We start from the raw sequence: 50,204 nt of genomic DNA on the forward strand, positions 1-50,204 counted from the left end.
TCGTCTGGGTCGTTGTCGTCATCGCTGTCAGGCTTGTCACCGTCGATAACCGACATCACCGTTTCGTTTTCCGCACCGATGCCTGCGTCGTCGTTGACGTGAGTCACGTCTTCGTCGTACGCCGCTTCCGGTTCGAACATGGTACCTGCGCCGTTTTCACGCGCGTAGATAGCCAGCACTGCTGCCAGTGGTACTTCAACCTGACGCGGTACTCCGCCGAAGCGCGCATTAAAGCTCACGTCGTCGTTTGACAGCTCCAGATTACCCACCGCACGCGGGGCAATATTCAAAACGATTTGTCCGTCGCGCGCGTATTCCATCGGAACACGCACACCCGGCAACGTCACGTCCACCACCAGATGTGGCGTCAGCTGGTTATCCAGCAGCCATTCATAGAATGCCCGCAGCAGATAAGGACGACGTGGAGTCAGCTGTGACACATCCATTCAATTAGCCTCGACCGAGACGCATTTCACGCTCGGGTTCAGTTAAGGAAGCGAGGAATGAATCACGTTCGAATACGCGAGTCATGTACGCTTTCATCTCTTTAGAACCTGCACCAACCAGCTCGATGCCCATGACTGGCAAACGCCAGAGCAGCGGAGCCAGATAGCAATCGACCAGGCTGAACTCATCGCTCAGGAAGTATGGCTTCTGAGTGAATACTGGCGCGATTGCCAGCAGTTCTTCGCGCAGCTGCTTACGCGCTGCATCAGCCTGTGCTGCCGAACCGTTCTGGACAGTATGCAGAAGCGTATACCAGTCTTTCTCGATACGTTGCATGTACAGACGGCTTTCACCGCGAGCAACCGGGTAAACCGGCATCAGCGGCGGATGAGGGAAACGCTCATCAAGATATTCCATAATGATGCGAGATTCCCAAAGGGTCAGCTCGCGATCTACCAGTGTCGGAACGCTTTGATTCGGGTTGAGGTCAATCAGATCCTGAGGTGGATTGTCCTTTTCCACGAGCTCAATTTCAAAACTGACACCCTTTTCAGCCAGCACAATGCGGACCTGATGGCTATAGATGTCAGTAGGACCAGAAAACAGCGTCATTACCGAACGTTTGTTGGCAGCGACAGCCATGAAAACCTCCAGGTATATTCAGAATTTTTTTACTGCTACCTGCCACGACATGTGACCGGCCAGTGGTAAAGCCCCGTAAGCGTCGAACGACATTCCTGTTCACAAACGAAACAAACAAAAAATGAACAATCGCCCGCATTTGGGCAGAAAATTGGAAGATAGTTTACCAGATTTTGCAGACCTTGTGGTGAGGCTATGCTGGAAATGCTGAAAAAGGCTGAAAAGAGAGAGAGGGATTGTGGATAACGCCCATTTTATCCATAAAAAAACCCGCCGAAGCGGGTTTTTTCGCCAATTGTTCTGCGCGAAGCAGAAAAACAATTAACGCTTGGAGAACTGAGGACGACGACGTGCTTTACGCAGGCCGACTTTCTTACGTTCAACTTTACGAGCATCACGAGTAACGAAGCCTGCTTTACGCAGTTCGCCACGCAGGGACTCGTCGTACTCCATCAGAGCGCGGGTGATACCGTGACGGATCGCACCAGCCTGACCAGAGATACCACCACCTTTAACAGTGATGTACAGATCCAGTTTCTCAACCATGTCGACCAGTTCCAGCGGCTGACGAACTACCATGCGGGCAGTTTCACGACCGAAGTACTGTTCCAGAGAACGTTGGTTGATAACGATTTTGCCGCTGCCCGGTTTGATAAACACGCGAGCTGCGGAACTTTTGCGGCGACCAGTGCCGTAGTATTGATTTTCAGCCATTGCCATAATCCCGATTAGATGTCCAGAACTTGCGGTTGCTGTGCCGCGTGGTTGTGCTCGTTACCCGCGTAAACTTTCAGTTTACGGTACATAGCACGACCCAGCGGGCCTTTTGGCAGCATGCCTTTAACCGCGATTTCAATTACACGCTCAGGACGGCGGGCAATCATCTCTTCAAAGGTCGCTTCTTTAATACCGCCGATGTGGCCGGTGTGATGGTAATACACCTTGTCTTCACGCTTGTTGCCGGTTACAGCAACTTTTTCTGCGTTCAGAACGATGATGTAGTCACCGGTATCCACGTGCGGAGTGTATTCCGCTTTGTGCTTACCGCGCAGGCGACGAGCCAGTTCGGAAGCCAGACGACCCAGAGTCTTACCGGTCGCGTCAACAACATACCAGTCGCGCTGTACGGTTTCTGGTTTAGCTGTAAAAGTTTTCATTAAAAGCTTACCCAATAAATAGTTACACGTTGGTGAACACCCAAACGTTTAAAAGTTGAGGTTCACACGACATTGTCCAGCAAACCTACCCCTTCGAATAGCCTATGCCGGCACGACAAAAGTTTTGGGAAAAAAACTTTAGTTGTAACGTGGGGTCGCAGGATTATAGAGAAGTCGACTTCAAAGGTCGACCCCTTTTTGTGATTAGAAACGGTTTTTAGCCCGCCAGATGCTCGCGCTTGAGGTACTCTTCGCTTTGCATCTCTTGCAAACGGGAAAGGCAGCGCTGGAATTCAAACTTCAGGCGCTCTCCTTTATAGATGTCATACAACGGCACCTGCGCGCTTACCACCAGCTTGACGTGGCGTTCGTAAAATTCGTCCACCAACGCAATAAAACGACGCGCCTCGCTTTCCATCAGCGCCGTCATCACTGGCACGTCAAACAGCATCACCGTATGGAACAGACGCGAAAGCGCGATGTAGTCGTGCTGGCTGCGGGCATCCACGCACAGCGTCGCAAACGACACCGCCAGAGTCTGGTTTTCGGCGCCAAGCGTCGGCAGCGGGCGATGGTTGATTTCCAGCACCGGCATCTGCTCACGCTTCACACCGGCCAGCGCCAGCCACAGTTTGTCCATTTGCTGGCGGGTATCATCATTCAGCGGCGACAGCCACAGATGCGCCTGAGTCAGCGTACGCAGGCGGTAATCAATACCGGCGTCGACATTCATGATGTCGCAATGTTCTTTAATAGCATCGATGGCCGGGAGGAAACGCGCGCGCTGCAAGCCATTGCGGTACAGGTCGTCAGGCGGGATGTTGGACGTGGCCACCAGCGTAATTCCGCGAGCGAATAGCGCTTTCATCAGGCCGCCGAGCAGCATCGCATCGGTAATGTCTGAAACGAAGAACTCGTCAAAGCACAGCACGTCAGTTTCGGATTTAAAGCGGTCCGCGACAATTTCCAGCGGATCGCTGTGGCCCTGCAACGCCGTCAATTCTTCATGCACTCGCAGCATAAAGCGATGGAAATGCAGGCGCTGTTTCCGCTCACCCGGCAGACTCTGATAGAACATATCCATCAGCCAGGTTTTCCCTCGCCCCACGCCGCCCCACATATATAAGCCGCGAACCGGTGCGTTTGTCGTCGATTCACGCTTACCCAGCAGTTTGCCGAACTTTGCCCGCAGGCCGCCGCTGGCGGGAGCCGCTGTCGCCGGAAGGTGAATCAGTTCCTGATAGATAGTGTCCAGCCGGGAGACGGCCTCATGCTGAACGTCATCGGGCTGATGACTGCCCTCGTTAAGGGCCTGAAGATATCGCGATGTGGGGGTCATGCTTTGCATAAGTTGTTGTTATTTCCTGAAAAGCAACGTGCAGCAGTTCACGGTTGTCGAAAAAAAGGCCGTTCTACAGTACGCGATGACACGCCAGGATTCCACTTCTAAGGAAATAGCGGTTATAGTGGCAATATCGGGCGCGGGCGAGCAGCCTTTTTGCCACCCTAACGGAACCACAAAACAACGGGAGAAGTTCATGACCTGGGAATATGCGCTAATTGGTTTAGTCGTCGGTCTCATCATTGGCGCCGTCGCTATGCGATTTGGGAACCGCAAATTACGTCAACAGCAGGCCCTGCAGTACGAACTGGAAAAAAATAAAGCAGAGCTGGACGAGTATCGTGAAGAACTGGTCAGCCACTTTGCTCACAGCGCTGAGCTACTCGACAATATGGCGCATGACTATCGTCAGCTCTATCAGCACATGGCGAAGAGCTCCAGCAGCCTGCTGCCAGAAATGAGTGCTGAAGATAATCCGTTCCGTAATCGTCTGGCTGAGTCTGAAGCCAGCAACGATCAAGCGCCGGTACAGATGCCACGCGACTATTCTGACGGTGCTTCTGGCCTGCTTCGCAGCGCGGCTAAACGCGATTAATCCTCTTTATTTACGGGCGCAGCCACTGCGCCCGTCACTTCCTGCCTGACCCAGCTATTATTTAATCATTCACCTCATTGTTAGACGTTCGAAAATTCAATAACATCGGACTGTTTAAGGGCGTATTTTCCTCACATTCCTCAGGTTATGAGAGCCAGCATCAATGAAGAAACAAACCTTATTATTAAGTGCGTTAGCGTTAAGTGTTGGGTTATCTCTTGGCGTCGCAGCGCCGGTTTCTGCTTCTCTGCCTGCCCAGATACCGGGTCAGACTCAGATCCCAAGCCTGGCGCCAATGCTGGAGAAAGTGCTGCCTGCGGTGGTGAGCGTGAAGGTTTCAGGCACGGCCACGCCTGCTCAAGTGGGACAGGTTCCTGAAGAGCTGAAAAAATATTTAGGTGACGATGCGCCGAATGAACAGCCACAGCCGTTTGAAGGACTTGGCTCGGGTGTCATCATTGATGCTGCGAAGGGTTACGTCCTGACCAACAATCACGTCATCAGCCAGGCGCAGAAAATCAGCGTGCAGTTGAACGATGGCCGCGAGTTTGAAGCCAAACTGGTGGGCAGCGACGACCAAAGCGATATCGCACTACTGCAATTGCAAAAGGCCGATCATCTGACGCAAATCGCGATTGCCGACTCCGATAAACTGCGCGTCGGTGATTTTGCCGTCGCCGTCGGCAACCCGTTCGGCCTCGGACAAACCGCGACGTCAGGCATCATTTCTGCCCTTGGACGCAGCGGTCTGAATCTCGAAGGTCTGGAAAACTTTATTCAGACCGACGCCTCCATTAACCGCGGTAACTCAGGCGGCGCGCTGTTGAATCTCAACGGTGAACTGGTCGGGATCAACACCGCCATTCTTGCCCCAAGCGGCGGCAGCATCGGGATTGGCTTTGCCATTCCGAGCAACATGGCGATTACGCTCGCCAAGCAGCTGATTCAGTTTGGTGAAATCAAACGTGGCCTGCTCGGTATTAAAGGTATGGAGATGACCGCTGACATCGCCAAAGCGTTTAATCTGGATATTCAACGCGGGGCGTTTATCAGCGAAGTGTTGCCTGGCTCTGGCTCTGCGAAAGCGGGCATTAAAGCAGGCGATATTATCGTGAGCCTGAATGACAAACCGCTCAGCAGCTTTGCCGATTTGCGCTCGCGTATCGCCACCACAGAACCGGGCACCAAGGTCAAACTTGGCCTGCTGCGTGAAGGCAAACCGCTGAGCGTAGAAGTGACGCTGGATAAAAGCACCTCGACTACCGCCAGCGCAGAACTGATCACCCCTGCACTGCAAGGCGCATCGCTGAGCGACGGCCAGATGAAGGACGGTACCAAAGGCATCATGCTCGATGACGTTGATAAAGGCAGCGCGGCCGCAATGGTGGGGCTGCATAAAGGTGACGTGATTATCGGTATCAACCGCCAGCGCGTACAGTCCATCGCCGAGATGCGTAAAGTGCTGGAAACCAAACCGGCCATCATTGCGCTGAACATCATGCGCAATAATGAAAGTATTTATCTGCTGCTGCATTAAGCGAAAACGCTGCGGACATCGCCTGCGTGTGATGTCCGCATAACTCGTGATATGCTTCGCCTGTTTCCTTACCTGTGATAATCGCACCATGCTTGCAAAGCTCTTACGCTCAGTCGCAATCGGATGTATCGTCAGTGGCATTCTGCTGGCCGTTATGCCGTCATTGCGGCAATTTAACCCGCTAACATCAGCGCCTTATGACAGTGCTGATGAATCGCCTGTCAGCTATAACCAGGCGGTAAAACGCGCTGCACCTGCGGTGGTGAACGTCTACAACCGCGCACTGAACAACAATTCCAGCCATAACATGCTGACGCTAGGTTCCGGGGTCATCATGGACGAGCGTGGGTACATCATTACCAACAAGCACGTGATTAACGATGCCGACCAAATCATCGTCGCGCTACAGGATGGCCGCGTATTTGAAGCGCTGATCGTCGGCTCCGATAGCCTGACCGACCTCGCGGTATTGAAAATCAACGCTAACGGCGGGCTCCCGGTGATTCCTATCAACCCTAAACGCACGCCGCACATTGGCGACGTAGTACTGGCGATTGGTAATCCTTACAACCTGGGGCAGACCATCACCCAAGGGATTATCAGCGCCACCGGTCGTATCGGCCTCAATCCGTCAGGCCGTCAGAATTTCCTGCAAACGGACGCCTCGATCAACCACGGTAACTCCGGCGGTGCGCTGGTGAACTCGCTAGGCGAACTGATGGGGATTAACACCCTTTCCTTTGATAAAAGTAATGATGGCGAAACGCCGGAAGGCATTGGCTTCGCCATTCCGTTCCAGCTAGCGACCAAAATTATGGATAAGCTGATCCGTGATGGACGGGTTATTCGTGGCTACATCGGCATTAGCGGCCGTGAAATTGCACCGCTGCATGCTCAGGGCGGCCCGATGGATCAGATTCAGGGAATTGTGGTCAATGAAGTGGCGTCGGGTGGCCCGGCAGCAGAAGCCGGTATTCAGGTCAACGACGTGATTGTCTCCGTGAACAACAAACCTGCGGTCTCCGCGCTGGAAACCATGGACCAGGTAGCGGAAATTCGCCCAGGTTCAGTTATCCCGGTGGTGGTGATGCGTGATGATAAAAAGCTGTCGCTTGATGTCACCATCCAGGAATACCCAGCCACCAACTGACAGGCATAAAAAAACCGGAGCGATGGCTCCGGTTTTTCATTCTGACGTCAGGCTTATTTAACGAACTCTTCGCCCAGAACGATATCTTTCTTCAGCGTGTCCAGCATGCCTTCCAGCGATTGCTGCTCCCAGGCGCTCAGTTTGCCGATAGACTGGCGCTCTTCCACACCGTTTTTACCCAGCAGCAGCGGTTGAGAGAAGAAACGCGCATATTCACCGTCGCCTTCAACGTAAGCGCATTCCACCACCCCTTTTTCGCCCTGAAGCGCACGTACCAGAGACAGACCGAAACGTGCCGCAGCCTGACCCATAGACAGCGTTGCAGAGCCGCCACCGGCTTTCGCTTCCACGACTTCGGTGCCCGCATTCTGAATGCGTTTGGTCAGGTCAGCCGCTTCCTGCTCGGAGAAGCTCACGCCAGGAATTTGCGACAGCAGTGGGAGAATGGTCACGCCTGAGTGCCCACCAATCACCGGTACCTCAATGTCATTCGGCTGCTTGCCTTTCAGCTCCGCCACGAAGGTATTCGAGCGGATGATGTCCAGCGTGGTGACGCCGAACAGTTTGTTTTTGTCGTATACACCCGCTTTCTTCAACACTTCAGCGGCAATCGCCACAGTGGTGTTGACCGGGTTAGTGATGATGCCAATGCAGGCTTTAGGACAGGTTTTTGCCACCTGCTGCACCAGATTCTTCACGATGCCCGCGTTGACGTTGAACAGATCGGAACGATCCATACCCGGCTTACGTGCGACGCCAGCAGAAATCAGCACCACATCAGCGCCTTCCAGTGCTGGGGTTGCGTCTTCGCCGGAGAAGCCTTTGATTTTCACCGCGGTTGGGATATGACTGAGATCCACTGCCACGCCAGGGGTTACCGGCGCGATGTCATACAGGGAGAGTTCTGAGCCTGAAGGCAGTTGGGTCTTAAGTAGTAGGGCAAGCGCCTGGCCAATACCGCCAGCTGCGCCGAGGACTGCGACTTTCATCCTAAACTCCTTATTATGGTTAGTTTCATCTACCGAAACTCCGTTGCGGCAACCTTAATTCACAAGGTAAATAATGACAACAAACGTCATTGAAGAATGCGGCATTCCCCGCAGCATTGCGGTGTCATTGCTCACTTTACCGCCTGTGACAAGAGACCCGCGACGGCGTAACCAGTCGACTGCTGGTTACAATACACCCAGCCAGACAAGCAAAACAACATCAATTTTATAACATTTGATTTACTTTTGACGTTATTTTCGACACGTGACGAAAGCATGTTTCTTGATAACGATTTTTGATAAAATCCTTCCCTTTCATAACATTATTTCAGCCTTATTCACGGCAGATCATTTGCATAAAAATTCATCTATATGCATAATAATGTTGTTTTTACCGCCATGATATGGGTGACTTATGCGAAGCTCCGCTAAGCAAGAAGAATTAATCAAAGCGTTTAAAGCGCTACTAAAAGAAGAAAAGTTCAGCTCCCAAGGTGAGATTGTTCAGGCATTACAGGAGGAGGGCTTCGAAAATATCAACCAGTCCAAAGTCTCCCGTATGCTGACTAAGTTTGGCGCGGTACGTACCCGCAACGCCAAAATGGAAATGGTCTATTGCCTGCCAGCAGAACTGGGCGTGCCGACCACATCCAGCCCGCTGAAAAACCTGGTGCTGGATATCGACTACAACGATTCGGTAGTGGTCATTCATACCAGTCCCGGTGCCGCACAGTTGATTGCCCGCCTGCTCGACTCCCTGGGTAAAGCGGAAGGGATCCTCGGCAGCATTGCCGGTGATGACACCATCTTCACCACGCCAGCGCGTGGATTTACCGTTAAAGACCTGTACGAAGCCATTCTGGTGCTGTTCGAACAAGAGCTTTAATCTGCCTCTCTCCGGCATCCGGCCGGAGAGCGTCTTATCTCCCCTGCACACCTGCGATCGCTACATAACCCCCCCTTTTATTTAACATTAAGTGCGTTTCACTGCCTGGATGTTATCAGCCAGTGAATGTTGTTATCAAAAGCGCACAAATTATCAATTCATTCTATCCATATGATTTTCTTAGTAATAGATGCCAGTCTGCGTCTCATTCTGACTTTTTTAATGCGTTTCTGTTATAAAAATGACGGTTTTTGACATTTGATTACATGAGAAACCATTAGCCTGGTATTAATTTCTTCGGCGATTAGTGTATACTTGATTTTGTGATGAGGGTCACGAAACAGAGGCCCTGCTAAAAAATTCGACGAGGTGAAAATTATGAAAATCAAAACCACTGTGAGTGCACTGACCATTCTTTCTGTTCTTTCTTTTGGCGCTTTCGCCGCTGATTCGATCAATGCGGATCAGGCAGCAAATCGCGAAGCTATCGGCACCGTTTCCGTCGGCGCAGTCGGTTCTTCCCCAATGGACATGCACGACATGCTGAATCAGAAAGCGCAGGAAAAAGGGGCATCCTCTTACCGCGTAATCGAAGCACGTAGCGGCGACCATTGGCACGCAACGGCTGAGCTGTACAAATAAGTTTTATTGAGAGTCGGTACGAAACAAACATGTCACAACGCGGCACCAGGCATAAAAAAAGCAGTTCAAACCTTCTCGCCGCGCAGTCTATGAATCAGGAGTAAAGATTATGAAAAGCGCAATGATTATCGCAACACTGGGCCTGGCATCGGTTCTTTCCTTTAGCGCAGGCGCAGCAGTACATCAGATTAGTGCAGAGCAGGCACAGAGCATGCAATCCCTGGGTACCGTTTCTGTTTCACAGGTAGGCAGCGCCCCAATGGATATGCGTCATGAACTGGCAGCGAAAGCCGAGAAAGAAGGCGCCAGCAGCTACCGCATTATCGAAGCCCGTAGCGGCGACACCTGGCATGCCACTGCCGAGCTGTACAAATAAACCCTCGTCGTCTTAATTGACGACTTGCCCCCGCCTGTCGGGGGCTTTTTTATTGATGACGTACATTGAATCGCAGCATCCCTTCCAGCTCTTCCTCCGCCTCATCAAACAACAGAATTAATGCCCCGTAGCGCCGACGCTGCTTCTCTTCCAGATGAACAAATTCAATTTCCAACGGCAAGGGCAGCTGACTGCCGGTGACCACTTCCCAGAGAGAGTCCAAATCGCGAATGGCCGTACCGCTCAGCGCAAAAGTGCGGGTAAACTCACGATAGAAATCGTTCTGAGTACCTATTTCATTAAAATCAAAGGTATAGGTTTTCATGCATTCCCCCGCCTCTTTCCTGCCCGGGCGACAATCGCCACCCGGGCTCCGGCTTACAATCCCCCCAGATGCAGGGTTTTCACTTCCAGAAACTCTTCCAGCCCCAGGACCGAACCTTCACGGCCCAGCCCGGACTCTTTAACGCCGCCAAACGGCCCTAATTCTGTCGATACAGCGCATTCGTTAATCCCGATCATGCCGCTTTCCAGTGCCTGCGATACGCGGAACACGCGCTGCAGATTTTGAGTATAGAAGTAAGCCGCCAGACCAAACGGGGTATTGTTCGCCCGCTGAATCACTTCCTCTTCGCTGGTGAATCGGAAGCAGGCTGCTACCGGCCCAAACGTCTCTTCCTGCGCAAGCTGCATATTGTCGCTGCAATCACCCAGTACCGTTGGCTGCCAGAAGTTGCCGCCGAGCGCATGCAGTTTTCCCCCCGCCAGCACGCTGGCCCCTTTCGCGACCGCATCTTCCACGTGCTCGCGTACTTTTTTCACGGCGGAAGGTTCAATCATCGGCCCGACGACTATGCCGTCGTCCATGCCGTTTCCGACCTTAAGCGCATTGACCGCCTCGGTAAGCCTGTGGGTGAAATCGTTATAGACCTTTTCATGAATATAGAAGCGATTAACGCTGACGCACACCTGCCCGGCGTTGCGGAATTTATTGGCTATCGCCCCTTTTACCGCTGCGTCGATATCCGCATCGTCAAAAACGATATAGGGCGCGTTACCACCAAGCTCCATCGACACTTTTTTCATGGTTTCTGCGGCATTGCGCATCAACGTTTTACCGACCGCCGTTGAGCCGGTGAAGGAGATTTTACGCACTTCGTGGCTCGCCATAATCGCGTCGCTGATTTCCTGAGTCGTCCCTGCGACCGCATTCAGCACGCCATCAGGCACGCCCGCTTTCTTCGCCAGCTGGAGCAACGCAAAGGCGCTGAGTGGCGTGTTATTCGCGGGTTTGATGACACCGGTACAGCCCGCCGCCAGCGCCGGACCGAGTTTGCGGGTCAGCATCGCCATTGGGAAGTTCCACGGAGTAATTGCCGCCACGACGCCGATCGGTTCGCGGGTGGCCAGAATGCGTGACCCCGGTTTGGCGGGAGGGATAATTTCGCCGTTGGCACGTTTACCTTGTTCAGCGAACCACTGAATGAAGCTCGCCGCATATTCCACTTCACCTTCGGCCTCTTTTAGCGGCTTGCCCTGCTCGGTGGTCATCAGTCTGCCGAGCCAGGCTTTGTTTTCGATGATCAGCTGATACCAGCGATACAGAATTTCTGAGCGCTCTTTGGCGGTTTTCGCACGCCAGAGCGGGAAGGCTTTGCTCGCCGCCGCGATGGCGGCTTCGGTTTCCTGCTTCCCGGCTTTCGCGACCCTGGCGATCGTTTCGCCGGTTGCCGGGTTTACCACGTCGAAGGTGGTTTCAAGCGTTTTCCATATTCCGTCGACCAGATATCCGGTCTGAAAAAGTTCGTTATCCTGAAGTGTCTGCATGGTCATAGTTGTCCCCTGACGGTGATGTCCTGTGATAACAGTTAAGTATAGCCATAAAAAAACCGACGCTTTTGCGTCGGTTTCTGGGTTAACTCACCGTGAGCGCATGCTGATATTTCCTCAGCATCCCCACCAGCCGATTGACCGGTTCGGTGACCTGAGGCGACGCCTGCCAGATAACCAGTTTTTCCTGGTACACATCCAGTTCTTCCAGCAAGCGGTCAAAGTAACGGCGCCGTTTATCATCGTTGCTGGCTGAAATGAGCTTATCCGCCGTACGACGCAGCTGGCGGTGGAATGCCGAAAGGTCGTCGTTAACCGGTACTGGCGCGTCACGCAGGCGCTGGTGCGCAATAATCAGCGTCAAGGCCAGGCGGAATTTGGCAAGATCGCCCGGGTATTTGTTCAGCAGTAAAAACAGCTGCTGGTACAGGGCGGGCAGATGGTTCTCATTGCGGCGGGCGGTGTTGGTCGTCAGGGAGGATACGGCGGCCGATACAAACTGATTCAGCAGCACGCGTCCGGTCCGAGCCTGGGAGTTATCACGCACCAGTAAGATAATCATCAACGCCAGGAAGCAGCCCACCAGCTGGCCAAGCGCGCTGTCGAGGAACTGGCTGAAATGGAAAGTCATCGGGTTATCCAGCACCAGAATGTTGATGGTGGACGCCAGCGTACCGAGCGAGCCCAGCCGCCGTTTCTGCACTTCAATCCCAATAAAGAACGCCAGCACAGCGAGGCTGATACACAACAACAGCATACTTTGTTGGGTCGACGGCAGGACGACCAGGAAGTAAAACGCGCCAATCGGCAGCGCGGCAATGGTGCCGTACAGGAAGTCGATCCCCGCCATTTTAGGGTTAGGCAGACGCATTGCCAGCGAGGTCACCACGGCAATCATCACCATGGCACCGCTGCCGGATGTCCAGCCGGTCCACAGCCAGAACACCGTGCCCAGCGCACAGGAAAGCGTGGTACGCCAGAAGTTGACCATCGCATGGTGGCGCTCCGCGGATTCCACCTTCACCACCACTTCGCCCTGCAAAATCTCTTCTTCCCGGGCGCTGATTTTTGCGTTACCCACTACGCCACGTTTAAGCAGCTGATAACGTGTCGCGGCGCCAATCCAGCTGTATAAGGTAATCGGTGTGTCGTGCTCACCAGTCCAGGAAAGAATGCGGCGCATGCGTTTCAGTTGCTTATGCACGTCCTGCACCGTTTCGACAGGCTGGTCGAACATTTCGCGCCAGGCGGGCGTGATTAAATCTGGGCGGAAGTTTTGAATCAGATAGGTTTCACAGGCCTGAGTTATCAGCGTCAAAGAGAGCGTATTCAGCGCTTTCAGACGTCGATTGGCGCGCACCCAGCGGGAAGATTCCATGTGCAGGTTACTACGCATTCCTTCCAGAGCCTGCGTCCGGCGCACCAGTCCGCCCCAGGCGGCGTCAACTTCTTCGCTGTCACCGTGGCGAATACAAAGCTGCATCAACTGATATTGAGCAACCAATAATGCATCAAGCTCCCGGTCGATCTCTTGTTTAATCGACCGTGGGGAAAACAGCAGATCGGCGACGATCGCACAGACAATCCCGATCACAATCTCGCTGCAACGCTCGACGGCAAACTGCGGCGACAGCAGCGGTTCGTTCTGAATGGTGATGATAATGATCAACGCCGTGTAGCCCGCCAGGCCCCAGGCATAGGAGTTCTCCACTTTCACCAGTGAAGACACCCAGGTACAGAAACCCGCCCACAGACAGCACACCATCACCATCACTAACGGGGCGCGGATCATGCCGATGATCATCACCAGCGCGGCGATACAGCCGATAAACGTTCCGCAAATACGTAGCATTCCGCGGTAACGGATTGCTCCAGAATAAGGTTCGCCCCCGGCGGCAAACGCCGGACCCGCCGCTACAATTGCGGCTGTCAGTACCGCCCAGCGCGGGGTTTCAAGCTGAAAGTGAAAGCCGATAAACAGGGCCAGCACAATCGCGCAGGCCAGTTTGATAGCAAAACGCAGGTGTTGATCGGCAATAGAGAAAATGCCCATAGCGATTAACCGAACTCACGCAGACGCATACCTAACTTCTGGAAGAAGGAGGCCTTCTGCGTGTCTCTGTCTTTCGCACCGGTGATGATTACCGTGGCAGTGGTGCCCGCAGGCCATAGGTTGCCCTGCTGTTGGTCGAGGCGAATACGCACCGGCACACGCTGCGCCAGTCGCACCCATTCAAGGTTGGAATCGATGGTCGCCATTCCTTTTACATCGCTGCTGCTGCTGGCGTTAGTCACACCTGCTGCAATGCTGTCGACGGTGCCTTTGATAACTTTGGTGCTGCCTAACGGGGTAATTTCCGCGCGATAGCCTGGGCGCACGCCTTCCAGTTTGGTCTCTTCCATATAGGCCATAACGTAGAAGCTTTCTTTTTTCACCAGCGCCACAGCGGTCGACCCGCGGGTAATAAATTCACCGCTGTACACGTTCAGGTTAGTCACCCAGCCATCGGCCGGAGCGCGAATGACGGTACGTTCGAGGTCAAGACGGGCCAAATCGCGGGTGGCCTGCGCTTTCGCTAACTGATGTTGAACGGTTTGTAAGAGGTTGTTGGCCTGGTCAATCTCTTCGCGAGACATGGCCATGGTGCCTAACTGGTTACGGCGTCCGGCTTCACGACGTTTTTCTGACGCCAGCACCTGATAGTACGCCACGTCGGCGTCGGCTTCTTCGAGCGCTTTTTGGTAACGCGGCTGATCGATAGTGAACAGTACCTGATTTTTGCGAACCAGTTGGTTATCCTTCACATTCACATCCGTGATAAGCCCTGCCACGTCCGGCGCAATGGCCACAACATCGGCGCTGAAGCGTGCATCACGCGTCCACGGCGATTCGGTGTAATAAACCCACGCACGGAAAATTGCGATAAATGCCAGCACCACCAAAATCAACGTGATAGCGGTACGGGATATTTTTCTTGTTAGTGTTTTCACAGCGACCTCAGACGAACAAACGCGATATCAGGTAGAACAAACAGCAATACAGCGCGGTATTAAAAAGCGCGGGATGCCAGACGAAGTCATAGATCCCAGTGGGGACCAGCACCCGACGCAACAGCCAGAATATGGCCAGCGACAACAGCAGCTCGACGAAGATCGGCGGGAATGAGAGGCCGAAAATCACGATGACGGGAAACAGACTCATGTTGACCTTGATTAAGAGAGTGCAGGTGAGAGTAACGAGCTTTACTTATTTAGCTAACAGTATATTAACGTAACTTATATATCCCGATCTATATTATGTGATACAAATCACTTTTAAGTCAGAGTGAACAATGGAACGATTAAAACGCATGTCGGTTTTCGCCAAAGTCGTGGAACTGGGTTCCTTTACGGCTGCGGCGAGACAGCTCGAAATGAGCGTATCGTCGATAAGTCAGACCGTCTCAAAGCTGGAAAACGAACTGCAGGTAAAGCTGCTGAACCGCAGTACCCGCAGCATTGGGCTGACAGAAGCCGGGAAAATCTACTATCAGGGCTGTCGGCGAATGCTGCACGAAGCCCAGGACGTACACGAACAGCTTTACGCCTTTAACAACACACCGATTGGTACACTGCGCGTGGGCTGTTCTTCAACTATGGCACAAAATGTCCTCGCCATGATCACCTCTGAGATGCTCAAAGAGTACCCGGATCTGTCAGTAAATCTGGTAACGGGTATTCCGGCTCCGGACCTCATTGCGGATGGTCTGGATCTGGTGATCCGCGTTGGCGCATTGCAGGATTCTGGCCTTTTCTCCCGCCGTCTCGGCTCGATGCCCATGGTATTGTGCGCAGCCAAAAGCTACTTACAGCAGGCAGGCACGCCCGAGAAACCCGCAGATCTCGCCAGTCATTCCTGGCTGGAATACAGCATCCGTCCCTACAATGAATTTGAACTGATCGCCCCGGAAGGCTTATCCACCAAGCTTATCCCGCAGGGACGCTTTGTCACCAACGATCCGATGACGCTGAACCGTTGGCTTACCGCCGGCGCCGGGATCGCCTTCGTGCCGCTGATGTGGGTGATCAACGAGATCAACCATGGCGAGCTGGAGATCTTGCTGCCGCGCTACCAATCCGATCCACGTCCGGTGTATGCCGTCTACACAGAAAAAGACAAACTGCCGCTGAAGGTGCAGGTGTGTATTAACTACCTGACCGATTATTTTGTCGATGTGGCCAATCGTTTTCAGGGCATCAAAGGGCGGGGGAAAAACTAAGGTACCTGCTCAGGCTCGGCGTCCGATATGAGATGTGTGACGTCGCTAAGGGGGCCAATCCGGACTTCGCTCGAACGGTTGAACTTACTTTTGTCCATCAGCAGCAAAGACTGCGAAGCTCTTTTGAGTAGTAGCGATTTAAAGCTGGCGTTGTGTCCGCTCGGGTCCCACATCACGCCGCTGCGATCGACCCCTTCGCAAGAGAAAATAAACAGATCGATCTCCAGCGTTTTCAGCTGAGATATCAACGCCGGATTGACGTAATAACCATACTGGCGCTGAAGCTCTCCGCCGGAACTGATCAACCGGATCCGCTCGCGTTTGCCGAGTTCCATACAGACTGGATGACTATTGGTAAACACCGTCAGCGGAATGTCCGGCAGCTGGCGCGCCAACAGCCAACAGGTCGAACTGGCGTCCAGCGCAATCGTCATACCTTCGTCTATCCAGGCCAGCGCGTGCCGGGCGATATCAGATTTGTGGGCATAGTGGCTTTTCAGTCGGGCGTGGAAAGGCGCTTCGTTGTCCTGGTGATTACGGCGAATAGCTCGCGCGCGCCCGTGGCTGCGCTGAATGTGTCCCTGCTGCTGGAGTTCACTTAAATCACGACGCACCGTTTCTTTGCTGACGCCGAGTACGGCGGCCAGTTCATCGGTGGTCAGGCTGTGGGATTGGGCGAGAAGAGTGACAATGTGCTGATGGCGAGCGACCTTCATCAGTGGTCTCCGTCATTGAAACAATCAATAAGGAAAATCAATTAATTGATTTTCGGCTGCTAATCTAAAGAAGGAAAAACCACGCTTTTTCCTTCTTTAATCGCAACTATATGCCCGCACGAAGCGGGCACAGAAATTATGCGGTGCCACCGACCGTCAAATTATCGACTTTCAGCGTTGGCTGACCCACACCAACCGGCAGGCTTTGCCCTTCTTTACCGCAGACACCTACGCCGTTATCCAGCTTCAGGTCGTTACCCACCATCGAGATTTGCTGCATGGCTTCGATGCCAGAGCCAATCAGGGTCGCGCCTTTCACTGCTTTGGTCACTTTACCTTTCTCGATCAGATACGCCTCTGAAGTCGAGAACACAAATTTACCGGAGGTGATATCCACCTGACCGCCGCCAAAGTTCGGCGCGTAAATCCCGTAGTCGACAGACTCGATGATTTCCTGCGGGGTCGATTTGCCCGCCAGCATGTAGGTGTTGGTCATACGCGGCATCGGTAAATGCGCATACGATTCACGGCGACCGTTACCCGTTGGCTTCACGCCCATCAGGCGCGCATTCAGTTTGTCCTGCATGTAGCCTTTCAGCACGCCATTTTCGATAAGAACATTGTACTGACCCGGCGTACCTTCATCATCGATGGACACGGAGCCACGACGGTCAGTCATGGTACCGTCATCGACGACGGTGCACAGTTCGGACGCGACGAGTTGCCCCATTTGCCCGCTGAACACGGACGTGCCGCGACGGTTGAAGTCACCTTCCAGACCGTGCCCCACCGCTTCGTGCAGCAGCACGCCCGGCCAGCCCGCGCCCAGAACGACCGGCATCGTGCCCGCAGGCGCGGCAACGGCATTGAGATTAATCATCGCCATGCGAACCGCTTCACGGGCCCATGCATCGGCCCGGACTTCGCCGTCGACGTCACCGAGGAAATAATCGTAGCCGAAACGACCGCCGCCCCCGCTGGAACCGCGCTCGCGTTTACCGTCGTCTTCGACCAGTACGCTCACCGACAGACGCACCAGGGGACGAACGTCCGCCGCCAGGGTGCCATCAGTGGCCGCGACCAGAATGAGTTCGTACACGCCGGTCAGGCTGGCAGAAACTTCCTGCACACGTTTGTCTGCCGCACGCGCGGCTTTGTCAACGCGGCGCAAAATGTCGAGCTTCTCTTCACGACTCATGCTTTGCAGCGGATCGAGACTGGTATACAGCGGAGAATACTCTTTCGCGCCAAGAGCGTGGACTTTACCGTCGCCGGTATCACGCACGATAGTCCGCGCGGCCTGAGCGCTCTGTTGCAGCGCCAACAGGCTAATCTGATCGGCATACGCAAAGCCGGTTTTCTCGCCGCTGACGGCACGGACGCCAACGCCCTGATCGATATTGTACGACCCGTCTTTGATGATGCTGTCCTCTAACACCCAGGACTCATGGTAGCTCGACTGGAAATAGAGATCGCCGTAGTCGAGGCGGCGCTCGGCAAGTTGGCCAAGTATGGCAAACAGGTCCTGATGACTCAGGCCGTTCGCCGACAGCAGATGTTCACTTACCAGGTTCAGACTCATCGTTTTGCTACTCATTGGTTGTCGCGAAGATCGCGGTATATCTATTGAGAGTGAGGTAATTTGTAACGCCCGTCAAATCATTGCTTTTTATCGCCGCGCGCCTGGCGCAGCACTTCATTGATTTGAGGCTGATCGATAGGCCCGCTGATGTGGTAACGCAGAATCGACACTTTGCTCCACAGCGGCCCCAGCACTTTACTGGCGGCAAACACAGCGGCACCGACAATCGGGTTGATGACAAACGCGGTAGCGACCCCTACGGTGGCAGAGATTTCCGGCGCGACCACGGCTTCCATATCCAGCTCACGGCGCACCAGGTTGACTGAGCCTTTCATCGCGATATCTGCTTCGAGGCCATCCACCAGCGTGTCGTCGGTATGCAGCGTGCCGTCTTTAATCCAGGCGGTGCTGCGAATGGAATCAAAATAGAACCCTTCGTTGAAGGTGTCACTAAAGTCGAAACGTAGCTTACGCAGCAGCGCATCCACACTCAGCAGACGCAGCAGCTGGCCCGCATGGCCGGTGCTGATGTCCGTGAACTCGCCTTTGCCCAAATGCGCTTTCAGAATGCCGTTCAACGATGCTACGTCCGGCGTCCACGGCTCATCGCGCCAGTGCAGGTCATAATCCAGATTGAATGACGAATCACGAATTGGCGTGGAGGCACCGAAGAAATTCACTGCCGCATCCAGTTTCTGGCCGCGAAGTTTGCCTTTCAGTGAGGTGCGCTCATTACCCGGCGCGTTCACCCACTCTCCGTCTACGGTCAGGCGTGCAAACCCGGTATCCATCAGGCCGTTAGCCAGCGACAAGGTGTTGCCCTTAATCGCGAAATCCCCATCAATGCGGCCATATTTCTGACCCCACAGCCAGCATTCCGCACAGCGCAGCTGCAGGTCTGGCCAATTCTGGAAATCAATGCGGTTATTGCTCATTATCCCCTGACCCAGAGATTCACCGGTGGTGGTTTTCGAGGACGGGTTGTAATAGAGATAACGAATCGCAGCCTGCCACGGCGCATTGTCGCGCAGCGTCAGCGTGCCGTTGATTTCACGCCCCTGCGCTTCAACGCGGGTGCCGTCTGCTGACGGTTGTGAAACAATACTCAGATTATTCCAGCGCTGGCCCGCCATGGTGAGCGCCGGGGTTCGCAGCGTCACGCGTTCCGGGAAGGCCGCTGCGTTACCCACGCCGTCGGCGGCGCCCTTACGGAACAACGCCATCCACTGCGCGCCGTCCATCGGCGGTAAATTCAGCTCGACGCCGGAGGAATCCGGCAACGGCGGTACGCTGCGGCTGTCAGACGCCCAAATGGCCCGGTCGAGTGTCAGCTTTTTATTCAGCAGCCAGCGGCTGTTGAGATGGTCCGTCGAACCTACGCTGCCGGTCAAATCGAAGCGGCTCAGACCACCTTCAACGTTCAGTTTCACCGGTAACGGCTCACCGGCTTTCTTGTTTACCGGTGCAGGTAAGCGACTACTCACATTCTTCAGGTCGCCTGCCATATCGACCTTATAGCTGGCGCTGCCTTTGTAAGGTAATTCAATCGCGACTTTACCCTGCCACGGCACGCTACCGCTTATCGCATCGTTAATCTGTTGAGGCAACATTCCGGTGCGGCTCGGCTGCCAGTTGGCATCCATATTCACCGCTACCTGATAGGCTTTTGGCCCTTCGGTGGTTGAGAAATTCACGTTCAGCGGCTGATTAAACCAGTTGGCGGTCATTGGCCCGCTTTTCAAATCACCATTTTCAAAGGTGAATCCACCGCTGAGGTTTTTCAGGGTGCTATTGAGCGGTTTGATAAACAGGCTGTTGTTAGCCAGACGCACGTCACCTTTCGCCAACACCTGTTTGCCGTCGAGCGGGATATCGAGATGTAAGCGAGCATTCACATCACCATCCAGCTGCAGCTCATCGAGGGTAGCACCAAGGGAATCCTTCAGCGGCGTCTCTTTGAAATACGGCCCGACCGCTTTGCCCGGACCGGCAATCTGCGAATCAATAATCAGCTTCTCTTTCGAATAGTCCGGGATAGCCGCATTCAGGTTGTGCGCCGTCACGCCGCCAAGCGCGACTTTATCCGCCTGCATCCACAAGCCGTCGTTCAGGAAGTTGAGGTCGATATTCAGATTGGTCAGCGCAGGCCAGTCAGGCTGGAACGCAAAGGTCGCGTTGTGCAAAGGCACCCACACCTGGAACTGACCTTCGTTGTGCTTGTATGGGAACAGGTGCGGGTTGCCGCCGTAGACCAGCGTGGCGTTATCCGACTGGCCGCCTTTGATGGCCGAGCTGAGGTAATCGACCAGCTCTTTGCCCATCAGGTTTTCCGGGAAATAGCGCCACGCCTGACCGCCGTCATCAGTGCTGATCCCGGCCAGAATACCGAGCCACGGTTCATCGCCTTCCGGCTGTAACCAGCGGAAGCCGCCACGGGCGTGAACCGCTTTCGCCTGCACGTCGATATCACGGCCGTCGAGCATGAAACCTTTTTCGTTGTTCACCCATGACAGATTGGCCACACCTTTGGCAATCTCAAGCGGCGCACGGAACACCGTCTCATACGGCATTTTTGCGTCTTCCATGCTGATATTCACCGAGCCATGCTCGACGCTACCTTCTGCCCGACCAGAGAAATGCTCGGCGCCGGGCAGCAGCTTCCACTGCTTCCACCCCAGATTGCTCCAGGCCGCCTGGAAACGGGTTTTCTCAGTCGCCTGCAACGGAATATCCAGCGCCAGGGCGTCAATCTGACCGGCAGGCTGCGTGGTTTCCCAAATTTCACCTAACGACGGCGAGAGTTTATCTGCAATTGGCAGCAGGCCAGAAAGGCCGCTCAGTTCGAGATTGCTGGCACGGATACGCAGCTCGTCGCTGCGCACGTTATTTTTTCCGCCGACGTCCTGACCGGGGATCCACGCCAGCGCCAGCGCACCTTGCGGCCAACGTTTGCCGTCTATGGCGATGCGGGTATCAGGGACATGAAATGCCCAGCCCGCATTTTCACGGGTGATGTGTGCCGTCAGATTATCGACGGACAGGTCATGGGGTTGCTTATCGCCCTTCCAGCTCGCGCCGCCTTTCTTCAGCCAGACGTCACCACTTGAGATGTCGCCCTTATCAAGGTCTATCCAGCCTTCGAGGCTAAACCGAGCCGACGTCAGCGCGATGTTGTCCTGCATCCAGCGGCCAAGCCACGGCTTAACGTCGATGTCATCAGCCTGCACCCACAGCCGACCTTCATTCAGCAGACCGTTCTCATCGCGCAAGTCCATGCGCACTTTCATCACCCCGTGCTGGCCGTTAAGACTCGACAGGCTCAGTTCACCTTCGGCACGATGGCGATTTTTACCGTTCATCCAGGTCAGTTGCGGGATAGCGAGTTCGGCGCGCTGGCCGGAAAGAGTGAGGAAGCTTAAATGACTGTCGCGCAGAGTGAACTGATCGAACTGGCGCAGGAACAGATCGCCGATGCGGTCCGTTTTCAACTGCCCACTGCTGTTATTGTGTTGCAGAGGGGTGTTGGTGCGAATTTGCAGCTGCCAGAAGGTCAGCTCGCGGAACTGCCAGCGAAAATGCAGCAGGCTTTGCCAGACGTCGAGTGCCAGCGTCACGCGTTTAACGGACATCTGACCACCGTTTTTCATCCCGGCTTTGATATCGCGGACTTCCAGCGTCGGGCCGTAGTCTTCCCAGCTGGCTTTAAGCTGTGACGCTTCGATGGGATGTCCGGTAGACTCCGCGATTTTCTCCAGCAGCTGCGGACGCCATTTATCCAGCTGCGGCAAAACGAGACGCAAGCCACTGACCAGCAGCGCGACGATAACAATTAATGTTGCCACCGTGATCAGTAAGATTCCAGGCAAACGCCTCACGCATCTCTCCTTGTAACTGCCCGCAAACTACATCATCACCACGTCGAATTGCTCCTGATTGTAGAGCGGTTCTATCTGGACTTTTACCTGCTTGCCAACGAAGATTTCCACTTCCGCCAGCGCATGAGACTCTTCCCCTTTCAGGGTTTCGGCCACGGCGGCTGAAGCGTAGACCAGGAAGCGATCGGAATCATAGGCATGATGCACACGGACAATTTCACGCATGATTTCGTAGCATACCGTTTCGACCGTTTTCACCGTCCCGCGTCCATGACAGGTTGGGCACTGGTGGCACAGCACGTGCTCCACGCTTTCGCGCGTGCGCTTGCGGGTCATTTCCACCAAACCGAGCTGCGAGAAGCCGTTGATGCTGGTTTTAACGCGGTCTTTGCTCAGGGCCTGTTCCAGAGAATGCAGCACCCGACGGCGGTGGTCTTCATTACTCATATCGATGAAATCGATGATGATAATCCCGCCCAGATTACGCAGGCGCAGCTGACGCGCAATGGCTTGCGTCGCTTCGATATTAGTATTGAAAATGGTGTCGTCAAGATTACGGTGGCCGACAAAGGCACCGGTGTTGATATCGACAGTGGTCATCGCTTCGGTCTGATCAATAACCAGATAGCCGCCCGACTTCAGTTCCACCTTCCGCTCCAGCGCTCGCTGAATTTCATTTTCGACATCGAAGAGATCGAAAATCGGCTGGCGACCACTGTAATGTTCGAGCTTGTTGGTCATCTCCGGCATGTACTCGGCGGTGAATTCCATCAGCGATTCGAAGGTCAGACGAGAATCGACGCGGATGCGGTCAAGCTGTGCGTCTGCAAAATCGCGCAGTACGCGTTGGGCTAACGCCAGTTCGCCGTACATCTGATAACGAGTCTGCGGGCGTTTTTTACGCTCCATCACCTTAGTCCACACGCGTTTGAGGTACGCGGCATCGGAGGATAAATCCTCTTCGCAAACGCCTTCCGCCGCGGTTCGGATGATGAATCCGCCCTGCTCGTCGCAGTATGTTGTCACCACGTTTTTCAGGCGGTCGCGCTCGGCTTCGCTTTCAATACGCTGGGACACGCCCACGTGAGAAGCGCCCGGCATGAACACGAGGTAACGAGAAGGAATGGTGATATCAGTCGTCAGACGCGCGCCTTTGGTGCCCAGCGGATCTTTGACCACTTGCACCATCAGGTCCTGGCCCTGACGCACCAGTTCGGAAATGTCGCGAACGGTGAACTGCTTCTGCTCTTCCCCGGCCACGCATTCGGTGTGGGGCATAATGTCAGAAGCGTGAAGAAACGCGGCCTTATCCAGGCCAATATCTACAAATGCCGCCTGCATCCCTGGGAGTACACGACTGACACGACCTTTGTAGATATTGCCTACGATTCCGCGTCGCGCTTCACGCTCTATATGAATTTCCTGAAGAATACCGCCATCAATGTACGCCACGCGGGTTTCCGATGGCGTTACGTTAACCAATAATTCAGCCGTCATGTTTATCCCTTTTCTCACGCAGTGAGTTAAAATTGCTCAGCAACTCATACGTTTCCACCAGCGGTAAGCCGACTACGGCGTGATAGCTGCCATTTATCTTCCTGACAAAACAGCCACCCAGCCCCTGAATACCGTATGCACCTGCTTTATCCATCGGTTCGCCGCTCGCGACGTAACCGAGGATATCGTCATCTGTTAAGGCTCTGAACGTGACTTCCGTGGTCACCAGGCAGTCAATGGTGTATTTGCTGTCCGCTAACGCGACGGCGGTCATCACCTGATGCGTATGCCCGGAAAGCTGGCGCAACATGACTGCCGCGTGTTCAGCGTCCCGTGGTTTTTCCAGCACTTCACCGTTCAGAACCACAATGGTATCGGCACCCAGCACCGGTAAGTCCTGCGCGGCAAGCGTGACGCCCGCCTGCGCTTTTTCCCGAGCCAGTCGCGCAACATAATGCTGCGCGCTTTCCTGCGGCTGACGTTGCTCCTCGATGCCCGGTACCAGACGTTCGAAGCTCACACCCAATTGAGTTAACAGCTCCTGACGACGCGGGGAGCCGGAAGCAAGATAAAGCATTGTCATAGAAACCTTTATTGTACCGCGAATTGCTGGCGCACTTTACGCATCAGCAGGAACAGCCATGGCCAGAGTACACCGTTAACGACGCTACTCCAGAACACTTCCGGTCGGAAAGAGACGTTGATCACTAAAAATTCTGACCAGAAAACAACGATATCCACCGCCAGCGACAGCATCATAACCACCAGCGCTTGTTGCCAGAGCGCCAGATTACGGAACAGCTGATATTTCAGTGCCACCAGATAGGCAATGATACTGAGGGACAACGCACGTACGCCGAGCGTTGAACCGCTAATCAGATCCAGTATGGCACCCATAATGAAACCTGTGCCAACATTGACCCGGTGCGGTAAAGCGAGGATCCAGTAGAGCAGGATCAGCAGAACCCAGTTTGGCCGGTATACCAACAGGTTGTCCGGCCAGGGCATGACTTGTAACAGAAGGGCTATCAAAAACGAGAGCCAGATAACCCAACGTCCCTGGCTTCGGTAGCTTGCCACTACTGCCCTCCTGGTGAAGGCGCAGCAGCCGGTGCAGGCTGAGTGATTCCCGTCGCAGGCGGCGGAACGGGTGCTGGCGGCCCCATGGAATCGGCAGCAGGCAGAACCTGCGGCATCATCTGCATCAGACGTTCGTTGGCTACACGATGTACCTCTTCAGGCGTCATCGGGTTTGCACCGTTACGATCGGCACCCCACAGCAGCAGCAGATAACGCAGACGCTGCAGACCGGCAGTTGGGCGCGCCTGAATCACCGTATACGCACGCTGCGTATCCAGCTTAACTGACGACACAACCGCAACCGGATACCCTTCAGGGAAACGACCGCCGAGACCGGATGTCACCAGCACGTCACCCACACGGATATCAGTATTGGCAGGCAGATGTTCCAGCTGCAAATCGTCAGTACAGCCGTTACCGGCGGCAATCACGCGGATATCGTTACGCAGTACCTGAATCGGCAGTGCATGGGTCGCATCACAAATCAGAAGCACTCGGCTGGTCAGCTTCGCGACGGCCACAACCTGACCGACCACGCCTTTATCACTGATAATAGGCTGACCTTCGTAGACGCCGTTGACGCTACCTTTGTCGATAACCACCTGATCGCTATACGGATCGTTAACGGTAGAGATAACCTGGGTCACCATTTTCTGCTCATCCTGACGCAGCGGTGAACCTAACAACTCACGCAGACGGGCGTTTTCCTGCTTGTACTGACCCATCATCAGCAGATCGCTGTTTTTTAACAGCAGCTCCTGACGCAGGGCACGGTTTTCCAGCTCAAGCTGATCGCGGGAAGCCAGAGTTTGCGAAATACCGTCGAGTAATTCACGAGGACCGTTGGAAACAAAATAGAAAGGGCTAACAGCAGTATCCATGTACGTTCGGATTTGACTGAACGCACCAAGGCGGCTGTCGGCAATAATGATGCCAAGCGCCACTAGCACCGCCAGAATTAGGCGAAACTGTAGCGATGGGCCACGGCTAAAAATGGGCTTCATAGGCTATGCGTATTCTCGTGTCAGTGAAGAAATCAAGGGGCAGCACAAACGCTACCCCAGACTTCTGGCTGACTACTCTTCGCTGAACAAGTCGCCGCCGTGCATGTCGATCATTTCCAGTGCCTTGCCGCCGCCACGGGCAACACAGGTCAGTGGATCTTCTGCAACTACGACAGGAATTCCTGTCTCTTCCATTAACAGGCGGTCGAGGTTACGCAGCAGCGCACCACCACCAGTCAGAACCATACCACGCTCTGAGATGTCGGAAGCCAGTTCCGGCGGACACTGTTCCAGGGCAACCATCACCGCACTCACGATACCGGTCAACGGCTCTTGCAGCGCTTCGAGGATTTCATTGGAGTTCAGAGTAAAGCCGCGTGGAACGCCTTCTGCCAGATTACGACCGCGTACTTCAATTTCAAGAACTTCGTCGCCTGGGTAAGCAGAACCGATTTCGTGCTTGATGCGCTCTGCGGTGGCTTCACCGATCAGAGAGCCGTAGTTACGGCGCACATAATTAATAATGGCTTCGTCGAAACGGTCACCACCGATACGAACGGAAGAGGAATAAACCACACCGTTCAGGGAGATAACGGCCACTTCTGTGGTACCACCACCGATATCCACAACCATTGAACCGGTTGCTTCAGAAACAGGCAGACCCGCACCGATAGCAGCAGCCATTGGCTCTTCAATCAGGAATACTTCACGGGCGCCAGCGCCCTGAGCAGATTCACGGATTGCACGGCGTTCAACCTGGGTTGCACCTACCGGCACACACACCAGAACTCGCGGGCTCGGGCGCATAAAGCTGTTGCTGTGAACCTGTTTGATGAAGTGCTGCAGCATTTTTTCAGTCACGAAGAAGTCAGCGATAACGCCGTCTTTCATTGGACGAATAGCTGCGATGTTGCCCGGCGTACGGCCGAGCATCTGCTTAGCTTCATGACCGACGGCAGCCACACTTTTCGGTGAACCGGCACGATCCTGGCGAATGGCGACAACGGAAGGCTCATTCAGTACGATGCCTTGTCCTTTTACGTAAATCAGGGTATTCGCGGTACCCAGGTCAATGGACAGGTCATTGGAAAACATGCCACGAAATTTTTTCAACATACTAAGGGATAATCCTGAAAGCTGGGGCGGAAACAAAATCCGCTTACTTTACCAACCACACGCAGCAGCGACAAGGCGCAAAAATCATCTGCAACGGTGAAAATTAGTGCAGTTCGTTTCCTTTGTTACAATTTCGACCTGACACTGTCAGAGCCGCAGCGCTCCTCGCTTACATTGCAACCTGTCAAAGGACGATCACTGGCATGTTCTGTATCACTTGTCGGCAGGCACTCAATAACACCCGCGGAGAAACAGCGCGCGTTATTCTACGTGAAAACACGACAAACGGCAGATCAAACAGAGTATCTTTGCGAATATTTTTTTACGCTAGTGTCAAGTGGTTGTGACGTGGCAAAAAAATCGCCCTGACCACCCAGCACACCGCACTCTCTTAACACCTGCCACTCGCTGCGACTTCTCAATCCGGTAGCGAAAACCTGGGTCGATGTCCCTTTACTGGCTTCGACCAGACTCTGCACCAGCAACTGGTTTTCACTGCGTTTCTCTATGTTACGCACCAGGCCCGGGTGCAGTTTGACGATTTCCACCGACAATTCTTTAATCCAACTGGTGCTGACCAGCGTTAAACCAGCCTGAATCACCACTACTCGGACCCCTAACGCGTGAATCAAACGCATCACAGGCTGTAAGCGGCTGATATGTTGACAGACATCTGCCTCTGCAAGTTCAAAAATAATCCGTTTTCTCTGTGTTTTTTCACACTGCATCAACGTATCACGTAGCCAGCGCTGGAACCGGGGCCGGATGAGCGACTCAACCGTCACCTGCAAAGCCAGATTTTCCTCAGGCCAAAACGAGAGGAAAGGCAGTAAACGGGTGATTTGTAAACGGTCGTACTCTTCCGCCAGACCGAACTCCATTACCATCGGCATATATTCAGCGGCGATCACTTCTTCTTTACCGTCATAAATACGGCACATCAATTCACGATGGTGAACACGGCCGTCGTAATGCACCGCCGGTTTTTGGTAGAAGCGCGGGCCTCCGCGACTGAGCATTTGTTCGATGAGGGTTCGCCAGCGCACGTTACCGCGCCCTTTTTCTGGCAGAGAGTCATCATACACTGCCCAGCTGTTACTGCCCTGAAGCACCGCGTTACGCACCGCCGCATCGGCGTGCTCCATCACTTGCTCTGTGGTTTGCCCACTGCGCCAGGTACAGATGCCGATGTGCATCATGTCATCCTGATCGAGAATTTTGGTCGACGGCAACGAGTCCAGCGCTTTTAACAGCTGCCCGGCGATGCTGTCGGCTTCTTTCAACGTGCGGTGTGGCAGCAGCACGGCAAAATCACTGCGGTAATAACGTGCCAATAACGCACCAGGATAACGCATCATGAAAGTGGAAAGCATATTGATGAGCATAAAGAAGTGCTCTTCCGCCGCCATACGCCCCCACTGGTCGCGAACCAAATCGAATTCCGGTAGGCGAATCAGCATCACAATACCATGTGCCCCAACTTTTTCCTGATCGTCGAGCAGCGTTGCGAGCTGGTTATCGAAAAACATCCGGTTGCTGAGGCCGGTTTTGGTGTCCTGCGCCGCGTAGGAGCGGATAAGCGTATCCATGCGACTGCGCTGTTCGCCGGCAAACTGAATTTCCGACAGCAGCGTATCGAGGGCGCTGCTGGTTCGCGCGGGCCATTCATGCACCGAACCGCGCACTTGCTGCCCGCGTTCACCGTTGAGGATCCGCGTGGAGCGCAGCTCTAACAATTCCTGGCCCGACAGCTGATTGCGTAGCCAGCGTACCGAAAAGAAGATAATCAATACCATAAAACCAATGGCAATGGTGAGAGGCGCGGTGGTCAGCAGAGAGTGGAAATAATTCACCATCGGATCCTGATACACCAGATGAATGGTCATCCCCGGGTGCTTCACCGATTCTACGTCCAGTTCGCGGTACTGAATACTGCTGCCCATCGGGCGATAACTGCTGACACGTGAGTGGCTAAAAATAGTCCTATCATTAACGATGAAATCAATGCGCACGATGTCGACAGGGACCAGAATTTCGTCCAGTTGGTTGTCGAACTGATCAAAAGGGGTACTGACCAGGCGGGAATCGATAACCGTCGCCACAGCCCGGGCGCGATAATCCACTTTATATTGAATACCGTTATAGAAACTCAGTGAACAACCAATGAGGGTGACAAAGATGGTCAGGCCCGTTAAAAGCGCGACAAAAGCTGAGAATTTCGTCGTTAATCGCATCCCTGTATTAACTCCGTTAATGAAAAACAGCCCGGCTGTTGACCGGACACCCACGCTGGCCCGCAAAAAATTAGTAAGCACTAACTAGCATGCCAAAAGGACCCTGCATACTACCAGAGTTAGTGAATCTGGCAATTTATTGCGTTGAATCGGCATCGTGTTTCAGTTACCGAGTATAGTCTTCGATAATTATTTTCCAATCATAGAGCAACTGAGGAACGATTATGCAGGCATTAATCTTAGAACAGCACGACGGTAAAACTCTCGCCTCGGTACAGGCCATCGAGGAAAGTCAGCTGCCACAAGGTGATGTCACAGTCGATATCCAGTGGTCAAGCCTCAACTACAAGGATGCCCTCGCCATTACCGGTAAAGGTAAAATCATCCGTAACTTTCCGATGGTGCCAGGTATCGATTTTGCGGGCGTGGTTCATCACAGCGAAGACCCGCGTTTTCACGTGGGCCAGCAGGTGCTACTGACTGGTTGGGGCGTAGGTGAAAACCATTGGGGTGGACTTTCTCAGCAAGCCCGCGTGAAGGGTGACTGGCTGGTCGCTCAACCGCAGGGAATGGATGCGCGCCAGGCGATGATCATCGGCACCGCTGGCTTTACCGCCATGCTCTGCGTGATGGCGCTGGAAGACGCTGGCATCAAACCTCAGGACGGCGAAATTGTCGTGACCGGTGCCAGCGGCGGCGTGGGTAGTACGGCGATTGCGCTGCTGCACAAGCTGGGTTATCAGGTTGCTGCCGTTTCCGGTCGCGAAAGCACGCATGACTATCTGCGCAGCCTCGGCGCAAACCGTATTATTGGCCGTGATGAATTCGCCGAATCCCGTCCGTTGGAAAAACAGCTGTGGGCCGGTGCGGTCGATACCGTCGGCGATAAAGTGCTGGCCAAAGTGCTGGCGCAAATGAACTACGGCGGATGTGTGGCCGCATGTGGTCTGGCGGGAGGTTTTGCACTGCCGACCACGGTGATGCCGTTCATTCTGCGTAACGTCCGTTTGCAGGGCGTCGATTCCGTCATGACACCTGCCGCACGCCGCGCACAGGCCTGGAAACGTCTGGTTCTGGATTTACCGTCTTCCTTCTATAGCCAGAGCGCAACGGAAATCACCCTTGCTCAGGCACCGGAGTTTGCCGAAAAAATCATGAACAATCAGATTCAGGGCCGCACGCTGGTTAAGATTGCCTAATCTTCAAATTTTCGTGACATATTCGCGTTAATCAGTCACCTCCGTCATGCTTAGGAAAAAGCATGACGGAGGAAGCCATGAAGTCGAAAAAACTAACGGAAGCTGATGTAACGGCGGAATCCGTTTTTATGCTCCAGCGCCGCCAGGTGCTGAAAATGTTAGGCATAAGCGCCACCGCAATGACGCTCGCGCCCACCGCCCAGGCCGATTTGCTCAGCTGGTTTAAGGGCAACGACAGGCCACCTGCCCCGTCCGGAAAACCGCTCGAATTCTCTCGCCCTGCCGAATGGCAGAGCCAGCTGGCGCTCACGCCGGAGGATAAAGTCACTCGCTACAACAATTATTATGAATTCGGGCTGGATAAAGCCGACCCAGCGGCAAACGCCGGGAGCCTGATAACCGATCCGTGGACGCTGACCATCGATGGTGAAGTTGCTAAACCGCTAACGCTCGATCACGACGCGCTGACCAAACGTTTCCCGCTCGAACAGCGAATCTACCGGATGCGCTGCGTGGAAGCCTGGTCGATGGTCGTGCCGTGGATTGGTTTTCCGCTGCATAAGCTGCTGGCGCTGGTTGAGCCCACCAGCGATGCCAAATACGTCGCCTTTAAAACCATTTTCTCTCCTGAGCAGATGCCCGGTCAGAAGGACCGCTTTATTGGCGGCGGTCTTTCATATCCCTACGTCGAAGGCCTGCGTCTCGATGAGGCGATGCATCCGCTGACGCTGCTTACTACCGGCGTGTATGGCAAAGCGTTACCGCCGCAAAACGGTGCGCCCATCCGCCTGACCGTCCCGTGGAAATACGGCTTTAAAGGCATTAAATCTATTGTCAGTATTAAACTGACTCGCGAACGTCCGCCCTGCACGTGGAATCTGGCGGCCCCTGATGAATATGGTTTTTTCGCCAACGTGAATCCGCATGTTGACCATCCACGCTGGTCGCAGGCCACCGAGCGCTTTATCGGCTCGGGCGGCGTACTGGACGTCAAACGCCAACCGACGCTGTTGTTTAACGGCTATGCCGATCAGGTGGCGTCGCTCTATCACGGCCTGAATTTACGGGAGAATTTCTGAGTGCGCTTAACGGCTAAACAGATTGTCTGGCTCAAGGTAATGCTGCATCTGGCCGCCTTTTTACCTCTGGTGTGGTTGTTCTGGGCGGGCGACCAGGGCTACTTCAGCGCTGACCCTGCCAAAGATATTCAACACTTTACCGGTAGGATGGCTCTGAAACTACTGCTCGCCACCTTGCTGGTCTCCCCGCTGGCGCGCTACGCTAAACAGCCTTTATTGATACGAACTCGCCGCCTTTTAGGGCTATGGTGTTTTGCCTGGGCGACGTTACACCTCACCAGCTACGCGCTATTAGAGCTCGGGATTAACAATCTGGGTTTATTAGGGCAGGAAGTGGTCACGCGCCCTTATTTAACGTTGGGCCTGGTGAGCTGGCTGATTTTGCTGGCGCTGGCGGCCACCTCGTTTCAGCGTGTGCAACGAAAACTAGGCGCGCGCTGGCAAAAACTACATAACTTCGTCTATCTGGTAGCGATCCTTGCCCCCATCCATTATCTGTGGTCGGTGAAGATCCTCTCACCACAGCCGATCCTGTACGCAATCGCCGCTTTTGCGCTTTTAGCGTGGCGTTTTAAGAAGTTCCGCCGGTGGTGGCGTTAATTCACGATAATGTGCAGTTTCCCGCAGAACTCCCGCACTACGTCAGGCTTTTTCGGGTTTGAGGTTGATAATCTTCCCTGATAAGACCAGTATTTAGCTGCCAATTGCTACGAAATCGTTATAATGTGCGACTTTGGTTTTCCTGACAGGGGTTTTTGGCCTCTGAAAAGGTGACAAGCGCGCATCGAAGGTATATTTTGTTTTTTACCGGAGAATTGCAGGAGATAGCAGCACGATGGCCGACAAGTTACGCATTTTGCTTTTAAACGGACCGAACCTGAACATGCTCGGCACCCGTGAGCCAGAGAAGTATGGCTCCCAGACGTTAGCGGAAATTGTAAACCGTTTAACGACGGAAGCTGAGGCTCTGAATGTGTCGCTGGACCATTTGCAGTCCAACGCGGAGTTCGCGATTATCGACCGAATTCATCAGGCTAAAGACAACATTGACTATATCCTGATCAATCCGGCCGCATTCACGCACACCAGCGTGGCGATTCGTGATGCGCTATTGGCGGTCAGTATCCCGTTTATCGAGATACATCTGAGTAACGTGCACGCTCGCGAGCCGTTCCGCCATCACTCATATCTCTCTGATATCGCTGCCGGCGTCATCTGCGGATTAGGCGCTGACGGCTATTCATACGCATTACAGACGGCGGTTAAACGCCTGTCACAATCACACTAAACAAAGAGTACGGAACCCACTCATGGATATTCGTAAGATTAAAAAACTGATCGAGCTGGTTGAAGAATCAGGCATCTCCGAACTGGAAATTTCTGAAGGCGAAGAGTCTGTACGCATCAGCCGCGCTTCGGCCAATGCGGGCTTCCCGGTTATGCAACAGGCTTATGCTGCGCCGATGATGCAACCACAGATGGCTCCGGCCGCTGCTGCACCGGTAGCTGCTGCTGAAGCCCCGGCTAAAGCTGAAATCAGTGGCCACATCGTACGCTCCCCGATGGTTGGTACCTTCTACCGCACCCCAAGCCCGGACGCGAAAGCATTCATCGAAGTGGGCCAGAAGGTGAACGCGGGTGATACCCTGTGCATCGTTGAAGCCATGAAAATGATGAACCAGATCGAAGCCGACAAGTCGGGTACCGTGAAGGCTATCCTGGTCGAAAGTGGTCAACCGGTAGAATTTGACGAGCCGCTGGTCGTCATCGAGTAACGAGGCGAACATGCTGGATAAAATTGTCATCGCAAACCGTGGCGAGATTGCACTGCGCATTCTTCGTGCCTGTAAAGAACTGGGCATCAAGACCGTCGCCGTACACTCCACTGCGGATCGCGATTTAAAACACGTACTGTTAGCGGATGAGACGGTCTGTATCGGCCCGGCTCCGTCCGTAAAAAGCTATCTGAATATCCCGGCTATCATTAGCGCCGCTGAAATCACCGGCGCGGTGGCAATCCATCCGGGTTATGGCTTCCTGTCCGAAAACGCCAACTTTGCTGAGCAGGTTGAACGTTCCGGCTTTATCTTCATCGGCCCGAAAGCTGACACTATCCGCCTGATGGGCGACAAAGTGTCTGCAATCAACGCGATGAAAAAAGCAGGCGTTCCTACTGTACCAGGCTCTGACGGCCCGCTGGGCGACGACATGGATGCTAACCGTGCCCATGCGAAACGCATTGGCTATCCGGTTATCATCAAAGCCTCCGGTGGCGGCGGCGGTCGCGGTATGCGCGTCGTGCGCAGCGACGCTGAACTGTCCCAGTCCATCTCCATGACCAAAGCTGAAGCGAAAGCCGCTTTCAGCAATGACATGGTGTACATGGAAAAATACCTGGAAAATCCTCGTCACATCGAGATTCAGGTACTGGCTGACGGCCAGGGCAACGCTATCTATCTGGCAGAACGTGACTGCTCTATGCAGCGTCGTCACCAGAAAGTTGTCGAAGAAGCACCAGCACCAGGCATCACGCCGGAACTGCGTCGCTACATCGGCGAGCGTTGTGCGAAAGCCTGCGTGGATATCGGCTACCGTGGCGCGGGTACTTTCGAATTCCTGTTTGAAAACGGCGAGTTCTATTTCATCGAAATGAACACCCGTATTCAGGTAGAGCACCCGGTTACCGAGATGATCACTGGCGTTGACCTGATCAAAGAGCAGCTGCGTATCGCTGCCGGTCAGCCGCTGTCAATCAAACAGGAAGAAGTGCACGTTCGCGGCCATGCGGTGGAATGCCGTATCAACGCCGAAGACCCGAACACCTTCCTGCCGAGCCCGGGTAAAATTACCCGTTTCCACGCACCTGGCGGTTTTGGTGTGCGTTGGGAATCTCATATCTACGCCGGTTACACTGTACCGCCGTACTATGACTCAATGATTGGTAAGCTCATCTGTTACGGCGAAACCCGTGACGTGGCGATTTCTCGCATGAAGAACGCCCTGCAGGAACTGATCATCGACGGTATCAAAACCAACGTTGAACTGCAGATGCGCATCATGAGTGACGAGAACTTCCAGCATGGTGGAACCAACATCCACTATCTGGAGAAAAAACTCGGACTTCAGGAAAAATAATCCTGAACGTTTAGCAAAAGGCCGGATCTTCCGGCCTTTTTTCTTTTTCTCTCCCCTTCCCAGCCCCTTAAGGTACAATCCCCGCTTTAAATTGCCCCTGGGAGCCTTATGGACGCGCGTTTTGTTCAGGCCCACAAAGAAGCCCGCTGGGCGTTGTGGCTTACCCTCCTCTATCTCGCCGCATGGTTAGCGAGTGCTTACATACCTAGTTCAATACAGGGCTTCACCGGCCTGCCACGATGGTTTGAAATGGCCTGCCTGCTGATTCCGCTGATCTTCATTTTACTGTGCTGGGCCATGGTGAAATTCATCTATCGCGAAATTCCACTGGAGGACGATGATGCAGCCTGAAGTCATTCTGCCGCTTGTCGCCTATTTATTGGTGGTGTTTGGCCTGTCGATTTACGCGATGCGAAAGCGCGCCACCGGCACGTTCCTCAACGAATATTTCCTCGGCAGTCGTTCGATGGGCGGCTTTGTACTGGCGATGACTCTCACCGCCACCTACATCAGCGCCAGTTCGTTTATCGGCGGCCCGGGTGCGGCCTATAAATACGGGCTGGGTTGGGTTTTGCTGGCGATGATCCAGCTACCTGCCGTGTGGCTATCGCTAGGCGTTCTGGGGAAAAAATTCGCCATCCTTGCCCGGCGTTACAACGCGGTGACGCTCAACGATATGCTGTTTGCCCGCTATCAGAGCCGTCTGCTGGTATGGCTGGCGAGTCTTAGCCTGCTGGTCGCGTTTGTCGGCGCGATGACCGTACAGTTCATCGGCGGTGCACGCTTGCTGGAAACCGCAGCCGGTATTCCTTACGAAACGGGCTTGCTGATTTTCGGGATCAGTATCGCGCTGTACACCGCTTTCGGCGGCTTCCGCGCCAGCGTGCTCAATGATGCCATGCAAGGCATGGTGATGCTGATTGGCACCATCGTACTGCTGATTGGTGTCGTTCACGCGGCGGGCGGCCTGAGCCACGCGGTGCAAACACTGGAACACATCGACCCAAAACTGGTCTCTCCGCAGGGGGCTGACGATATTTTATCGCCGAGCTTTATGACCTCTTTCTGGGTACTGGTCTGTTTTGGGGTGATTGGCCTGCCGCACACGGCAGTACGTTGCATCTCGTACAAAGACAGCAAGGCAGTACACCGAGGTATGATTATCGGCACGATTGTCGTGGCTGTCCTGATGTTCGGGATGCATCTGGCTGGTGCACTGGGTCGCGCCGTTATTCCGGATCTCGACGTCCCGGATTTAGTTATCCCCACGCTGATGGTTAAAGTATTGCCGCCAGTGGCTGCGGGGATCTTCCTCGCCGCACCGATGGCGGCAATCATGTCGACGATCAACGCGCAGTTATTGCAGAGTTCCGCTACGATCATCAAAGATCTGTATCTGAATTTCCGCCCGGAGCAGGTACAGAACGAAAAGCGGCTGAAGCGTATGTCAGCGCTGATCACCCTGATATTGGGTGCGCTGTTGCTGTTGGCTGCCTGGCGACCGCCGGAGATGATCATCTGGTTGAACCTGCTGGCGTTTGGCGGGCTGGAAGCCGTGTTCCTGTGGCCGCTGGTGCTGGGCCTTTACTGGGAACGCGCGAACGCCGCCGGGGCGCTGAGCGCCATGATTGTCGGCGGCGTGCTATACGCCCTGCTTGCTACTCTGAAAATTCAGTACCTGGGCTTTCACCCGATTGTTCCCTCGCTACTGCTCAGTCTTCTGGCTTTTGTCGTCGGTAACCGTTTTGGTCAGCCTGCCACGCAAGCCCCTAATATCACTGTTAATCATTAAAAGAGTTTTGCCATGCCATGGATCCAACTGAAACTGAACACCACCGGTGCCAACGCGGAAGAACTGAGCGATGCGCTGATGGAAGTGGGTGCCGTCTCTATCACCTTCCAGGACACCCACGACACGCCGGTGTTTGAGCCTTTACCGGGCGAAACCCGACTTTGGGGTGATACCGATGTAATTGGCCTGTTCGATGCCGAAACCGACATGAAGGAAGTGGTCGCCATTCTGGAACATCAGCCGCTGCTGGGTGCGGGTTTTGTTCACAAGATTGAGCAACTGGAAGATAAAGACTGGGAGCGCGAATGGATGGATAACTTCCACCCGATGCGTTTCGGCGAGCGGCTGTGGATTTGCCCAAGCTGGCGCGATGTGCCGGACGAAAACGCGGTTAACGTGATGCTCGATCCGGGTCTGGCGTTTGGTACCGGCACCCACCCAACCACGTCGCTGTGCCTGCAGTGGCTCGACGGACTCGATCTGAACGGTAAAACGGTGATCGATTTTGGCTGTGGATCAGGGATCCTCGCCATTGCGGCGCTGAAACTGGGCGCGGCTAAAGCGATCGGGATCGACATTGATCCGCAGGCGATTCAGGCCAGCCGCGATAACGCGCTGCGCAATGGCGTGTCCGATAAGCTGGAACTTTATTTACCACAGGACCAGCCAGACGCCATGAAAGCCGACGTAGTAGTCGCTAATATCCTGGCTGGCCCATTACGCGAACTGGCCCCGCTAATCAGCGTCCTGCCTGTTGAGGGCGGTTTATTGGGCCTTTCCGGGATTCTTGCGAGCCAGGCCGACAGCGTCTGTGAAGCCTATACCTCTCAATTCGCGCTCGACCCAGTGGTTGAGAAAGAAGAGTGGTGTCGCATTACCGGTCGTAAGAACGGATAAAACAGGTGCGTGGTCTCCCGGTTACGTTCACATTTTGTTCGAGTAAGTGTGCAAAAGTGTCGATTACCTGCAGCAATGAAATGGGATCCAGCCCGCAATAATCGGGATAATCTGCTGATAAAACCAGCAGGTTATCTCTTTTCTGCTCCCTTTTGAGCAGGAAAAAACGATAAGTTACGCAAAATTGCATCTGTTCAAAAATTCACCTTATTGATATAACATAATGATTTGTTTGATTATTAAATTTTCGCCTCGGGGGTGACTGGCGATTCCTTGATCTATAACAGAGGATTGCTCAAAGTTTGGCCTTTCATCTCAGGAAAAAAATGCGTAATATACGCCGCCTTGCAGTCACAGTATGGTCATTTCTTAACTCATGCGCATCGGACACCACCAGCTTAGAAATCGCCTGATCGCAGCGCCCATGGCTGGCATTACTGACAGACCATTCCGGACGCTGTGCTACGAGATGGGAGCAGGTTTAACCGTTTCCGAGATGATGTCCTCCAACCCGCAGGTCTGGGAGAGCGACAAATCCCGTTTACGGATGGTGCACATTGACGAGCCCGGGATCCGCACCGTGCAAATTGCCGGTAGCTGTCCTGAAGAAATGGCGGAAGCCGCACGTATTAACGTTGAAAGTGGCGCCCAAATTATTGATATCAATATGGGTTGCCCGGCTAAAAAAGTGAATCGCAAGCTTGCAGGTTCAGCCCTTTTGCAGCATCCAGGTTTGGTGAAGTCTATCCTGACCGAGGTGGTAAAGGCAGTGGACGTTCCTGTTACTCTCAAGATTCGCACTGGCTGGGCGCCGGACCACCGTAACTGTGTAGAGATTGCCCAACTGGCTGAAGATTGTGGCATTCAGGCTCTGACTATTCACGGACGCACTCGCGCCTGCTTGTTTAACGGAGACGCTGAATACAACAGTATTCGGGCAGTTAAGCAGAAAGTTTCCATTCCGATTATCGCGAATGGTGACATTACTGACCCGCTTAAAGCCAGAGCTGTGCTCGACTATACGGGGGCTGATGCCCTGATGATAGGACGTGCAGCTCAGGGAAGACCCTGGATCTTTCGGGAAATCCAGCATTATCTGGACACTGGGGAGCTGCTACCTCCACTGCCTCTGGCAGAGGTGAAGCGCTTACTTTGTGCACATGTTCGGGAATTGCATGATTTTTACGGTCATACAAAAGGGTACCGAATAGCGCGCAAACACGTATCCTGGTATTTACAGGAACACGCTCCAGATGACCAGTTTCGGCGCACATTCAACGCCATTGAGGATGCCAGCGTACAGCTGGAGGCGTTGGAGGCATACTTCGAAAATTTTGCGTAAACAGAAATAAAGAGCTGACAGAACTATGTTCGAACAACGCGTAAATTCTGACGTACTGACCGTTTCTACCGTTAACTCTCAGGATCAGGTGACTCAGAAACCTCTCCGTGACTCGGTTAAACAGGCACTGAAGAACTATTTTGCTCAACTGAATGGTCAGGATGTTAATGACCTGTATGAGCTGGTACTGGCTGAAGTAGAACAGCCCCTGTTGGACATGGTTATGCAATACACGCGTGGTAACCAAACCCGCGCTGCTCTGATGATGGGCATCAACCGTGGTACTCTGCGTAAGAAACTGAAAAAATACGGCATGAACTAAGTTCGTTCATGACGGTAAAAAGGCGCTCTTCGGCATGGGGAAGCGCCTTTTTTATTGCCTGAAATCCGGCGATTTTCTTCCCTCTTTCCTGACATCCCTTTTCGTGTATATTGCCTGCCATTCACCCAATCAATTCTCAGGTGCAGTTATGCTTCGCAAGTACGGATGGCTGATTGTCTTTGCCTTGTTTATGTTTGTGTTCGAAGGTTTATTGATGCAGTGGATTGAGATTTTATCCACTGAAAGCGAGAAGTGCCGCAACATGAATTCTGTCAACCCGCTCAAGCTTGTAAACTGCTCCGACCTCGAGTGAAGAATGTAGGAAAAGTCGACGAGCGCGTCGACAGGCGAAATCATGGGCTTTGAAGCGCTACTGGACTGTTGGCGCCAATATTTTCCTGCCACTACTGGAATCATCATTCCGATGGGGAATTGGGTCACTAACGACACCTGTCGTCAGCTAAGCGAGTGGCGCGAACGTTGAATTTACGCGTGGTGGCGGAAGGCGTCGAAACCCAGGCGCAGCGCGAGTTTCTGACACAACTCGGCTGCAACACCTTGCAAGGCTATCTGTTGGGCAAACCGGTGAGCGCCGAGGCCATCGCTTCCAGGCATCAGCGCCCAAGCTGATTACAGCACCTGTTGGTGATACGCTGCAACGTTATCCATCGGTATCGGCAATGTCGCAGGGTGATGAGGTAACGTTGCCATTATATTATCCACCAGCTCTGGCGCTTGCTGATACAAATTGAAATATTCAGGAAAGAGTAACCAGTTTTTTAATACGCCTGAAAAGAAACAGTGAAACATTGTCAGGGCTAATTCAATATTCGTATCGGCCGGAAGACTGCCATTACGAACACATTGTGTTAATACCCGCCGCGGCATTTCATAGCCAAAACAGATACGCTGACGAATTTCCGATTCAAGCATCATCTCTTTTGTGAATTCACATTTGTGATACAAAATTTGCATCAGTGCACGAAGTTTTACAGATTGAGCAATATGTTGCAAACCAACAACAAACATTTCACGTAGATACATCAGCGGATTATCGTTTTCATTAATAGTTAAACGATCGCGGATTATATCGCGCAATGGAATTTGCTCTCGCCATATTTCATTAAACAGTTCGACTTTATTGTTGAAATGCCAGTAGACGGCCCCGCGTGTCACACCTGCTGCATCAGCGATGTCGGTCAGTGTAGTGCACGAAACCCCGCGCAGTGAGAACTGTTCGATAGCAGCATCAAGCAGCTGCTGTCGGGTAATCAGCGCATCTTCTTTTGTTTTTCTGGCCATAGCGAACCCAAATACCATCCTGAAAAACCATTAATGTATTGGCAATCTATTTTTCCACATAGCACTTTATGCATTAATACTGGATTGGCTCTCACTTCCTACCCGCATTCAATAATAATCACAAATACTTCCGCTTGATGTATTGATAATAAATATAATTCCCACCCTTTATCCCCCAGCCATAAAATTCACACATCACTTTTCCTTTATGTATGCGTGCTTTCCCTTATCATTTCTCAATCCCAATGGCTAACATTTCAACGTTTTTATTTGTACTATGGCGTGCGCATTTTTTATTTTTTCACCGGTTTCCGGAGAATTTGCTATATCTGTAATTAAGGACTTGCAATGAAGATTCACGCCAGGATTTCGATTTTATCCAGTTTACTCGCATCAACTCTGCTTCTTTGCAGCTGCGATAACGCCGGGGATCGGCCGCAACAACCACAGACACCACACGTTACGGTTCATGTCATCACGCGCGCTCCTCTGTCCGTGACAACCGAACTGCCGGGCAGAACCACGGCATTTCGCATTGCCGAAGTTCGTCCCCAGGTCAACGGTATCATCCTGCACCGTAATTTCATTGAGGGCAGCGATATTCAGGCGGGCGAGTCTCTCTATCAGATAGATCCTGCCACCTATCAGGCTGCATGGAACAGCGCCAAAGGCGATGAAGCCAAAGCCGCTGCTGCGGCCACGATTGCGCATTTGACCGTAAAACGTTATCTGCCTCTGCTCGGCACACAATATGTCAGCCGCCAGGATTACGATCAGGCTGTGGCTAACGCCCAGCAGGCCGACGCCAGCGTAATGGCCGCCAAAGCCGCGGTGGAAACCGCGCGCATCAATGTAGCCTACACCAAAGTCACTTCGCCTATTAGCGGGCGTATCGGCAAATCCAGCGTAACGGAAGGGGCACTGGTCACTAACGGTCAGTCCCAGGCGCTGGCAACGGTACAACAGCTGGACCCGATTTATGTCGATGTCACCCAGTCCAGCAGCGACTTTATGCGCCTCAAACAGCAAAGCCTTGAGCATGGGAGCGACACCAAAAGCGTCGAGCTGGTGATGGAGAACGGACAACCGTATTCACTAAAAGGCACCCTGCAATTCTCTGATGTCACCGTGGACGAAAGTACCGGCTCCATCACCCTGCGCGCCCTTTTCCCTAACCCTCAGCATACGTTGCTGCCAGGTATGTTTGTGCGGGCGCGCATTGATGAAGGCGTGCAGCCAAACGCCATTCTGGTGCCACAGGAAGGCGTCACCCGCACTCCGCGAGGCGATGCCACAGTGCTTGTAGTCGATGCGAAAAATCAGGTTGAAGTCCGCAACGTCACGGCCTCTCAGGCCATCGGCAGGCAATGGCTTGTCACCAACGGCCTCAATGCGGGTGACAAAGTGATTGTCAGCGGATTGCAGAAAGTACGTCCTGGCGTTTCGGTGAGCACAGAGCCAGACACTGCCACTTCGTCTGCCAAATAATCAGGGGCCACTATGTCCAAATTCTTTATTCAGCGCCCGATTTTCGCCTGGGTGCTGGCGATCATTATGATGATGGCGGGCGGGCTTGCGATCATGCAATTGCCTGTCGCACAGTACCCGACCATCGCGCCACCGGCTGTGGCCATTACGGCAACCTATCCGGGGGCTGATGCCCAAACCGTGCAGGATACCGTCACCCAGGTTATCGAACAAAACATGAACGGTATCGATAACCTGATGTACATGTCCTCCACCAGCGACTCCGCTGGTAGCGTGACGATCACGCTGACATTCGAGTCCGGCACCGATCCTGATATCGCGCAGGTTCAGGTACAGAACAAGCTGCAACTGGCGATGCCATTGCTGCCTCAGGAAGTACAGCAACAAGGTATCGGCGTCGAGAAATCAAGCAGCAACTTCCTTATGGTTGCGGGTTTTGTTTCCGATAATAAGAGCCTGACACAGGATGATATTTCCGACTATGTCGCCTCTAATGTGAAGGACACCATCAGTCGTACATCGGGTGTTGGGGATGTTCAGCTTTTTGGCGCGCAGTATGCGATGCGTATCTGGCTTGACAGCAATGCGCTGAACAAATATCAGTTGACGCCCCTGGACGTCATTAATCAACTGAAAACACAAAACAACCAGATTGCCGCAGGTCAACTAGGGGGAACGCCGTCCATTCAGGGTCAACAGCTTAATGCCTCCATCATTGCCCAGACGCGTCTGAAAACACCTGAGGAGTTTGGCCGCGTCACGCTGAAAGTGAACCCGGATGGTTCGATGGTCCGTCTCACTGATGTGGCCCGTATCGAACTTGGCGGCGAAAACTACAATATGGTGACGAAAATTAATGGCCAGCCCGCAACAGGCTTGGGCATTAAGCTGGCGACCGGCGCTAATGCGCTGGATACCGCCACTGCCATCAAAACTAAGCTTACAGAGCTACAGCCGTTCTTCCCGCAAGGGTTGAGGGTGGTCTACCCGTACGACACCACGCCGTTTGTGGAAATATCTATTCGCGAAGTGGTGAAAACGCTGTTTGAAGCCATCATCCTTGTCTTTCTGGTGATGTATCTTTTCCTGCAGAATCTACGCGCAACACTGATACCTACCATTGCAGTGCCTGTCGTACTGCTGGGCACATTCGCCATACTGGCGGCATTCGGCTTCTCTATCAATACATTAACGATGTTTGGGATGGTGCTCGCCATCGGCTTACTGGTCGATGACGCCATCGTCGTAGTAGAGAACGTTGAACGTGTGATGGCGGAAGAAAAACTGCCGCCTAAAGAAGCGACGCTGAAATCAATGGCTCAGATACAGGGCGCTCTGGTCGGTATCGCAATGGTACTCTCCGCCGTGTTTGTACCGATGGCTTTCTTCGGCGGATCGACAGGTGCGATTTATCGTCAATTCTCACTGACGATTGTTTCAGCGATGGTGCTTTCGGTTCTTGTCGCGCTCATTCTGACACCAGCGTTATGCGCCACGCTGCTTAAGCCTGTGTCTGCCGAGCATCACGAAAAGAAAGGCGGCTTCTTTGGCTGGTTCAACGCGCTGTTTGACAAAAGCGTCGACCATTACAGTAACAGCGTTGGCGGGATTTTACGCAAGACCGGGCGTTATTTGCTGCTGTATGTCCTTATTGTCGGCGGGATGGCGGTCTTGTTCCTGCGTCTGCCAACCTCCTTCCTGCCGAAAGAGGACCAGGGGGTATTCATGACGATGGTCCAGCTACCTGCCGGCGCGACGCAGACACGTACGCAGCAAGTGATGGAACAAATTGAAAATTATTATCTGAGCCAGGAAAAAGCCAACGTTAAATCAGTATTTACCGTTAATGGCTTTAGCTTTAGCGGCCAGGGACAAAACTCCGGTATGGTCTTTATTAGCCTGAAACCATGGGAAGAACGTCCTGGCAAAGAAAATAGCGTGGGGGCGATCGTCTCACGGGCAACTAAAGAATTCAGTCAAATCAAAGATGGTCTTGTATTCCCATTCAACCTGCCCGCTATTCTTGAGTTGGGCACCGCAACTGGCTTCGACTTTGAGCTAATTGACAAGGCCAACCTCGGTCATGAAGAACTCACCAAAGCGCGAAATCAGTTACTGGGTATGGTGAGAGAACATCCTGACTTGCTGGTGCGCGTGCGACCTAATGGATTAGAAGATACACCTCAATTCAAACTGGATATCGACCAGGAAAAAGCGCAGGCGCTGGGTGTTAGTCTGTCGGATATCAACCAGACAATTTCCACCGCTCTGGGCGGCACATATGTGAACGATTTTATCGATCACGGTCGCGTCAAAAAAGTATACGTACAGGCGGATGCCCCGTTCCGTATGTTGCCCAGCGACATCAATAATTTCTATGTGCGCAGCGCAAATGGCGAAATGGTTCCCTTCTCAACCTTCAGTTCAGCACGCTGGATTTACGGCTCGCCACGTCTGGAACGCTACAACGGTACGCCTTCAATGGAGTTGCTGGGCGAAGCGGCGCCAGGCAGAAGTACCGGGGAAGCGATGGCGCTGATGGAAAGCCTGGCATCAAAACTGCCAAGCGGAATCGGTCACGACTGGACGGGCATGTCATACCAGGAACGACTCTCCGGTAACCAGGCTCCCGCCTTATATGCGATCTCACTAATCGTCGTATTCCTTTGCCTTGCCGCACTGTACGAAAGCTGGTCTATCCCGTTCTCGGTGATGCTCGTTGTCCCACTCGGCGTGGTGGGTGCGCTTCTGGCGGCTTCGCTTCGCGGAATGAACAACGATGTGTACTTCCAGGTGGGTCTGTTGACCACAATCGGTCTTTCGGCCAAAAACGCCATTTTGATTGTCGAGTTTGCCAAAGATCTGATGGATAAAGAGGGCAGAGGGCTGATTGAAGCCACTCTTGAAGCGTCGCGCATGCGTCTGCGACCGATTCTGATGACGTCACTGGCATTCATCCTCGGCGTAATGCCGCTGGTTATCAGTTCGGGTGCTGGCAGCGGAGCGCAAAATGCGGTGGGTACTGGTGTAATGGGTGGCATGTTAACCGCAACATTACTGGCTATCTTTTTCGTTCCTGTATTCTTTGTGGTTGTCCGAGGAAGATTTAGTCGAAGTAAATGATAACTAAAATAAAAAAGGTGCTTTAAGCGCCTTTTTTATTTACTGTAGAGATGTGAACATCATCGCCCCTTAAAAAACCAACATTTTATTCTGCATATTTTCTACATAATTAGCGGGATATCCGCCAAAACCTCCACGATGTTTACAGAGCAAATAAATTGAGATTATTTGCAGCTCTCATCCAGTCAGACTCCAATGATAAAATCGTCGTAATTCCGCACGGCAGGTGTTTTATAACCGCCGCGGTTTAATCGAGGTAATATCATGAAAAGATTGATTTCAGTTGCATTGCTGACCGCTTTGCTCGCAGGCTGCGCACACGACTCACCTTGCGTGCCGGTTTATGACGATCAGGGGCGGCTGGTTCATACCAATACCTGTATGAAGGGCACGACGCAAGATAACTGGGAAACGGCGGGTGCTATCGCCGGTGGCGCAGCTGCACTGGCAGGTTTGACGCTCGGCATCGTAGCCCTCACTAAATAATTAAACGTAAGCGCGGGCCCCCGCGCTTTTGCTTCATGGGGGTGCAAAACCGCGTTCGAAAGTAAAAAAATCGCCTTGTTTCTGCCCTTCATAAAAACAATTCCGTGTTTTTAATCGCGCATCCATAATTTAAAATGATTATGCCTGTGAATTGGCGTGAGCGATTTCACATATTATTGCCATTCATTCTCACATCAATATTAACCCCCGAAATCATTTCTCTTTCTCGTCTCAATCCTGAAACTTTTTCGCTCTGATTTGTGGCACAGGTTGTAATTTTGCACCATCTCAGGGCGCTTGTTTTTTTCTTTCCTGTCTACACTCACTTTATTGCTTCCCCAAGGCTCAATATCAGGCGGTTGCAATTCTGGCATTCCCTTTGCTTTACAGGAAATGGCCATGGCCACAGACAGGTTTCGGCGTTCCCCCGGACGTCTAATTAATAACGATAAATCTTCGCCACACAGGATGCTTTATGAAAAAGATGATGATCGCCAGCCTCACAGCGGCGGGCGTACTGTTTGCAATTTCAAATCAGGCACATGCAGGTACCACTTTTGACGCCGTTAAAAAGAAAGGCTTCGTTCAGTGCGGGATCAGTGATGGATTGCCGGGCTTCTCTTATGCAGATGCTGACGGAAAATTTACCGGTATTGATGTGGATGTCTGCCGTGGCGTGGCCGCAGCGGTATTTGGTGATGCCAGCAAAGTGAAATATACCCCACTGACCGCGAAGGAACGTTTCACCGCCCTTCAATCAGGCGAAGTGGATTTGCTGTCCCGTAACACCACCTGGACCTCTTCCCGCGATGCGGGCATGGGCCTCTCCTTTACCGGCGTAACTTATTACGACGGCATCGGCTTCCTGACTCACGATAAAGCCGGGCTGAAAAGTGCAAAAGAGCTGGATGGCGCGACCGTCTGCATCCAGGCCGGTACCGATACCGAGCTGAACGTGGCAGATTACTTCAAAGCCAACAACATGAAGTACACCCCGGTGACCTTCGACCGTTCTGACGAATCAGCAAAAGCTCTGGAGTCCGGACGCTGCGATACCCTGGCCTCTGACCAGTCGCAGCTGTATGCGCTGCGTATCAAACTGAGCAAACCGGGTGACTGGATTGTTCTGCCAGAGGTGATTTCCAAAGAGCCGCTGGGCCCAGTGGTTCGCCGTGGCGACGACGAGTGGTTCTCCATTGTGCGATGGACGCTGTTCGCCATGCTGAACGCAGAAGAAATGGGGATTAACTCTAAAAACGTTGATGAGAAATTTGCCAGCCCATCAACCCCAGATATGTCGCATCTGCTCGGGAAAGAGGGTGATTTCGGCAAGGATCTGAAGCTGGATAACAAGTGGGCCTATAACATTGTTAAACAGGTCGGGAACTACGCTGAAATCTTTGACCGCAACGTCGGCGAAGGCAGTGCACTGAAGATCAAACGTGGCCAGAACAACCTCTGGAATAACGGTGGGATACAGTACGCGCCGCCGGTTCGTTAAGTTTTACGCTGTGACGGGCATCGCTTCGGCGGTGCCCAACCTGATGTTCTGGTCATTGAGGTTTACTATGTCCCAACGCCGCCTGACCGTAAAAGGATCGCTCTCCTTTTCCAACCCCACGGTTCGCGCCTGGCTGTTTCAAATCCTTGCGGTAGTGGCGGTCGTCGCTATTGCTATCTATTTGATACACAACACCATTACCAATCTGGACAAGCGGGGCATTACCTCTGGGTTTGCTTTTCTCGACAGAAGCGCGGGCTTTGGCATCGTTCAACACTTAGTTGATTATCAGCAAGGTGATACCTATGGCCGGGTTTTCCTGGTCGGTTTACTGAACACTCTGCTGGTTTCTGCGCTGTGTATTATCTTTGCTTCCTTCCTTGGCTTCTTTTTGGGGCTAGCGAGACTCTCCGAAAACTGGCTGCTGCGTAAGCTGTCGACGGTCTATATCGAGACGTTCCGTAATATTCCGCCGCTGCTGCAAATCTTCTTCTGGTATTTTGCCGTACTACGTAATTTACCTGGACCGCGACAGGCGGTGAACGCCTTCGAACTGGTGTTCCTCAGCAATCGCGGACTCTATATTCCTTCCCCGCAATGGGGTGAAGGAGTGCTGGCTTGTACTGCCGCGCTCGTCATTGCCGGGCTGCTGAGCGTCGGGCTTTTTCGCTATAACAAAACCCATCAGATAAAAACAGGCCAACTGCGACGCACCTGGCCGACGGCCCTGGCGCTGGTTATCGCGCTACCGTTGCTCGCTCACTGGACCTTTGGCGCTGCACTGCATTGGGATATTCCTGCACTTCAAGGGTTTAACTTCCGCGGCGGTATGGTACTGATCCCCGAACTGGCGGCTTTAACGCTCGCACTCTCGGTTTATACCTCCGCATTTATTGCCGAGATCATCCGTTCTGGTATCCAGGCGGTGCCTTTTGGGCAGCATGAAGCGGCCCGGTCGCTTGGGCTGCCCAATCCTGTGACGCTGCGCCAGGTCATTATTCCCCAGGCGCTCCGCGTGGTTATCCCACCACTCACCAGTCAGTATCTGAATATTGTCAAAAACTCATCGCTGGCCGCGGCCATTGGTTATCCCGATATGGTTTCGCTGTTTGCCGGTACGGTGTTAAACCAGACCGGTCAGGCAATTGAAACAATCGCTATCACCATGTCGGTGTACCTCATTATCAGTCTGAGCATTTCACTGTTGATGAATATCTATAACCGCCGTAAGGCACTGATTGAGCGCTAAGGGGTCATGATGACAAAAGCACTTCTGTCTCACGCTGCGCGGCCGGACGGTGCAAAGCGTAATCAGTCTCTGACGTGGATGCGCAAGAATTTGTTCTCCAGCTGGTCTAACTGCCTGTTGACGCTCTTTGCGCTGTGGCTGATGTGGGAACTCATTCCGCCATTGCTGAACTGGGCTTTTTTACAGGCGAACTGGGTGGGAACGACTCGCGCTGACTGTACTAAGGCGGGTGCCTGCTGGGTGTTCATTCATCAGCGCTTCGGCCAGTTTATGTATGGGCTTTACCCCCATGACCAGCGCTGGCGCATTAATACTGCGCTGATTATCGGCCTGCTGTCGATCGTACCGATGTTCTGGAATGCGATGCCACGCCGTGGTCGTTACATTGCCTGTTGGGCGGTCATTTATCCCATTGTGGTGTGGTTTCTGCTGTATGGCAGTTTCTTTGGCCTGGAGAGAGTAGAGACGCGGCAATGGGGTGGCCTGACGTTAACGCTGATTATCGCGTCGGTCGGGGTTGCTGGGGCATTACCGCTCGGCATTCTGCTGGCGCTTGGACGCCGTTCGACCATGCCGGTGGTACGCGTTCTTTCGGTTATTTTCATCGAATTCTGGCGCGGCGTGCCCCTGATAACCGTACTGTTTATGTCGTCGGTGATGCTACCGTTGTTTATGTCCGAAGGTACAAGCATCGACAAACTTATCCGCGCGCTAGTCGGTGTGGTGTTGTTCCAGTCGGCCTACGTGGCAGAAGTGGTGCGCGGAGGCTTGCAGGCTCTCCCAAAAGGGCAATATGAAGCCGCGAGTTCGCTGGCCCTGGGCTACTGGAAAACACAGGTGCTGGTCATTCTTCCCCAGGCGCTGAAGTTAGTGATCCCTGGCCTGGTCAATACCATTATCGCGCTGTTTAAAGACACCAGTCTGGTGATCATCATTGGCCTGTTCGATCTGTTCAGCAGCGTCCAACAAGCGACCGTCGATCCGGCATGGCTCGGGATGTCGACGGAAGGCTATGTCTTTGCCGCACTGATCTACTGGATCTTCTGTTTTAGCATGTCGCGCTACAGCCAGCATCTGGAAAAGCGCTTTAACACCGGGCGTACACCGCATTGAGGAAACTATGAGTCAAACATTACTACAACCGGCGGATGCGATGATTACGCTGGAAAACGTCAATAAATGGTACGGACAGTTTCACGTTCTGAAGGACATTAATCTGAACGTGAAACAGGGTGAGCGTATTGTTTTATGCGGGCCTTCAGGCTCAGGGAAATCAACTACGATCCGTTGCATTAATCATCTGGAAGAACATCAGCAGGGCCGGATCGTCGTTGATGGCATCGAGCTCAATGAGGATATTCGCAATATCGAGCGAGTGCGTCAGGAAGTGGGAATGGTATTCCAGCACTTCAATTTGTTCCCTCATCTGACCGTGTTGCAAAACTGTACTCTGGCTCCAATATGGGTGCGAAAACTACCAAAGAAAGAAGCAGAAGCCCTGGCGATGCACTATCTGGAGCGGGTTAGGATCGCGGAACACGCTCATAAGTTTCCCGGCCAGATTTCAGGCGGCCAGCAACAGCGCGTCGCGATAGCGCGCTCACTGTGTATGAAACCCAAAATTATGCTGTTTGATGAGCCGACATCCGCGCTCGATCCGGAAATGGTGAAGGAGGTGCTCGACACCATGATTGGCTTGGCCCAATCCGGGATGACGATGCTATGCGTAACGCATGAAATGGGTTTTGCCAGAACCGTCGCCGACCGGGTTATCTTTATGGACAGAGGTGAAATCGTCGAACAGGCACCTCCGGAACAGTTCTTTGCAAATCCAAAATCTGAACGTACCCGCGCGTTTCTCTCGCAGGTCATCCACTGAGCCTTTTCCTCCCCAAATGGGGAGGATTTTTCCATTTCAGATCGCAGAAAAGCAAAAAGCCCAGTCATAAGACTGGGCTTTTTGCTTAATTGATGTCTGGCAGTTCCCTACTCTCGCATGGGGAGACCCCACACTACCATCGGCGCTACGGCGTTTCACTTCTGAGTTCGGCATGGGGTCAGGTGGGACCACCGCGCTGTTGCCGCCAGACAAATTCTTTTATCTGCCGAACTTAACCGTTAAAACTGGTGCTGATACCCAGAGTCGAACTGGGGACCTCACCCTTACCAAGGGTGCGCTCTACCAACTGAGCCATATCAGCACACTTAATTTGATGCCTGGCAGTTCCCTACTCTCGCATGGGGAGACCCCACACTACCATCGGCGCTACGGCGTTTCACTTCTGAGTTCGGCATGGGGTCAGGTGGGACCACCGCGCTGTTGCCGCCAGGCA

General features: G+C 53.3%; 47 protein-coding genes, 1 tRNA gene, 2 rRNA genes and 1 pseudogene (1 of these 51 cut by a window edge). 27 read left to right on the forward strand and 24 right to left on the reverse strand.

Annotated elements, in window-relative coordinates:
• The 5 genes from sspB to zapE all read right to left on the reverse strand — a co-directional run.
• Positions 1-446, reverse strand: the 5' portion of a protein-coding gene (gene sspB, locus MUU51_RS09540) for a ClpXP protease specificity-enhancing factor (RefSeq protein WP_159760297.1). 49 nt of this gene lie to the left of the window's left edge; the window shows 446 of its 495 coding nt (coding positions 1-446); its start codon is at positions 444-446; its stop codon lies off the left edge, out of view.
• A gap of 4 nt (positions 447-450) precedes the next feature.
• Positions 451-1,089 carry a stringent starvation protein SspA gene (gene sspA / locus MUU51_RS09545; protein WP_125352499.1) on the reverse strand — a complete coding sequence of 213 codons (639 nt, stop codon included), beginning with the start codon at positions 1,087-1,089 and terminating at the stop codon, positions 451-453.
• 321 nt (positions 1,090-1,410) lie between these two features.
• Positions 1,411-1,803, reverse strand: coding sequence for a 30S ribosomal protein S9 (gene rpsI, locus MUU51_RS09550; RefSeq protein WP_110510651.1), 393 nt, complete (start codon positions 1,801-1,803; stop codon positions 1,411-1,413).
• Between the two features lie 14 nt (positions 1,804-1,817).
• On the reverse strand, positions 1,818-2,246 hold the full coding sequence (rplM, locus tag MUU51_RS09555; protein WP_110510601.1) for a 50S ribosomal protein L13: 429 nt from the start codon (positions 2,244-2,246) through the stop codon (positions 1,818-1,820).
• A 217-nt stretch (positions 2,247-2,463) separates the two neighbouring features.
• The gene (zapE, locus tag MUU51_RS09560) at positions 2,464-3,594 is read right to left on the reverse strand and encodes a cell division protein ZapE (RefSeq protein ID WP_159772302.1); all 1,131 of its coding nucleotides are present in this window, start codon (positions 3,592-3,594) and stop codon (positions 2,464-2,466) included.
• 190 nt (positions 3,595-3,784) lie between these two features.
• Between zapE and zapG the strand changes: the two genes are divergently transcribed.
• The 3 genes from zapG (at position 3,785) to degS (ending at position 6,870) form a co-directional block, all read left to right on the forward strand.
• On the forward strand, positions 3,785-4,183 hold the full coding sequence (gene zapG / locus MUU51_RS09565; RefSeq protein ID WP_159772305.1) for a Z-ring associated protein ZapG: 399 nt from the start codon (positions 3,785-3,787) through the stop codon (positions 4,181-4,183).
• 163 nt (positions 4,184-4,346) lie between these two features.
• The gene (degQ, locus tag MUU51_RS09570) at positions 4,347-5,720 is read left to right on the forward strand and encodes a serine endoprotease DegQ (protein WP_159772308.1); all 1,374 of its coding nucleotides are present in this window, start codon (positions 4,347-4,349) and stop codon (positions 5,718-5,720) included.
• 88 nt (positions 5,721-5,808) lie between these two features.
• Complete coding sequence (gene degS / locus MUU51_RS09575) at positions 5,809-6,870, forward strand: outer membrane-stress sensor serine endopeptidase DegS (protein WP_159772311.1); 1,062 nt, start codon at positions 5,809-5,811, stop codon at positions 6,868-6,870.
• A gap of 53 nt (positions 6,871-6,923) precedes the next feature.
• On the opposite strand, the gene mdh is transcribed toward degS, so the two are convergent.
• A complete protein-coding gene (gene mdh / locus MUU51_RS09580) occupies positions 6,924-7,859 on the reverse strand; it encodes a malate dehydrogenase (protein WP_258967662.1) in 936 nt (311 codons plus the stop codon).
• A gap of 415 nt (positions 7,860-8,274) precedes the next feature.
• On the opposite strand from mdh, the gene argR reads away from it, so the two are divergent.
• From argR to yhcN (MUU51_RS09595), 3 genes are all read left to right on the forward strand, one after another.
• Complete coding sequence (gene argR / locus MUU51_RS09585) at positions 8,275-8,745, forward strand: transcriptional regulator ArgR (RefSeq protein WP_159772316.1); 471 nt, start codon at positions 8,275-8,277, stop codon at positions 8,743-8,745.
• Positions 8,746-9,123: 378 nt separating this feature from the next.
• A complete protein-coding gene (gene yhcN, locus MUU51_RS09590) occupies positions 9,124-9,387 on the forward strand; it encodes a peroxide/acid stress response protein YhcN (protein WP_159760311.1) in 264 nt (87 codons plus the stop codon).
• A gap of 109 nt (positions 9,388-9,496) precedes the next feature.
• Positions 9,497-9,763: a peroxide/acid stress response protein YhcN gene (yhcN, locus tag MUU51_RS09595; protein ID WP_110510609.1), complete on the forward strand. Its 267-nt coding sequence runs from the start codon at positions 9,497-9,499 to the stop codon at positions 9,761-9,763.
• 49 nt (positions 9,764-9,812) lie between these two features.
• On the opposite strand, the gene MUU51_RS09600 is transcribed toward yhcN (MUU51_RS09595), so the two are convergent.
• The 5 genes from MUU51_RS09600 to aaeX form a co-directional block, all read right to left on the reverse strand.
• The gene (locus MUU51_RS09600) at positions 9,813-10,088 is read right to left on the reverse strand and encodes a barstar family protein (RefSeq protein ID WP_159772322.1); all 276 of its coding nucleotides are present in this window, start codon (positions 10,086-10,088) and stop codon (positions 9,813-9,815) included.
• Between the two features lie 53 nt (positions 10,089-10,141).
• The gene (locus MUU51_RS09605; protein ID WP_159772325.1) at positions 10,142-11,596 is read right to left on the reverse strand and encodes an NAD-dependent succinate-semialdehyde dehydrogenase; all 1,455 of its coding nucleotides are present in this window, start codon (positions 11,594-11,596) and stop codon (positions 10,142-10,144) included.
• 82 nt (positions 11,597-11,678) lie between these two features.
• Positions 11,679-13,646, reverse strand: a complete 1,968-nt coding sequence (gene aaeB, locus MUU51_RS09610; protein WP_159772328.1) for a p-hydroxybenzoic acid efflux pump subunit AaeB — start codon at positions 13,644-13,646, stop codon at positions 11,679-11,681.
• Between the two features lie 5 nt (positions 13,647-13,651).
• Positions 13,652-14,584, reverse strand: a complete 933-nt coding sequence (gene aaeA / locus MUU51_RS09615) for a p-hydroxybenzoic acid efflux pump subunit AaeA (protein ID WP_159772331.1) — start codon at positions 14,582-14,584, stop codon at positions 13,652-13,654.
• A 7-nt stretch (positions 14,585-14,591) separates the two neighbouring features.
• Positions 14,592-14,795: a p-hydroxybenzoic acid efflux pump operon protein AaeX gene (gene aaeX, locus MUU51_RS09620; protein ID WP_097164153.1), complete on the reverse strand. Its 204-nt coding sequence runs from the start codon at positions 14,793-14,795 to the stop codon at positions 14,592-14,594.
• Positions 14,796-14,925: 130 nt separating this feature from the next.
• On the opposite strand from aaeX, the gene aaeR reads away from it, so the two are divergent.
• Entirely contained in the window at positions 14,926-15,852 is a 927-nt protein-coding gene (aaeR, locus tag MUU51_RS09625; protein WP_159772334.1) for an HTH-type transcriptional activator AaeR, read from the forward strand.
• On the opposite strand, the gene fucR is transcribed toward aaeR, so the two are convergent.
• From fucR to csrD, 9 genes are all read right to left on the reverse strand, one after another.
• On the reverse strand, positions 15,849-16,568 hold the full coding sequence (gene fucR / locus MUU51_RS09630; protein ID WP_159772337.1) for an L-fucose operon activator: 720 nt from the start codon (positions 16,566-16,568) through the stop codon (positions 15,849-15,851). The genes aaeR and fucR overlap by 4 nt on opposite strands.
• A 136-nt stretch (positions 16,569-16,704) precedes the next feature.
• Complete coding sequence (tldD, locus tag MUU51_RS09635) at positions 16,705-18,150, reverse strand: metalloprotease TldD (RefSeq protein WP_159772340.1); 1,446 nt, start codon at positions 18,148-18,150, stop codon at positions 16,705-16,707.
• 77 nt (positions 18,151-18,227) lie between these two features.
• Positions 18,228-22,025 carry an AsmA2 domain-containing protein YhdP gene (gene yhdP / locus MUU51_RS09640; RefSeq protein ID WP_258967663.1) on the reverse strand — a complete coding sequence of 1,266 codons (3,798 nt, stop codon included), beginning with the start codon at positions 22,023-22,025 and terminating at the stop codon, positions 18,228-18,230.
• 27 nt (positions 22,026-22,052) lie between these two features.
• Complete coding sequence (gene rng, locus MUU51_RS09645; protein ID WP_258967664.1) at positions 22,053-23,522, reverse strand: ribonuclease G; 1,470 nt, start codon at positions 23,520-23,522, stop codon at positions 22,053-22,055.
• Positions 23,512-24,105, reverse strand: coding sequence for a Maf family protein (locus MUU51_RS09650; RefSeq protein WP_159772349.1), 594 nt, complete (start codon positions 24,103-24,105; stop codon positions 23,512-23,514). The genes rng and MUU51_RS09650 overlap by 11 nt, the downstream gene beginning before the upstream one ends.
• Before the next feature lie 8 nt (positions 24,106-24,113).
• Complete coding sequence (gene mreD, locus MUU51_RS09655) at positions 24,114-24,602, reverse strand: rod shape-determining protein MreD (RefSeq protein WP_110510620.1); 489 nt, start codon at positions 24,600-24,602, stop codon at positions 24,114-24,116.
• Complete coding sequence (gene mreC, locus MUU51_RS09660; RefSeq protein WP_159772352.1) at positions 24,602-25,606, reverse strand: rod shape-determining protein MreC; 1,005 nt, start codon at positions 25,604-25,606, stop codon at positions 24,602-24,604. The genes mreD and mreC overlap by 1 nt, the downstream gene beginning before the upstream one ends.
• 72 nt (positions 25,607-25,678) lie before the next feature.
• A complete protein-coding gene (gene mreB, locus MUU51_RS09665; RefSeq protein ID WP_110510622.1) occupies positions 25,679-26,722 on the reverse strand; it encodes a rod shape-determining protein MreB in 1,044 nt (347 codons plus the stop codon).
• 293 nt (positions 26,723-27,015) lie between these two features.
• The gene (gene csrD / locus MUU51_RS09670; RefSeq protein WP_159772354.1) at positions 27,016-28,956 is read right to left on the reverse strand and encodes an RNase E specificity factor CsrD; all 1,941 of its coding nucleotides are present in this window, start codon (positions 28,954-28,956) and stop codon (positions 27,016-27,018) included.
• Positions 28,957-29,180: 224 nt separating this feature from the next.
• Between csrD and acuI the strand changes: the two genes are divergently transcribed.
• From acuI to MUU51_RS09735, 13 genes and pseudogenes are all read left to right on the forward strand, one after another.
• Positions 29,181-30,155 carry an acrylyl-CoA reductase (NADPH) gene (gene acuI / locus MUU51_RS09675; protein ID WP_258967665.1) on the forward strand — a complete coding sequence of 325 codons (975 nt, stop codon included), beginning with the start codon at positions 29,181-29,183 and terminating at the stop codon, positions 30,153-30,155.
• A gap of 77 nt (positions 30,156-30,232) precedes the next feature.
• A complete protein-coding gene (msrP, locus tag MUU51_RS09680; RefSeq protein ID WP_159772360.1) occupies positions 30,233-31,234 on the forward strand; it encodes a protein-methionine-sulfoxide reductase catalytic subunit MsrP in 1,002 nt (333 codons plus the stop codon).
• Positions 31,235-31,834: a protein-methionine-sulfoxide reductase heme-binding subunit MsrQ gene (msrQ, locus tag MUU51_RS09685; RefSeq protein ID WP_258967666.1), complete on the forward strand. Its 600-nt coding sequence runs from the start codon at positions 31,235-31,237 to the stop codon at positions 31,832-31,834. It begins immediately after the preceding gene.
• A 235-nt stretch (positions 31,835-32,069) separates the two neighbouring features.
• Complete coding sequence (gene aroQ, locus MUU51_RS09690; RefSeq protein ID WP_125352530.1) at positions 32,070-32,522, forward strand: type II 3-dehydroquinate dehydratase; 453 nt, start codon at positions 32,070-32,072, stop codon at positions 32,520-32,522.
• Between the two features lie 22 nt (positions 32,523-32,544).
• Positions 32,545-33,009, forward strand: a complete 465-nt coding sequence (gene accB, locus MUU51_RS09695; RefSeq protein WP_159772366.1) for an acetyl-CoA carboxylase biotin carboxyl carrier protein — start codon at positions 32,545-32,547, stop codon at positions 33,007-33,009.
• A 10-nt stretch (positions 33,010-33,019) separates the two neighbouring features.
• Complete coding sequence (accC, locus tag MUU51_RS09700; RefSeq protein WP_159772369.1) at positions 33,020-34,369, forward strand: acetyl-CoA carboxylase biotin carboxylase subunit; 1,350 nt, start codon at positions 33,020-33,022, stop codon at positions 34,367-34,369.
• 108 nt (positions 34,370-34,477) lie between these two features.
• On the forward strand, positions 34,478-34,720 hold the full coding sequence (locus MUU51_RS09705; protein WP_159772372.1) for a YhdT family protein: 243 nt from the start codon (positions 34,478-34,480) through the stop codon (positions 34,718-34,720).
• On the forward strand, positions 34,710-36,161 hold the full coding sequence (gene panF, locus MUU51_RS09710) for a sodium/pantothenate symporter (protein ID WP_159772435.1): 1,452 nt from the start codon (positions 34,710-34,712) through the stop codon (positions 36,159-36,161). Before MUU51_RS09705 ends, panF begins: the two co-directional genes overlap by 11 nt.
• Positions 36,162-36,173: 12 nt before the next feature.
• Entirely contained in the window at positions 36,174-37,058 is an 885-nt protein-coding gene (gene prmA / locus MUU51_RS09715) for a 50S ribosomal protein L11 methyltransferase (protein WP_159772375.1), read from the forward strand.
• 376 nt (positions 37,059-37,434) lie between these two features.
• Entirely contained in the window at positions 37,435-38,400 is a 966-nt protein-coding gene (gene dusB, locus MUU51_RS09720) for a tRNA dihydrouridine synthase DusB (RefSeq protein ID WP_159772378.1), read from the forward strand.
• Positions 38,401-38,425: 25 nt separating this feature from the next.
• Positions 38,426-38,722 (forward strand): DNA-binding transcriptional regulator Fis, encoded by a 297-nt coding sequence (gene fis, locus MUU51_RS09725; RefSeq protein ID WP_000462905.1) that lies wholly within the window; start codon positions 38,426-38,428, stop codon positions 38,720-38,722.
• 148 nt (positions 38,723-38,870) lie between these two features.
• Positions 38,871-39,035 carry a DUF2556 family protein gene (locus MUU51_RS09730; RefSeq protein WP_159772438.1) on the forward strand — a complete coding sequence of 55 codons (165 nt, stop codon included), beginning with the start codon at positions 38,871-38,873 and terminating at the stop codon, positions 39,033-39,035.
• A 155-nt stretch (positions 39,036-39,190) separates the two neighbouring features.
• Positions 39,191-39,352 (forward strand): annotated as a pseudogene (locus tag MUU51_RS09735) (EAL domain-containing protein); the annotation flags it as partial.
• On the opposite strand, the gene envR reads toward MUU51_RS09735, so the two are convergent.
• On the reverse strand, positions 39,353-40,024 hold the full coding sequence (gene envR / locus MUU51_RS09740; protein ID WP_159772380.1) for an acrEF/envCD operon transcriptional regulator: 672 nt from the start codon (positions 40,022-40,024) through the stop codon (positions 39,353-39,355).
• Between the two features lie 348 nt (positions 40,025-40,372).
• Between envR and MUU51_RS09745 the strand changes: the two genes are divergently transcribed.
• The 7 genes from MUU51_RS09745 to MUU51_RS09775 all read left to right on the forward strand — a co-directional run bounded on the left by MUU51_RS09745 (position 40,373) and on the right by MUU51_RS09775 (position 49,750).
• On the forward strand, positions 40,373-41,512 hold the full coding sequence (locus MUU51_RS09745) for an efflux RND transporter periplasmic adaptor subunit (protein WP_258967667.1): 1,140 nt from the start codon (positions 40,373-40,375) through the stop codon (positions 41,510-41,512).
• A 12-nt stretch (positions 41,513-41,524) separates the two neighbouring features.
• Positions 41,525-44,635, forward strand: coding sequence for an efflux RND transporter permease subunit (locus MUU51_RS09750; RefSeq protein ID WP_258967668.1), 3,111 nt, complete (start codon positions 41,525-41,527; stop codon positions 44,633-44,635).
• A gap of 264 nt (positions 44,636-44,899) precedes the next feature.
• On the forward strand, positions 44,900-45,121 hold the full coding sequence (locus MUU51_RS09755; RefSeq protein ID WP_038256116.1) for a lipoprotein: 222 nt from the start codon (positions 44,900-44,902) through the stop codon (positions 45,119-45,121).
• A gap of 475 nt (positions 45,122-45,596) precedes the next feature.
• Positions 45,597-46,622 (forward strand): amino acid ABC transporter substrate-binding protein, encoded by a 1,026-nt coding sequence (locus MUU51_RS09760; RefSeq protein ID WP_159772389.1) that lies wholly within the window; start codon positions 45,597-45,599, stop codon positions 46,620-46,622.
• 67 nt (positions 46,623-46,689) lie between these two features.
• A complete protein-coding gene (locus MUU51_RS09765; protein ID WP_159772392.1) occupies positions 46,690-47,871 on the forward strand; it encodes an amino acid ABC transporter permease in 1,182 nt (393 codons plus the stop codon).
• A gap of 9 nt (positions 47,872-47,880) precedes the next feature.
• Positions 47,881-48,984, forward strand: coding sequence for an amino acid ABC transporter permease (locus MUU51_RS09770; RefSeq protein ID WP_258967669.1), 1,104 nt, complete (start codon positions 47,881-47,883; stop codon positions 48,982-48,984).
• Between the two features lie 7 nt (positions 48,985-48,991).
• Entirely contained in the window at positions 48,992-49,750 is a 759-nt protein-coding gene (locus MUU51_RS09775; RefSeq protein WP_110510642.1) for an amino acid ABC transporter ATP-binding protein, read from the forward strand.
• 94 nt (positions 49,751-49,844) lie between these two features.
• Here the strand turns inward: MUU51_RS09775 and rrf (MUU51_RS09780) are convergent.
• From rrf (MUU51_RS09780) to rrf (MUU51_RS09790), 3 genes are all read right to left on the reverse strand, one after another.
• Positions 49,845-49,960 (reverse strand): 5S ribosomal RNA (rrf, locus tag MUU51_RS09780).
• Between the two features lie 36 nt (positions 49,961-49,996).
• A tRNA-Thr gene (locus MUU51_RS09785) sits at positions 49,997-50,072 on the reverse strand.
• 14 nt (positions 50,073-50,086) lie between these two features.
• Positions 50,087-50,202, reverse strand: a 5S ribosomal RNA gene (gene rrf / locus MUU51_RS09790).
• Between the last annotated feature and the right edge of the window lie 2 nt (positions 50,203-50,204).

Origin of the sequence: Scandinavium manionii (genome assembly GCF_024764775.1) — a bacterium.
GTDB classification, from domain to species: domain Bacteria; phylum Pseudomonadota; class Gammaproteobacteria; order Enterobacterales; family Enterobacteriaceae; genus Scandinavium; species Scandinavium manionii.

Coding starts and splice junctions, on each gene's coding strand:
- sspA (WP_125352499.1), bottom strand. CDS start 1,089: ATGGCTGTCGCTGCCAACAAACGTTCGGTAATGACGCTGTTTTCTGGT.
- rpsI (WP_110510651.1), bottom strand. CDS start 1,803: ATGGCTGAAAATCAATACTACGGCACTGGTCGCCGCAAAAGTTCCGCA.
- rplM (WP_110510601.1), bottom strand. CDS start 2,246: ATGAAAACTTTTACAGCTAAACCAGAAACCGTACAGCGCGACTGGTAT.
- zapE (WP_159772302.1), bottom strand. CDS start 3,594: ATGCAAAGCATGACCCCCACATCGCGATATCTTCAGGCCCTTAACGAG.
- zapG (WP_159772305.1), top strand. CDS start 3,785: ATGACCTGGGAATATGCGCTAATTGGTTTAGTCGTCGGTCTCATCATT.
- degQ (WP_159772308.1), top strand. CDS start 4,347: ATGAAGAAACAAACCTTATTATTAAGTGCGTTAGCGTTAAGTGTTGGG.
- degS (WP_159772311.1), top strand. CDS start 5,809: ATGCTTGCAAAGCTCTTACGCTCAGTCGCAATCGGATGTATCGTCAGT.
- mdh (WP_258967662.1), bottom strand. CDS start 7,859: ATGAAAGTCGCAGTCCTCGGCGCAGCTGGCGGTATTGGCCAGGCGCTT.
- argR (WP_159772316.1), top strand. CDS start 8,275: ATGCGAAGCTCCGCTAAGCAAGAAGAATTAATCAAAGCGTTTAAAGCG.
- yhcN (WP_159760311.1), top strand. CDS start 9,124: ATGAAAATCAAAACCACTGTGAGTGCACTGACCATTCTTTCTGTTCTT.
- yhcN (WP_110510609.1), top strand. CDS start 9,497: ATGAAAAGCGCAATGATTATCGCAACACTGGGCCTGGCATCGGTTCTT.
- MUU51_RS09600 (WP_159772322.1), bottom strand. CDS start 10,088: ATGAAAACCTATACCTTTGATTTTAATGAAATAGGTACTCAGAACGAT.
- MUU51_RS09605 (WP_159772325.1), bottom strand. CDS start 11,596: ATGACCATGCAGACACTTCAGGATAACGAACTTTTTCAGACCGGATAT.
- aaeB (WP_159772328.1), bottom strand. CDS start 13,646: ATGGGCATTTTCTCTATTGCCGATCAACACCTGCGTTTTGCTATCAAA.
- aaeX (WP_097164153.1), bottom strand. CDS start 14,795: ATGAGTCTGTTTCCCGTCATCGTGATTTTCGGCCTCTCATTCCCGCCG.
- aaeR (WP_159772334.1), top strand. CDS start 14,926: ATGGAACGATTAAAACGCATGTCGGTTTTCGCCAAAGTCGTGGAACTG.
- fucR (WP_159772337.1), bottom strand. CDS start 16,568: ATGAAGGTCGCTCGCCATCAGCACATTGTCACTCTTCTCGCCCAATCC.
- tldD (WP_159772340.1), bottom strand. CDS start 18,150: ATGAGTCTGAACCTGGTAAGTGAACATCTGCTGTCGGCGAACGGCCTG.
- rng (WP_258967664.1), bottom strand. CDS start 23,522: ATGACGGCTGAATTATTGGTTAACGTAACGCCATCGGAAACCCGCGTG.
- MUU51_RS09650 (WP_159772349.1), bottom strand. CDS start 24,105: ATGACAATGCTTTATCTTGCTTCCGGCTCCCCGCGTCGTCAGGAGCTG.
- mreC (WP_159772352.1), bottom strand. CDS start 25,606: ATGAAGCCCATTTTTAGCCGTGGCCCATCGCTACAGTTTCGCCTAATT.
- mreB (WP_110510622.1), bottom strand. CDS start 26,722: ATGTTGAAAAAATTTCGTGGCATGTTTTCCAATGACCTGTCCATTGAC.
- csrD (WP_159772354.1), bottom strand. CDS start 28,956: ATGCGATTAACGACGAAATTCTCAGCTTTTGTCGCGCTTTTAACGGGC.
- acuI (WP_258967665.1), top strand. CDS start 29,181: ATGCAGGCATTAATCTTAGAACAGCACGACGGTAAAACTCTCGCCTCG.
- msrP (WP_159772360.1), top strand. CDS start 30,233: ATGAAGTCGAAAAAACTAACGGAAGCTGATGTAACGGCGGAATCCGTT.
- aroQ (WP_125352530.1), top strand. CDS start 32,070: ATGGCCGACAAGTTACGCATTTTGCTTTTAAACGGACCGAACCTGAAC.
- accB (WP_159772366.1), top strand. CDS start 32,545: ATGGATATTCGTAAGATTAAAAAACTGATCGAGCTGGTTGAAGAATCA.
- accC (WP_159772369.1), top strand. CDS start 33,020: ATGCTGGATAAAATTGTCATCGCAAACCGTGGCGAGATTGCACTGCGC.
- MUU51_RS09705 (WP_159772372.1), top strand. CDS start 34,478: ATGGACGCGCGTTTTGTTCAGGCCCACAAAGAAGCCCGCTGGGCGTTG.
- panF (WP_159772435.1), top strand. CDS start 34,710: ATGCAGCCTGAAGTCATTCTGCCGCTTGTCGCCTATTTATTGGTGGTG.
- prmA (WP_159772375.1), top strand. CDS start 36,174: ATGCCATGGATCCAACTGAAACTGAACACCACCGGTGCCAACGCGGAA.
- dusB (WP_159772378.1), top strand. CDS start 37,435: ATGCGCATCGGACACCACCAGCTTAGAAATCGCCTGATCGCAGCGCCC.
- fis (WP_000462905.1), top strand. CDS start 38,426: ATGTTCGAACAACGCGTAAATTCTGACGTACTGACCGTTTCTACCGTT.
- MUU51_RS09730 (WP_159772438.1), top strand. CDS start 38,871: ATGCTTCGCAAGTACGGATGGCTGATTGTCTTTGCCTTGTTTATGTTT.
- envR (WP_159772380.1), bottom strand. CDS start 40,024: ATGGCCAGAAAAACAAAAGAAGATGCGCTGATTACCCGACAGCAGCTG.
- MUU51_RS09745 (WP_258967667.1), top strand. CDS start 40,373: ATGAAGATTCACGCCAGGATTTCGATTTTATCCAGTTTACTCGCATCA.
- MUU51_RS09750 (WP_258967668.1), top strand. CDS start 41,525: ATGTCCAAATTCTTTATTCAGCGCCCGATTTTCGCCTGGGTGCTGGCG.
- MUU51_RS09755 (WP_038256116.1), top strand. CDS start 44,900: ATGAAAAGATTGATTTCAGTTGCATTGCTGACCGCTTTGCTCGCAGGC.
- MUU51_RS09760 (WP_159772389.1), top strand. CDS start 45,597: ATGAAAAAGATGATGATCGCCAGCCTCACAGCGGCGGGCGTACTGTTT.
- MUU51_RS09765 (WP_159772392.1), top strand. CDS start 46,690: ATGTCCCAACGCCGCCTGACCGTAAAAGGATCGCTCTCCTTTTCCAAC.
- MUU51_RS09770 (WP_258967669.1), top strand. CDS start 47,881: ATGACAAAAGCACTTCTGTCTCACGCTGCGCGGCCGGACGGTGCAAAG.
- MUU51_RS09775 (WP_110510642.1), top strand. CDS start 48,992: ATGAGTCAAACATTACTACAACCGGCGGATGCGATGATTACGCTGGAA.